Annotated in this window: 53 protein-coding genes (1 of these 53 running past the window's edge); 36 read left to right on the top strand and 17 right to left on the bottom strand. The window is 51.9% G+C overall.

All coding sequences use genetic code 11. The features are described 5' to 3' along the window. From mrcB to fhuB, 5 genes are all read left to right on the top strand, one after another. Nucleotides 1-2,420, top strand: the 3' portion of a protein-coding gene (gene mrcB / locus AACU19_RS03875; protein ID WP_105278698.1) for a bifunctional glycosyl transferase/transpeptidase. 115 nt of this gene lie to the left of the window's left edge; 2,420 of the gene's 2,535 nt are visible here — the last part of the coding sequence; its start codon lies beyond the left edge, outside the window; it ends in the stop codon at nt 2,418-2,420. 219 nt (nt 2,421-2,639) lie between these two features. Next, nucleotides 2,640-4,829: a ferrichrome porin FhuA gene (fhuA, locus tag AACU19_RS03870; RefSeq protein WP_046082495.1), complete on the top strand. Its 2,190-nt coding sequence runs from the start codon at nt 2,640-2,642 to the stop codon at nt 4,827-4,829. 50 nt (nt 4,830-4,879) lie between these two features. Continuing rightward, nucleotides 4,880-5,677 (top strand): Fe3+-hydroxamate ABC transporter ATP-binding protein FhuC, encoded by a 798-nt coding sequence (gene fhuC / locus AACU19_RS03865; RefSeq protein ID WP_001158929.1) that lies wholly within the window; start codon nt 4,880-4,882, stop codon nt 5,675-5,677. After that, a complete protein-coding gene (fhuD, locus tag AACU19_RS03860) occupies nt 5,677-6,567 on the top strand; it encodes a Fe(3+)-hydroxamate ABC transporter substrate-binding protein FhuD (RefSeq protein ID WP_032183234.1) in 891 nt (296 codons plus the stop codon). The genes fhuC and fhuD overlap by 1 nt, the downstream gene beginning before the upstream one ends. After that, entirely contained in the window at nt 6,564-8,546 is a 1,983-nt protein-coding gene (gene fhuB, locus AACU19_RS03855) for a Fe(3+)-hydroxamate ABC transporter permease FhuB (protein ID WP_105278697.1), read from the top strand. Before fhuD ends, fhuB begins: the two co-directional genes overlap by 4 nt. A 34-nt stretch (nt 8,547-8,580) precedes the next feature. Here the strand turns inward: fhuB and hemL are convergent, their stop codons facing one another. Beyond that, nucleotides 8,581-9,861 carry a glutamate-1-semialdehyde 2,1-aminomutase gene (gene hemL / locus AACU19_RS03850; RefSeq protein ID WP_000045287.1) on the bottom strand — a complete coding sequence of 427 codons (1,281 nt, stop codon included), beginning with the start codon at nt 9,859-9,861 and terminating at the stop codon, nt 8,581-8,583. A 165-nt stretch (nt 9,862-10,026) separates the two neighbouring features. Here hemL and yadX point away from each other — a divergent pair, with 165 nt between their 5' ends. Genes yadX through erpA form a run of 4 tightly spaced genes read left to right on the top strand, consistent with a single transcriptional unit; the run spans nt 10,027 to nt 11,933 of the window. After that, complete coding sequence (gene yadX / locus AACU19_RS03845) at nt 10,027-10,074, top strand: protein YadX (protein ID WP_211180485.1); 48 nt, start codon at nt 10,027-10,029, stop codon at nt 10,072-10,074. Nucleotides 10,075-10,085: 11 nt separating this feature from the next. Then, a complete protein-coding gene (gene clcA / locus AACU19_RS03840; protein WP_088541428.1) occupies nt 10,086-11,507 on the top strand; it encodes a H(+)/Cl(-) exchange transporter ClcA in 1,422 nt (473 codons plus the stop codon). Nucleotides 11,508-11,530: 23 nt separating this feature from the next. Next, nucleotides 11,531-11,596 (top strand): small protein YadW, encoded by a 66-nt coding sequence (gene yadW / locus AACU19_RS03835; protein ID WP_120795373.1) that lies wholly within the window; start codon nt 11,531-11,533, stop codon nt 11,594-11,596. Further along, on the top strand, nt 11,589-11,933 hold the full coding sequence (erpA, locus tag AACU19_RS03830) for an iron-sulfur cluster insertion protein ErpA (protein ID WP_001295564.1): 345 nt from the start codon (nt 11,589-11,591) through the stop codon (nt 11,931-11,933). Before yadW ends, erpA begins: the two co-directional genes overlap by 8 nt. A gap of 46 nt (nt 11,934-11,979) precedes the next feature. On the opposite strand, the gene AACU19_RS03825 is transcribed toward erpA, so the two are convergent. The 3 genes from AACU19_RS03825 to mtnN are packed head-to-tail and all read right to left on the bottom strand — an operon-like array spanning nt 11,980 to nt 14,132. Further along, nucleotides 11,980-12,603 carry a TRIC cation channel family protein gene (locus AACU19_RS03825; RefSeq protein WP_000964221.1) on the bottom strand — a complete coding sequence of 208 codons (624 nt, stop codon included), beginning with the start codon at nt 12,601-12,603 and terminating at the stop codon, nt 11,980-11,982. 37 nt (nt 12,604-12,640) lie between these two features. After that, nucleotides 12,641-13,441, bottom strand: coding sequence for a vitamin B12 ABC transporter substrate-binding protein BtuF (btuF, locus tag AACU19_RS03820; protein ID WP_001353450.1), 801 nt, complete (start codon nt 13,439-13,441; stop codon nt 12,641-12,643). Continuing rightward, complete coding sequence (mtnN, locus tag AACU19_RS03815) at nt 13,434-14,132, bottom strand: 5'-methylthioadenosine/S-adenosylhomocysteine nucleosidase (RefSeq protein ID WP_000689844.1); 699 nt, start codon at nt 14,130-14,132, stop codon at nt 13,434-13,436. Before mtnN ends, btuF begins: the two co-directional genes overlap by 8 nt. Nucleotides 14,133-14,215: 83 nt before the next feature. Between mtnN and dgt the strand changes: the two genes are divergently transcribed. From dgt to cdaR, 3 genes are all read left to right on the top strand, one after another. Continuing rightward, nucleotides 14,216-15,733: a dGTPase gene (dgt, locus tag AACU19_RS03810; protein WP_105278696.1), complete on the top strand. Its 1,518-nt coding sequence runs from the start codon at nt 14,216-14,218 to the stop codon at nt 15,731-15,733. 129 nt (nt 15,734-15,862) lie between these two features. Further along, complete coding sequence (degP, locus tag AACU19_RS03805; protein ID WP_000753942.1) at nt 15,863-17,287, top strand: serine endoprotease DegP; 1,425 nt, start codon at nt 15,863-15,865, stop codon at nt 17,285-17,287. Between the two features lie 154 nt (nt 17,288-17,441). After that, complete coding sequence (gene cdaR, locus AACU19_RS03800) at nt 17,442-18,599, top strand: DNA-binding transcriptional regulator CdaR (protein ID WP_000929430.1); 1,158 nt, start codon at nt 17,442-17,444, stop codon at nt 18,597-18,599. A gap of 53 nt (nt 18,600-18,652) precedes the next feature. Here the strand turns inward: cdaR and AACU19_RS03795 are convergent, their stop codons facing one another. The 4 genes from AACU19_RS03795 to map all read right to left on the bottom strand — a co-directional run bounded on the left by AACU19_RS03795 (nt 18,653) and on the right by map (nt 23,735). After that, the gene (locus AACU19_RS03795) at nt 18,653-19,039 is read right to left on the bottom strand and encodes a DUF3461 family protein (RefSeq protein WP_000272188.1); all 387 of its coding nucleotides are present in this window, start codon (nt 19,037-19,039) and stop codon (nt 18,653-18,655) included. Between the two features lie 312 nt (nt 19,040-19,351). Continuing rightward, on the bottom strand, nt 19,352-20,176 hold the full coding sequence (dapD, locus tag AACU19_RS03790; RefSeq protein WP_001186650.1) for a 2,3,4,5-tetrahydropyridine-2,6-dicarboxylate N-succinyltransferase: 825 nt from the start codon (nt 20,174-20,176) through the stop codon (nt 19,352-19,354). Nucleotides 20,177-20,206: 30 nt separating this feature from the next. Further along, on the bottom strand, nt 20,207-22,879 hold the full coding sequence (gene glnD / locus AACU19_RS03785) for a bifunctional uridylyltransferase/uridylyl-removing protein GlnD (protein ID WP_105278695.1): 2,673 nt from the start codon (nt 22,877-22,879) through the stop codon (nt 20,207-20,209). A 61-nt stretch (nt 22,880-22,940) separates the two neighbouring features. Then, nucleotides 22,941-23,735 carry a type I methionyl aminopeptidase gene (map, locus tag AACU19_RS03780; protein WP_001018200.1) on the bottom strand — a complete coding sequence of 265 codons (795 nt, stop codon included), beginning with the start codon at nt 23,733-23,735 and terminating at the stop codon, nt 22,941-22,943. Between the two features lie 367 nt (nt 23,736-24,102). Here map and rpsB point away from each other — a divergent pair, with 367 nt between their 5' ends. From rpsB to tilS, 20 genes are all read left to right on the top strand, one after another. Continuing rightward, a complete protein-coding gene (gene rpsB / locus AACU19_RS03775) occupies nt 24,103-24,828 on the top strand; it encodes a 30S ribosomal protein S2 (protein ID WP_000246882.1) in 726 nt (241 codons plus the stop codon). A 257-nt stretch (nt 24,829-25,085) separates the two neighbouring features. Beyond that, entirely contained in the window at nt 25,086-25,937 is an 852-nt protein-coding gene (gene tsf, locus AACU19_RS03770; protein ID WP_000818114.1) for a translation elongation factor Ts, read from the top strand. A 146-nt stretch (nt 25,938-26,083) separates the two neighbouring features. Continuing rightward, a complete protein-coding gene (gene pyrH, locus AACU19_RS03765; RefSeq protein WP_000224573.1) occupies nt 26,084-26,809 on the top strand; it encodes a UMP kinase in 726 nt (241 codons plus the stop codon). A 291-nt stretch (nt 26,810-27,100) separates the two neighbouring features. Continuing rightward, nucleotides 27,101-27,658: a ribosome recycling factor gene (gene frr / locus AACU19_RS03760; protein WP_000622418.1), complete on the top strand. Its 558-nt coding sequence runs from the start codon at nt 27,101-27,103 to the stop codon at nt 27,656-27,658. Between the two features lie 92 nt (nt 27,659-27,750). Beyond that, nucleotides 27,751-28,947, top strand: coding sequence for a 1-deoxy-D-xylulose-5-phosphate reductoisomerase (ispC, locus tag AACU19_RS03755; RefSeq protein ID WP_105278694.1), 1,197 nt, complete (start codon nt 27,751-27,753; stop codon nt 28,945-28,947). A gap of 188 nt (nt 28,948-29,135) precedes the next feature. Continuing rightward, the gene (ispU, locus tag AACU19_RS03750) at nt 29,136-29,894 is read left to right on the top strand and encodes a (2E,6E)-farnesyl-diphosphate-specific ditrans,polycis-undecaprenyl-diphosphate synthase (RefSeq protein ID WP_001517776.1); all 759 of its coding nucleotides are present in this window, start codon (nt 29,136-29,138) and stop codon (nt 29,892-29,894) included. Nucleotides 29,895-29,906: 12 nt separating this feature from the next. Next, complete coding sequence (gene cdsA / locus AACU19_RS03745; protein ID WP_000922437.1) at nt 29,907-30,764, top strand: phosphatidate cytidylyltransferase; 858 nt, start codon at nt 29,907-29,909, stop codon at nt 30,762-30,764. Between the two features lie 11 nt (nt 30,765-30,775). Beyond that, a complete protein-coding gene (gene rseP / locus AACU19_RS03740) occupies nt 30,776-32,128 on the top strand; it encodes a sigma E protease regulator RseP (protein WP_105278693.1) in 1,353 nt (450 codons plus the stop codon). 29 nt (nt 32,129-32,157) lie between these two features. After that, entirely contained in the window at nt 32,158-34,590 is a 2,433-nt protein-coding gene (gene bamA / locus AACU19_RS03735) for an outer membrane protein assembly factor BamA (protein ID WP_001240896.1), read from the top strand. A 121-nt stretch (nt 34,591-34,711) separates the two neighbouring features. Beyond that, nucleotides 34,712-35,197: a molecular chaperone Skp gene (gene skp, locus AACU19_RS03730; RefSeq protein WP_000758956.1), complete on the top strand. Its 486-nt coding sequence runs from the start codon at nt 34,712-34,714 to the stop codon at nt 35,195-35,197. Between the two features lie 3 nt (nt 35,198-35,200). Continuing rightward, nucleotides 35,201-36,226 carry a UDP-3-O-(3-hydroxymyristoyl)glucosamine N-acyltransferase gene (lpxD, locus tag AACU19_RS03725; protein ID WP_001139282.1) on the top strand — a complete coding sequence of 342 codons (1,026 nt, stop codon included), beginning with the start codon at nt 35,201-35,203 and terminating at the stop codon, nt 36,224-36,226. 104 nt (nt 36,227-36,330) lie between these two features. Continuing rightward, nucleotides 36,331-36,786 carry a 3-hydroxyacyl-ACP dehydratase FabZ gene (gene fabZ, locus AACU19_RS03720; RefSeq protein WP_000210739.1) on the top strand — a complete coding sequence of 152 codons (456 nt, stop codon included), beginning with the start codon at nt 36,331-36,333 and terminating at the stop codon, nt 36,784-36,786. 3 nt (nt 36,787-36,789) lie between these two features. Further along, on the top strand, nt 36,790-37,578 hold the full coding sequence (gene lpxA / locus AACU19_RS03715) for an acyl-ACP--UDP-N-acetylglucosamine O-acyltransferase (RefSeq protein ID WP_000565958.1): 789 nt from the start codon (nt 36,790-36,792) through the stop codon (nt 37,576-37,578). Then, complete coding sequence (gene lpxB, locus AACU19_RS03710; protein ID WP_000139667.1) at nt 37,578-38,726, top strand: lipid-A-disaccharide synthase; 1,149 nt, start codon at nt 37,578-37,580, stop codon at nt 38,724-38,726. The genes lpxA and lpxB overlap by 1 nt, the downstream gene beginning before the upstream one ends. After that, nucleotides 38,723-39,319 carry a ribonuclease HII gene (gene rnhB / locus AACU19_RS03705; RefSeq protein ID WP_000569442.1) on the top strand — a complete coding sequence of 199 codons (597 nt, stop codon included), beginning with the start codon at nt 38,723-38,725 and terminating at the stop codon, nt 39,317-39,319. Before lpxB ends, rnhB begins: the two co-directional genes overlap by 4 nt. 36 nt (nt 39,320-39,355) lie before the next feature. Then, nucleotides 39,356-42,838: a DNA polymerase III subunit alpha gene (gene dnaE, locus AACU19_RS03700; protein ID WP_001294748.1), complete on the top strand. Its 3,483-nt coding sequence runs from the start codon at nt 39,356-39,358 to the stop codon at nt 42,836-42,838. Nucleotides 42,839-42,850: 12 nt separating this feature from the next. Then, entirely contained in the window at nt 42,851-43,810 is a 960-nt protein-coding gene (gene accA, locus AACU19_RS03695) for an acetyl-CoA carboxylase carboxyl transferase subunit alpha (protein ID WP_000055746.1), read from the top strand. Between the two features lie 97 nt (nt 43,811-43,907). Continuing rightward, complete coding sequence (gene ldcC / locus AACU19_RS03690; RefSeq protein WP_105278692.1) at nt 43,908-46,049, top strand: lysine decarboxylase LdcC; 2,142 nt, start codon at nt 43,908-43,910, stop codon at nt 46,047-46,049. Nucleotides 46,050-46,105: 56 nt separating this feature from the next. Next, the gene (locus AACU19_RS03685) at nt 46,106-46,495 is read left to right on the top strand and encodes a VOC family protein (protein WP_000901098.1); all 390 of its coding nucleotides are present in this window, start codon (nt 46,106-46,108) and stop codon (nt 46,493-46,495) included. A gap of 64 nt (nt 46,496-46,559) precedes the next feature. Then, nucleotides 46,560-47,855 carry a tRNA lysidine(34) synthetase TilS gene (tilS, locus tag AACU19_RS03680; RefSeq protein ID WP_105278691.1) on the top strand — a complete coding sequence of 432 codons (1,296 nt, stop codon included), beginning with the start codon at nt 46,560-46,562 and terminating at the stop codon, nt 47,853-47,855. A gap of 52 nt (nt 47,856-47,907) precedes the next feature. On the opposite strand, the gene rof is transcribed toward tilS, so the two are convergent. Both rof and AACU19_RS03670 read right to left on the bottom strand, forming a co-directional pair. After that, nucleotides 47,908-48,168, bottom strand: coding sequence for a Rho-binding antiterminator (rof, locus tag AACU19_RS03675; protein ID WP_000062315.1), 261 nt, complete (start codon nt 48,166-48,168; stop codon nt 47,908-47,910). Continuing rightward, nucleotides 48,155-48,355, bottom strand: coding sequence for a YaeP family protein (locus tag AACU19_RS03670; protein ID WP_000417058.1), 201 nt, complete (start codon nt 48,353-48,355; stop codon nt 48,155-48,157). Before AACU19_RS03670 ends, rof begins: the two co-directional genes overlap by 14 nt. A gap of 165 nt (nt 48,356-48,520) precedes the next feature. Between AACU19_RS03670 and AACU19_RS03665 the strand changes: the two genes are divergently transcribed. From AACU19_RS03665 to nlpE, 3 genes are read left to right on the top strand one after another with little or no spacing between them, the layout of a single operon-like run. After that, nucleotides 48,521-49,066: a YaeQ family protein gene (locus AACU19_RS03665; protein ID WP_001185283.1), complete on the top strand. Its 546-nt coding sequence runs from the start codon at nt 48,521-48,523 to the stop codon at nt 49,064-49,066. Beyond that, on the top strand, nt 49,063-49,485 hold the full coding sequence (gene arfB, locus AACU19_RS03660; protein ID WP_000635561.1) for an alternative ribosome rescue aminoacyl-tRNA hydrolase ArfB: 423 nt from the start codon (nt 49,063-49,065) through the stop codon (nt 49,483-49,485). The genes AACU19_RS03665 and arfB overlap by 4 nt, the downstream gene beginning before the upstream one ends. Nucleotides 49,486-49,498: 13 nt before the next feature. After that, nucleotides 49,499-50,209 (top strand): envelope stress response activation lipoprotein NlpE, encoded by a 711-nt coding sequence (gene nlpE / locus AACU19_RS03655; protein WP_000239168.1) that lies wholly within the window; start codon nt 49,499-49,501, stop codon nt 50,207-50,209. A gap of 29 nt (nt 50,210-50,238) precedes the next feature. On the opposite strand, the gene AACU19_RS03650 is transcribed toward nlpE, so the two are convergent. The 7 genes from AACU19_RS03650 to metN all read right to left on the bottom strand — a co-directional run bounded on the left by AACU19_RS03650 (nt 50,239) and on the right by metN (nt 56,703). Further along, complete coding sequence (locus AACU19_RS03650; RefSeq protein WP_105278690.1) at nt 50,239-51,063, bottom strand: YaeF family permuted papain-like enzyme; 825 nt, start codon at nt 51,061-51,063, stop codon at nt 50,239-50,241. Between the two features lie 52 nt (nt 51,064-51,115). Next, on the bottom strand, nt 51,116-52,834 hold the full coding sequence (proS, locus tag AACU19_RS03645; RefSeq protein WP_001260696.1) for a proline--tRNA ligase: 1,719 nt from the start codon (nt 52,832-52,834) through the stop codon (nt 51,116-51,118). A 110-nt stretch (nt 52,835-52,944) separates the two neighbouring features. Beyond that, nucleotides 52,945-53,652 (bottom strand): tRNA (N6-threonylcarbamoyladenosine(37)-N6)-methyltransferase TrmO, encoded by a 708-nt coding sequence (gene tsaA / locus AACU19_RS03640; protein WP_046081915.1) that lies wholly within the window; start codon nt 53,650-53,652, stop codon nt 52,945-52,947. Beyond that, the gene (gene rcsF / locus AACU19_RS03635; RefSeq protein WP_001202321.1) at nt 53,649-54,053 is read right to left on the bottom strand and encodes an Rcs stress response system protein RcsF; all 405 of its coding nucleotides are present in this window, start codon (nt 54,051-54,053) and stop codon (nt 53,649-53,651) included. Before rcsF ends, tsaA begins: the two co-directional genes overlap by 4 nt. Before the next feature lie 117 nt (nt 54,054-54,170). Then, nucleotides 54,171-54,986: a methionine ABC transporter substrate-binding lipoprotein MetQ gene (metQ, locus tag AACU19_RS03630; protein ID WP_000874226.1), complete on the bottom strand. Its 816-nt coding sequence runs from the start codon at nt 54,984-54,986 to the stop codon at nt 54,171-54,173. Between the two features lie 39 nt (nt 54,987-55,025). Next, nucleotides 55,026-55,679, bottom strand: coding sequence for a methionine ABC transporter permease MetI (locus AACU19_RS03625; RefSeq protein WP_001294600.1), 654 nt, complete (start codon nt 55,677-55,679; stop codon nt 55,026-55,028). Then, the gene (metN, locus tag AACU19_RS03620) at nt 55,672-56,703 is read right to left on the bottom strand and encodes a methionine ABC transporter ATP-binding protein MetN (protein WP_000593991.1); all 1,032 of its coding nucleotides are present in this window, start codon (nt 56,701-56,703) and stop codon (nt 55,672-55,674) included. Before metN ends, AACU19_RS03625 begins: the two co-directional genes overlap by 8 nt. A gap of 187 nt (nt 56,704-56,890) precedes the next feature. On the opposite strand from metN, the gene gmhB reads away from it, so the two are divergent. Further along, nucleotides 56,891-57,463 (top strand): D-glycero-beta-D-manno-heptose 1,7-bisphosphate 7-phosphatase, encoded by a 573-nt coding sequence (gene gmhB / locus AACU19_RS03615; RefSeq protein WP_001140174.1) that lies wholly within the window; start codon nt 56,891-56,893, stop codon nt 57,461-57,463. The last annotated feature ends 208 nt before the right edge of the window (nt 57,464-57,671 follow it).

Raw genomic sequence — 57,671 nt, 5'->3', positions numbered from 1 at the left:
ACTATGAGGATGAAGAACCGATGCCGCGCAAAGGTAAGGGCAAAGGCAAAGGGCGTAAGCCTCGTGGCAAACGCGGCTGGCTATGGCTGCTGCTAAAACTGGCTATCGTTTTTGCCGTGCTGATCGCCATTTACGGTGTTTATCTCGATCAAAAAATTCGTAGCCGTATTGATGGCAAAGTCTGGCAATTGCCTGCGGCTGTTTATGGCCGAATGGTCAACCTTGAGCCAGACATGACCATCAGCAAAAACGAGATGGTGAAGCTGCTGGAGGCGACCCAGTATCGCCAGGTGTCGAAAATGACGCGCCCTGGCGAGTTTACCGTGCAGGCCAACAGCATTGAGATGATCCGTCGTCCGTTTGATTTCCCGGACAGTAAAGAAGGGCAGGTGCGTGCACGTCTGACCTTTGATGGCGATCATCTGGCGACCATCGTCAATATGGAGAACAACCGTCAGTTTGGTTTCTTCCGTCTTGATCCGCGTCTGATCACCATGATCTCTTCGCCAAACGGTGAGCAGCGTCTGTTTGTGCCGCGCAGTGGTTTCCCGGATTTGCTGGTGGATACGTTGTTGGCGACTGAAGACCGTCATTTCTACGAGCATGATGGGATCAGTCTCTACTCCATAGGACGTGCGGTGCTGGCAAACCTGACCGCCGGACGCACGGTGCAGGGAGCGAGTACGCTGACGCAACAGTTGGTGAAAAACCTGTTCCTCTCCAGCGAACGTTCTTACTGGCGTAAAGCGAACGAAGCCTACATGGCGCTGATCATGGATGCGCGTTACAGCAAAGACCGCATTCTTGAGCTGTATATGAACGAGGTGTATCTCGGTCAGAGCGGCGACAACGAAATCCGCGGTTTCCCGCTGGCGAGCCTGTACTACTTTGGTCGCCCGGTAGAAGAGCTGAGTCTCGACCAGCAGGCGCTGTTGGTTGGTATGGTGAAAGGAGCGTCCATCTACAACCCGTGGCGTAACCCGAAACTGGCGCTGGAGCGACGTAACCTGGTGCTGCGTCTGCTGCAACAACAGCAGATTATTGATCAAGAGCTCTATGACATGTTGAGTGCACGTCCGCTGGGGGTTCAGCCGCGTGGTGGGGTAATCTCTCCACAGCCAGCCTTTATGCAACTGGTGCGTCAGGAGCTGCAGGCGAAATTAGGCGATAAGGTAAAAGATCTCTCCGGCGTGAAGATCTTCACTACCTTTGACTCGGTGGCTCAGGACGCGGCGGAAAAAGCCGCCGTGGAAGGCATTCCGGCACTGAAGAAACAGCGTAAGTTAAGCGATCTGGAAACGGCAATTGTGGTCGTCGACCGCTTTAGTGGTGAAGTTCGTGCGATGGTCGGTGGTTCTGAGCCGCAGTTTGCAGGTTACAACCGTGCGATGCAGGCGCGTCGTTCGATTGGTTCCCTTGCAAAACCAGCGACTTATCTGACGGCCTTAAGCCAGCCGAAAATCTATCGCCTGAACACGTGGATTGCCGATGCGCCAATCGCGCTGCGTCAGCCGAACGGTCAAGTCTGGTCACCGCAGAACGATGATCGTCGTTATAGCGAAAGTGGCAGAGTGATGCTGGTGGATGCGTTGACACGTTCGATGAACGTGCCGACGGTGAATCTGGGGATGGCGCTGGGTCTGCCTGCGGTTACGGATACCTGGATTAAACTGGGCGTACCGAAAGATCAGCTGCATCCGGTTCCGGCAATGCTGCTGGGGGCGTTGAACTTAACGCCAATTGAAGTGGCGCAGGCGTTCCAGACCATCGCTAGTGGTGGTAACCGAGCACCGCTTTCTGCGCTGCGTTCGGTAATCGCGGAAGATGGCAAGGTACTGTATCAGAGCTTCCCGCAGGCGGAACGCGCTGTTCCGGCTCAGGCGGCGTATCTGACACTATGGACCATGCAGCAGGTGGTACAACGCGGTACGGGACGTCAGCTTGGGGCGAAATATCCAAATCTGCATCTGGCAGGGAAAACGGGTACTACCAACAACAACGTAGATACCTGGTTTGCGGGCATTGACGGCAGCACGGTGACCATCACCTGGGTAGGCCGTGATAACAACCAGCCGACCAAACTGTATGGAGCCAGCGGGGCAATGTCGATTTATCAGCGTTATCTGGCTAACCAGACGCCAACACCGCTGAATCTTGTTCCGCCAGAAGACATTGCAGATATGGGCGTGGACTATGACGGCAACTTTGTCTGCAGCGGGGGCATGCGTGTCTTACCGGTCTGGACCAGCGATCCGCAATCGCTGTGCCAGCAGAGTGAGATGCAGCAGCAACCGTCAGGCAATCCGTTTGATCAGTCTTCTCAGCCGCAGCAACAGCAGCAACAGCAACCTGCTCAGCAAGAGCAGAAAGACAGTGACGGTGTAGCCGGTTGGATCAAGGATATGTTTGGTAGTAATTAACGTCTAAGCGTGACATACCGGATGGCGAGTCGCCATCCGGTAAAATAACATCCTACCCAAAGTATTAACCCTTTCTTTTCATCTGATTGTTTATTAACCCTTCAGGAACGCTCAGATTGCGTACCGCTTGCGAACCCGCCAGCGTTTCGAATATTATCTTATCTTTATAATAATCATTCTCGTTTACGTTATCATTCACTTTACATCAGAGATATACCAATGGCGCGTTCCAAAACTGCTCAGCCAAAACACTCACTGCGTAAAATTGCAGTTGTAGTAGCCACAGCGGTTAGCGGCATGTCTGTTTACGCACAGGCAGCGGTTGAACCGAAAGAAGACACTATCACCGTTACCGCTGCACCAGCGCCGCAAGAAAGCGCATGGGGGCCAGCTGCAACTATTGCGGCGAAGCACTCTGCTACTGCGACTAAAACGGATACACCAATTGAAAAAACGCCGCAGTCTATTTCGGTTGTGACAAATGAAGAGATGCAGATGCATCAATTTCAGTCTGTAAAAGAAGCATTAGGTTATACACCTGGTGTTACGGTTAGCAGTCGTGGTGCTTCTAATACATATGATTTTGTTATCATTCGTGGTTTCTCATCTGTTGGTCTGAATCAAAATAACTACCTTGATGGGCTAAAACTTCAGGGCAACTTTTATAACGATGCTGTGATTGATCCTTACATGCTCGAGAGGGTTGAACTGATGCGTGGTCCGACGTCTGTTCTCTATGGGAAAAGTAATCCTGGTGGGATTATTTCTATGGTGAGTAAGCGTCCGACAACTGAACCCCTGAAAGAAATTCAGTTTAAAATGGGGACGGATAATCTGTTTCAGACCGGATTCGATTTCAGTGATGCACTGGATGATAACGGTGAGTTCTCCTACCGTTTGACTGGCCTCGCACGCTCAACAAACGAACAGCAGAAAAACTCTGAATCTCAGCGTTATACCATTGCTCCATCATTCTCATGGCGTCCGGACAACAAAACTAATTTTACTTTCCTGTCCTATTTCCAGAATGAACCTGAAACGGGTTATTACGGTTGGTTGCCGAAAGAGGGGACCGTTGAGCCATTGCCTAATGGTAAGCGTCTACCGACTGACTTCAATGAAGGTGCGTCGAATAATACATACTCCCGTAACCAGAAAATGGTGGGATATAGTTTTGAACATGGTTTTAATGACACCTTCACCGTGCGTCAGAATCTGCGTTTCAGTGAAATGAAAACCTCACAGAAAAGTGTTTATGGCACAGGGATCGCCGCCGATGGTCATACCCTAAACCGCGGGACAGTGGTGGATAATGAGCGTCTGCAAAACTTTAGCGTTGATACCCAACTTGAAAGTAAATTTGCTACAGGTGAAGTCGAGCATACTTTGCTGACAGGGGTTGACTTCATGCGTATGCGCAATGATATCAATGCCAGCTTTGGATCCGCACCATCCATCGATCTTTATAACAAATATTATCCTGAATACTTTGCATTTGGTAGCGCAGAGCCATACCAGATGAATGAAAGCAAACAAACAGGTATTTATGTTCAGGATCAGGCGGAATGGAATAAATGGGTATTCACTCTAGGGGGACGTTACGATTGGTCTAAGCAAGCGACTACTGTTCGTGAAAACTCTTATACGCCGACTGAAGGTTATATTGAGCGCAATGATCATCAGTTCACCTGGCGCGGTGGTGTAAATTACTTATTCGATAATGGTATTTCACCTTACTTTAGCTATAGCCAGTCCTTTGAACCGAGTGCTTTCGATCTATGGAGCAACCCGCGCGTTTCCTATAAGCCATCGAAAGGTGAACAGTATGAAGCTGGCGTAAAATATGTTCCGAATGATATGCCGGTCGTTGTTACGGGCGCAGTCTATCAATTGACGAAAACAAATAACCTGACAGCAGACCCAACAAACCCGTTAGCGCAAGTCCCAGCAGGTGAGATTCGCGCTCGTGGTGTGGAACTTGAAGCAAAAGCCGCGTTAAATGCCAATATTAACTTGACGGCTTCTTATACTTACACCGATGCGGAATACACCAAAGATACTAATCTCAAAGGTAAAACTCCAGAACAAGTACCGGAGCATATGGCATCTCTCTGGGGGGATTATACCTTCAATGAAGGGCCGCTTTCTGGTTTAACATTGGGAACAGGTGGTCGTTTTATTGGTTCCAGCTATGGTGATCCGACAAACACTTTTAAAGTGGGTAGCGCAGCTGTAATGGATGCTGTTGTAAAATATGATCTGGCACGCTTTGGTATGGCGGGATCCAGCCTTGCTGTTAACGTCAACAATTTGCTCGATCGTGAGTATGTTGCCAGTTGCTTCCAGACCTATGGCTGCTTCTGGGGCGCAGAACGTCAGGTCGTTGCAACCGCAACCTTCCGTTTCTAATTTCTCTTTTGGGGCACGGATTTCCGTGCCCGTTTCACAAGTTGGCTGTTATGCAGGAATACACGAATCATTCCGATACCACTTTTGCACTGCGTAATATCTCCTTTCGTGTGCCCGGGCGCACGCTTTTGCATCCGCTGTCGTTAACCTTTCCTGCCGGGAAAGTGACCGGTCTGATTGGTCACAACGGCTCTGGTAAATCCACGCTGTTAAAAATGTTGGGCCGCCATCAGCCACCGTCAGAAGGGGAGATTCTTCTTGATGCCCAGCCGCTGGAAAGCTGGAGCAGCAAAGCGTTTGCTCGCAAAGTGGCTTATTTGCCTCAGCAGCTTCCCCCGGCAGAAGGGATGACGGTGCGTGAACTGGTGGCGATTGGTCGTTATCCGTGGCATGGCGCGCTGGGGCGCTTTGGCGCGGCAGATCGCGAAAAGGTCGAAGAGGCTATCTCGCTGGTTGGCTTAAAACCGCTGGCGCATCGGCTGGTCGATAGCCTCTCTGGCGGCGAACGTCAACGGGCGTGGATCGCCATGCTGGTGGCGCAGGATAGCCGTTGTCTGTTGCTCGACGAACCGACCTCGGCGCTGGATATCGCCCACCAGGTTGATGTGCTGGCGCTGGTGCATCGTTTAAGTCAGGAGCGTGGCCTGACGGTCATTGCCGTGCTGCACGATATCAATATGGCTGCGCGTTACTGTGATTATCTGGTCGCCCTGCGCGGCGGTGAAATGATTGCTCAGGGAACGCCTGCGGAAATTATGCGCGGCGAAACCCTCGAAATGATTTATGGCATCCCGATGGGAATTTTGCCGCATCCGGCGGGTGCTGCACCTGTGAGTTTTGTTTATTGATGAGTGGCTTACCTCTAATTACGCGCCGTCGACTGTTAACAGCGATGGCGCTTTCTCCGTTGTTATGGCAGATGAATACCGCCCGCGCGGCGGCTATTGATCCCAATCGTATTGTGGCGCTGGAGTGGTTGCCGGTGGAATTACTGCTGGCGCTCGGCATCGTGCCTTACGGCGTGGCGGATACCATCAACTATCGCCTGTGGGTCAGCGAACCGCCATTACCTGAATCGGTGATTGACGTCGGTTTGCGGACAGAACCTAACCTTGAACTGCTGACCGAAATGAAGCCGTCGTTTATGGTCTGGTCGGCAGGATATGGCCCTTCGCCAGAAATGCTGGCACGTATTGCGCCGGGGCGCGGATTTAACTTCAGCGACGGCAAACAGCCGCTGGCGATGGCGCGTAAGTCACTGACGGAAATGGCAGATTTACTTAACCTGCAAAGCGCAGCAGAAACGCATTTAGCGCACTATGAAGACTTTATCCGCAGCATGAAACCCCGCTTTGTGAAGCGTGGTGCGCGCCCATTATTACTGACGACGCTTATCGATCCGCGCCATATGCTGGTCTTTGGCCCGAACAGCCTGTTCCAGGAAATTCTCGATGAGTACGGCATCCCAAATGCCTGGCAGGGAGAAACCAACTTCTGGGGCAGTACCGCCGTCAGTATCGATCGTCTGGCAGCGTATAAAGACGTTGATGTGCTCTGTTTTGATCACGACAACAGCAAAGACATGGACACCCTAATGGCGACGCCGCTGTGGCAGGCTATGCCGTTTGTCCGCGCCGGACGCTTTCAGCGCGTACCTGCAGTCTGGTTTTATGGTGCGACGCTCTCGGCAATGCACTTTGTGCGTATTCTGGATAACGCCATTGGAGGTAAAGCGTGAGTAAACGTATTGCGCTTTTCCCGGCGTTATTGTTGGCGCTGCTGGTGATTGCCACAGCGATGCTCACCTGGATGAACTTCTCGCAGGCGCTGCCGCGTAGCCAGTGGGCGCAGGCCACCTGGTCGCCGGATATCGATGTCATCGAGCAGATGATTTTTCACTACAGCTTGCTGCCGCGTCTGGCGATTTCGCTGCTGGTGGGCGCGGGCTTGGGGCTGGTGGGCGTGCTGTTTCAGCAAGTGCTGCGTAACCCGCTGGCGGAGCCGACGACGCTTGGCGTTGCAACAGGTGCGCAACTGGGAATTACCGTCACGACGCTCTGGGCTATCCCCGGTGCGATGGCGAGCCAGTTTGCTGCGCTGGCGGGAGCTTGCGTTGTTGGCTTAATCGTTTTTGGCGTCGCGTGGGGGAAACGGCTTTCGCCGGTAACGCTGATCCTCGCGGGGCTTGTGGTGAGCCTTTATTGCGGGGCAATCAATCAGTTACTGGTTATCTTCCATCACGACCAGCTACAAAGCATGTTCCTGTGGAGCACCGGAACGCTAACGCAAACCGACTGGGGCGGCGTTGAGCGTTTATGGCCACAGCTGCTGGGCGGCGTGATGTTGACGTTACTGCTACTTCGTCCATTAACCCTGATGGGGCTTGATGATGGCGTGGCGCGTAATCTCGGACTGGCTTTATCGCTCGCGCGTCTGGCGGCGCTGTCGCTGGCGATAGTCATCAGTGCGCTGCTGGTGAACGCGGTGGGGATTATCGGCTTTATCGGGTTGTTCGCGCCGCTGCTGGCAAAAATGCTGGGGGCGAGGCGTTTGTTGCCACGATTGATGCTGGCGTCACTGATTGGTGCGCTGATCCTCTGGCTTTCCGATCAAATCATCCTCTGGCTGACTCGCGTGTGGATGGAAGTTTCTACCGGTTCGGTGACGGCGTTGATAGGTGCGCCGCTGTTACTGTGGCTGCTGCCGCGTTTACGCAGCATCAGTGCGCCGGATATGAAGGCCAACGATCGTGTCGCGACTGAACGCCAACATGTGCTGGCGTTTGCCCTTGCTGGCGGGGTGCTGCTGATAATTGCTGTGGTGGTGGCGCTGTCGTTTGGTCGTGATGCGCACGGCTGGACGTGGGCGAGCGGGGCGCTGCTCGATGATTTAATGCCCTGGCGCTGGCCGCGAATTATGGCGGCACTGTTTGCGGGCATCATGCTGGCAGTGGCGGGCTGTATTATTCAGCGGCTGACCGGCAACCCGATGGCAAGCCCGGAAGTGCTGGGGATTAGCTCCGGCGCGGCGTTTGGCGTGGTGTTAATGCTGTTTCTGGTGCCGGGTAATGCCTTTGGCTGGCTGTTACCCGCGGGAAGTCTCGGGGCGGCGGTGACGCTGTTGATCATTATGATCGCCGCCGGACGCGGTGGATTTTCTCCACACCGCATGTTACTGGCGGGGATGGCGTTAAGTACCGCGTTCACCATGCTTTTGATGATGTTGCAGGCAAGTGGTGACCCGCGAATGGCGCAAGTTCTGACCTGGATTTCCGGTTCGACCTACAACGCGACCGATGCGCAGGTCTGGCGCACCGGAATTGTGATGGTGATTTTGCTGGCGATTACCCCGCTGTGCCGCCGCTGGCTGACCATTTTACCGCTGGGAGGTGATACCGCACGAGCCGTGGGAATGGCGCTGACGCCGACGCGAATTGCGCTGCTGCTGTTAGCGGCTTGCCTGACGGCGACCGCGACAATGACCATTGGACCGTTGAGTTTTGTTGGTTTAATGGCACCGCATATTGCGCGGATGATGGGCTTTCGACGGACGATGCCACACATCGTAATTTCGGCGCTGGTGGGTGGTTTACTGCTGGTGTTCGCTGACTGGTGTGGGCGGATGGTGCTGTTTCCATTCCAGATCCCAGCGGGGCTGCTGTCGACCTTTATCGGCGCGCCGTATTTTATCTATTTGTTGAGAAAGCAGAGCCGTTAATAAAATGCCTCGCCCGGTGGGCGAGGCAAAATCATTACAACTTCGCAAATACCCGACGTGCAGCATCGATGGTGTTATTGATATCTTCCATGCTGTGCGCCACAGACATAAAGCCCGCTTCAAATGCCGACGGTGCCAGATACACACCTTCATCCAGCATCATATGGAAGAAACGCTTAAAGCGCTCGACGTCGCAGGCCATCACATCCTGATAGCACGTCACGGACTCGGCGTCGGTAAAGAAAATACCGAACATGCCGCCAACGTGGTTAACGACCAATGGAATTCCCGCTTCTTCTGCCGCTTCCAGCAGACCTTCTGCCAGACGTGTTGTCAGCTCATCCAGCGTCTCGTGAACGCCCGGCTGCGCGACTTCATTCAGACAGGCGAAACCGGCTGCCATCGCAATCGGGTTACCGGAAAGCGTACCTGCCTGGTAGACCGGACCGGTTGGGGCCAGCGCATCCATCACATCACGACGACCACCGAATGCGCCTACCGGCATTCCACCGCCGATGATTTTGCCCAGGCAGGTGAGGTCTGGCACCACGTCGTAATAATCCTGCGCGCCAGCCAGCGCCACGCGGAAACCGGTCATCACTTCATCGATGATCAGCAATGCGCCAAATTCGTCGCACAGTGCGCGCAGACCCGGCAGGAACTCTGGCAGCGGCGGAACACAGTTCATATTGCCTGCCACCGGCTCGACGATAATACAGGCAATCTCTTGCGGGTATTGCTCAAACGCGGCGCGTACAGAAGCCAGATCGTTATAAGTACAGGTTAAGGTATGTTTGGCGAAATCTGCCGGAACGCCCGGCGAGTTTGGCTGGCCTAACGTGAGTGCGCCAGAACCGGCTTTTACCAGCAGGCAGTCAGCGTGACCGTGGTAACAACCTTCAAATTTAATGATTTTGTCGCGACCGGTAAAACCGCGGGCCAGGCGGATGGCACTCATTGTCGCTTCAGTGCCGGAGTTCACCATGCGCACCATATCCATGGTCGGGACCAGTTCGGTCACCAGTTGCGCCATTTTCACTTCCATTTCGGTCGGTGCACCAAAGCTTAAACCACGCTCGGCGGCTTCAATCACGGCATTGCGGATCGCCGGATGGTTATGGCCCAGCACCATCGGCCCCCAGGAACCGACATAATCGATATAGGCTTTGCCATCAACATCGTACAGATAAGCGCCGTCCGCTTTTTCGATAAACAGTGGAGTGCCGCCCACGCCGGTAAAGGCGCGAACAGGGGAGTTCACACCGCCAGGGATCAGCTCGCGCGCTGCGCTGTATAGATTTTCAGACTTACTCATGGAGGGTTCCTGATTCGTAGAAAAAGTGAATGGCTGCTATTCTATGTTATTCATAACAAGTTAAATACTCGTCAAACGTCAGGTTGCTTGTACTGGTACAATCCTGATTTCTTAGAGTATAAAAGTTTTGTGCATTTGAAACATTACGCTTTGCAAAGGATTTTCATGGAACGTGCGAGTAAAATGCCGTCATCTTATTTGTATGACCAATAAGTGATCATTGGATGAAAACTGATACTCCCTCTTTAGAAACACCGCAGGCCGCGCGCCTGCGACGCAGACAACTGATTCGCCAACTTCTTGAGCGCGATAAAACCCCGTTAGCTATTTTGTTTATGGCTGCCGTCGTCGGCACGCTTGTCGGGCTGGCAGCGGTTGCTTTTGACAAAGGCGTCGCCTGGTTACAGAACCAACGGATGGGGGCGCTGGTCCATACGGCCGATAATTATCCGCTACTGTTAACCGTCGCTTTTCTCTGTTCGGCAGTGCTGGCGATGTTCGGCTACTTTTTGGTGCGCAAATACGCGCCGGAAGCCGGTGGCTCGGGGATCCCGGAAATTGAAGGGGCGTTGGAAGATCAACGTCCCGTTCGCTGGTGGCGTGTATTGCCGGTGAAATTCTTTGGCGGGCTTGGGACACTCGGCGGCGGCATGGTGTTGGGGCGTGAAGGGCCAACCGTGCAGATCGGCGGTAATATCGGTCGGATGGTGCTTGATATATTCCGCCTGAAAGGTGATGAAGCGCGCCATACGCTGCTGGCAACCGGTGCAGCAGCGGGTCTGGCGGCGGCCTTTAATGCGCCGCTGGCGGGTATTTTGTTTATTATCGAAGAGATGCGTCCGCAGTTTCGCTATACGTTAATTTCGATTAAAGCGGTATTTATTGGTGTCATTATGTCAACCATTATGTACCGGATTTTTAATCATGAAGTTGCGTTGATTGACGTCGGTAAACTTTCTGACGCGCCGCTTAATACACTGTGGCTTTATCTGATCCTCGGTATTATTTTTGGCATTTTCGGCCCTATTTTTAATAAATGGGTGCTGGGGATGCAGGATTTACTGCACCGTGTGCACGGCGGCAATATTACTAAATGGGTGATAATGGGCGGTGCGATTGGCGGTCTGTGTGGATTGCTGGGGTTTGTGGCACCAGCAACTTCGGGCGGCGGTTTTAACCTGATTCCTATCGCCACGGCGGGGAACTTCAGCATGGGAATGCTGGTGTTTATCTTCGTCGCGCGAGTCATTACTACCTTACTTTGCTTCTCTTCCGGTGCGCCGGGCGGTATTTTTGCCCCTATGCTGGCGCTGGGTACTGTGCTGGGTACCGCTTTCGGAATGGTTGCCGTTGAGCTGTTTCCGCAATATCACCTTGAGGCGGGGACGTTTGCTATTGCCGGAATGGGGGCGTTACTGGCGGCTTCTATTCGCGCGCCGTTAACGGGGATCATTCTGGTTCTGGAGATGACCGATAACTATCAGCTCATTTTGCCAATGATTATTACCGGTCTTGGCGCAACACTATTAGCGCAATTTACCGGCGGGAAACCGCTATACTCGGCGATTCTTGCGCGCACGCTGGCAAAACAGGAAGCTGAGCAACTGGCGCGAAGCAAGGCCGCATCAGCCAGCGAGAATACTTGAACGAAATACCAGGGTATTAGATAATGGCGATTATTATTGGGTTAGAATTTGCCCAATTGCCGATGTCGTTTGGAGCAAAATATGAGTGATGACGTAGCACTGCCGCTGGAGTTTACCGACGCAGCAGCCAACAAAGTTAAAAGCCTGATCGCTGACGAAGATAACCCGAATCTGAAATTACGCGTGTATATCACCGGTGGCGGTTGTAGCGGCTTCCAGTATGGTTTCACCTTTGATGATCAGGTGAACGAAGGCGATATGACCATCGAAAAACAGGGCGTAGGCCTGGTGGTTGACCCGATGAGCCTGCAATATCTGGTCGGCGGTTCCGTTGACTATACCGAAGGTCTGGAAGGTTCTCGTTTCATCGTGACCAACCCGAACGCGAAAAGCACCTGCGGTTGCGGCTCTTCCTTCAGCATCTAATCTGTTGTTCATGTGCCGGATAAACTCTCCGGCACATCTTCTCTCTTCAACGCCCATTCTCATCCAGCGCAAACGTCGGTAGCTTAAGATGCCAACGAATAGCCGCCAGCCGAATCAATAGCGTCACGACCATGCCCATCATACTGGCTGTTTCCAGGGGTACGGAAAATGTGTAATAAGCCGTAGCGTGGACAATACCGCCGATAATACAGGCAGTTGCGTAGATTTCTGTGCGTAAAATCATGGGGATTTCGCGGGCCAGTACATCACGAATGATCCCGCCGCCAACGCCAGTAATGACGCCCATACAAACCGCGATCAACGGACCGGCTTCCGCATTAAAGGCTTTATTCACGCCAATGCCGACAAACACCGCCAGACCAACGGCATCCAGCACCGGCAACATCCATTTCGGTAAGCGTCTTGGCTGGCGCACCAGCACGATCGTCAGCATGCTGGTCACCATTGCAACAACCAGATCGGTGGGATCTTTCACCCAAAAGACCGGGCCGTGATCCAGCGCCATGTCGCGAATTGTCCCGCCGCCTACTGCGGTAACCACGCCTAATACCAGGACACCAAAAGGGTCCATACGCAATTTTCCGGCTAGCAAAACGCCGGAGATGGCAAATACCGCTGTGCCGACTATATCCAGCCAATAGACGAGCATTGTTCTATCCCCACTGAGCACCTGAAAAGATCAGGCGCTAATCTACCTGTGAAAGCGCATTACAGAGCTGTTGTGCAGCGAGGATAATACGTGGGCTTGCACGTTCAAACCAGTCACTCGTGAGAGGAATAACGGGAATTTTGAGCTGTTCGCCCCAGTATTGTTTGATTTTAGGAATTTGGTCCGGTCCGCCGGTAATGATAATTGCCTGTGGCGCGCGTGCTAACACCTGTTCGCGGCTAACTTGCGGCCAGGGAACCCGGCTGTCTTTAAAGATGTTTTCTCCGCCACAAACTTCGAGTACCTGGTTTTGAATCGATTCTTTTCCACTGGTAAATGGCGGATTAATGCCGAATTGCAGAAAAACACGTTTTTTAGGTTTATCAGCATATTGCGCTTTCAATTGTGCGTACTGGTCCAGCAGAGATTGCGCGGCTTGTTCAGCCTTGTCCGGTTGTGGGCTCCAGGGGGCCAGTTGACGTAACGCATTGGCAATTTGTTCAATGCTTGTCGCATCGACCCACATCACTTTTATTCCCAGCGAAGCTAACTGGTCAACCTGCCGCTCGGCATTACCTCCACGCCAGGCAATCACCAGATCGGGTTTAAGGGCCACAATGCGTTCGAGATTCATCCCCTGCCAGGTTGAAACCTGCTCAATCTTTTGCGCTTGTGGAGGGTAGTCGGAATAACTGCTGACCCCAACCGGCGTGATCCCGGCGGCAAAAGCAAGTTCAGTGTTGGCGGGAGAGAGCGTGATGACGCGCGGTGCGGCGTTGAGCCACAGAGGGGCGAGAAAAGACAGGGCGACCAGCGCCCTGAACAGTGACTTAGCCATGTGCCAGTTTCTGCACCAGTGACTCAACCATCAGGCTGGACTGTTTAGCAGCAACAGCCAGGAACTCATCGAAGCTAAGATGAGACTGTTGATCGGCCACGTCGGAGATGGCGCGTACTACGACAAACGGGACGTTAAAATTGTGGCAGACATGAGCGATTGCCGTCGCTTCCATCTCTACAGCAATGGCCTGCGGGAAGTTGTGGCGGATTTTCGCCAGGCCAACAGAACCGTTGATGAAAGCGTCGCCGCTGACAATCAGGCCACGTACAGCGTTAAGATTCAGTTCGGCAATGCAGGCCTCAGCGGCAGCGATCAGTTTATCGTCAGCTTTGAAGCCAGCCGGGCAGCCAGGTAACTGACCGTATTCGTAACCAAATGCCGTGACATCCGCGTCGTGATAACGTGCTTCGTCCGAGACAACGATATCGCCCACTTTCAGCGTTGGCGCCAGGCCACCAGCAGAACCGGTGTTAATAATCACATCTGGCTTGCAGTGTTCCAACAGCAGAGTTGCACCCAGTGCCGCAGCAACTTTACCGATGCCCGATTTCAGAAGCGCAACTTCGGTTCCATTCAGTTGGCCGGTATAGATTTCGCAACCGCCCAGACTGATAGTTTGGCGGTTTTCGATTTTGTCACGCAGCAGCGTAACTTCTTCTTCCATTGCACCAATGATGCCGATTTTCATAGATTTACTCGCGATAAGCCCGATTTGAAGGCATAGTTTACCATGCGCTTACGGGGAAGCGTATTTCTCACGCGGGAGAGGACATGGCACAGATTGATTTCCGAAAAAAAATAAACTGGCATCGTCGTTACCGTTCACCACAGGGCGTTAAAACCGAACATGAGATCCTGCGAATCTTTGAGAGCGATCGCGGGCGTATTATCAACTCTCCGGCAATTCGTCGTCTGCAACAAAAGACCCAGGTTTTTCCGCTGGAGCGAAATGCCGCCGTGCGCACGCGTCTAACCCATTCAATGGAAGTCCAGCAGGTGGGGCGCTACATCGCCAAAGAAATTTTAAGCCGTCTGAAAGAGCTTAAATTACTGGAAGAGTATGGTCTGGATGAACTGACCGGCCCCTTTGAAAGTATTGTTGAGATGTCATGCCTGATGCACGATATCGGCAATCCGCCGTTTGGCCATTTTGGCGAAGCGGCGATAAATGACTGGTTTCGCCAGCGTTTGTATCCGGCTGATGCCGAAAGCCAGCCTCTGACTGACGATCGCTGCAGCGTGGCAGCACTACGTTTACGGGACGGGGAAGAACCGCTTAACGAGCTGCGGCGCAAAATACGTCAGGACTTATGTCATTTTGAGGGGAATGCACAAGGCATTCGTCTGGTGCATACATTGATGCGGATGAATCTCACCTGGGCACAGGTTGGCGGTATTTTAAAATATACTCGTCCGGCGTGGTGGCGTGGTGAAACGCCTGAGACACATCACTATTTAATGAAAAAGCCGGGTTATTATCTTTCTGAAGAAGCCTATATTGCCCGGTTGCGTAAAGAACTTAATTTGGCGCTTTACAGTCGTTTTCCATTAACGTGGATTATGGAAGCTGCCGACGACATCTCCTATTGTGTGGCAGATCTTGAAGACGCGGTAGAGAAAAGAATATTTACCGTTGAGCAGCTTTATCATCATTTGCACGAAGCGTGGGGCCAGCATGAGAAAGGTTCGCTCTTTTCGCTGGTGGTTGAAAATGCCTGGGAAAAATCACGCTCAAATAGTTTAAGCCGCAGTACGGAAGATCAGTTTTTTATGTATTTACGGGTAAACACCCTAAATAAACTGGTACCCTACGCGGCACAACGATTTATTGATAATCTGCCTGCGATTTTCGCCGGAACGTTTAATCATGCATTATTGGAAGATGCCAGCGAATGCAGCGATCTTCTAAAGCTATATAAAAATGTCGCTGTAAAACATGTGTTTAGCCATCCAGATGTCGAGCAGCTTGAATTGCAGGGCTATCGGGTCATTAGCGGATTATTAGAGATTTATCGCCCTTTATTAAGCCTGTCGTTATCAGACTTTACTGAACTGGTAGAAAAAGAACGGGTGAAACGTTTCCCTATTGAATCGCGCTTATTCCACAAACTCTCGACGCGCCATCGGCTGGCCTATGTCGAGGCTGTCAGTAAATTACCGTCAGATTCTCCTGAGTTTCCGCTATGGGAATATTATTACCGTTGCCGCCTGCTGCAGGATTATATCAGCGGTATGACCGACCTCTATGCCTGGGATGAATACCGACGTCTGATGGCCGTAGAACAATAACCAGGCTTTTGTAAAGACGAACAATAAATTTTTACCTTTTGCAGAAACTTTAGTTCGGAACTTCGCGCTATAAAACGAATCTGAAGAACACAGCAATTTTGCGTTATCTGTTAATCGAGACTGAAATACATGAAAAAAACCACATTAGCACTGAGTGCACTGGCTCTGAGTTTAGGTTTGGCGTTATCTCCGCTCTCTGCAACGGCGGCTGAGACTTCTTCAGCAACGACAGCCCAGCAGATGCCAAGCCTTGCACCGATGCTCGAAAAGGTGATGCCTTCAGTGGTCAGCATTAACGTAGAAGGTAGCACAACCGTTAATACGCCGCGTATGCCGCGTAATTTCCAGCAGTTCTTCGGTGATGATTCTCCGTTCTGCCAGGAAGGTTCTCCGTTCCAGAGCTCTCCGTTCTGCCAGGGGGGCCAGGGCGGTAATGGCGGCGGCCAGCAACAGAAATTCATGGCGCTGGGTTCCGGCGTCATCATTGATGCCGATAAAGGCTATGTCGTCACCAACAACCACGTTGTTGATAACGCGACGGTGATTAAAGTCCAGCTGAGCGATGGTCGTAAGTTCGACGCGAAGATGGTTGGCAAAGATCCGCGCTCTGATATCGCGCTGATCCAGATCCAGAACCCGAAAAATCTGACCGCAATTAAGATGGCGGATTCTGATGCACTGCGCGTGGGTGATTACACCGTAGCAATTGGTAACCCGTTTGGTCTGGGCGAGACGGTAACTTCCGGGATTGTCTCTGCGCTGGGGCGTAGCGGTCTGAATGCCGAAAACTATGAAAACTTCATCCAGACCGATGCTGCGATCAACCGTGGTAACTCCGGTGGTGCGCTGGTTAACCTGAACGGCGAACTGATCGGTATCAACACCGCGATCCTCGCACCGGACGGCGGCAACATCGGTATCGGTTTTGCTATCCCGAGTAACATGGTGAAAAACCTGACCTCGCAGATGGTGGAATACGGCCAGGTGAAACGCGGTGAGCTGGGTATTATGGGGACTGAGCTGAACTCCGATCTGGCGAAAGCGATGAAAGTTGACGCCCAGCGCGGTGCTTTCGTAAGCCAGGTTCTGCCGAACTCTTCCGCCGCGAAAGCGGGCATTAAAGCGGGTGATGTGATCACCTCACTGAACGGTAAGCCAATCAGCAGCTTTGCCGCACTGCGTGCTCAGGTGGGCACTATGCCGGTAGGCAGCAAACTGACCCTGGGCTTACTGCGCGACGGGAAGCAGGTTAACGTGAACCTGGAACTGCAGCAGAGCAGCCAGAATCAGGTTGATTCCAGCACCATCTTCAACGGCATTGAAGGCGCTGAGATGAGCAACAAAGGCAAAGATCAGGGCGTGGTAGTGAACAACGTGAAAACGGGCACTCCGGCTGCGCAGATCGGCCTGAAGAAAGGTGATGTGATTATTGGTGCGAACCAGCAGGCAGTGAAAAACATCGCTGAACTGCGTAAAGTTCTCGACAGCAAACCGTCTGTGCTGGCACTGAATATTCAGCGCGGCGACAGCACCATCTATCTGTTAATGCAGTAATCTTCCTCAACCCCTTCCTGAAAACGGGAAGGGGTTCTCCTTACAATCTGTGAACTTCACCACAACTCCATACATCTTCCTCATCCTTTGGGCATTTGCACAATGCCGTACGTTACGTACTTCCTTATGCTAAGCCGTGCATAACGGAGGACTTATGGCTGGCTGGCATCTTGATACCAAAATGGCGCAGGATATCGTGGCGCGCACCATGCGCATCATTGATACCAATATTAACGTAATGGATGCCCGCGGGCGTATTATCGGCAGCGGCGATCGTGAGCGTATTGGTGAATTGCACGAAGGTGCATTGCTGGTACTTTCACAGGGACGAGTCGTTGATATCGATGACGCGGTGGCACGTCATCTGCACGGTGTGCGGCAGGGGATTAATCTACCATTACGGCTGGAAGGTGAAATTGTCGGCGTAATCGGCCTGACTGGTGAACCAGAGAATCTGCGTAAATATGGCGAACTGGTCTGCATGACGGCTGAAATGATGCTGGAACAGTCGCGGTTGATGCATCTGTTGGCGCAGGATAGCCGTTTGCGGGAAGAGTTGGTGATGAACCTGATTCAGGCGGAGGAGAATACTCCCGCACTCACTGAATGGGCGCAACGGTTGGGGATCGATCTCAATCAACCGCGAGTGGTGGCTATTGTTGAGGTCGATAGCGGTCAACTTGGCGTGGATAGCGCAATGGCGGAGTTACAGCAACTGCAAAACGCGCTGACTACACCCGAGCGTAATAATCTGGTGGCGATTGTTTCACTGACCGAAATGGTGGTGTTGAAACCGGCGTTGAATTCGTTTGGGCGCTGGGATGCAGAAGATCATCGTAAGCGAGTTGAACAACTGATTGCCCGCATGAAAGAGTATGGTCAGCTACGTTTTCGCGTTTCGCTGGGTAACTATTTTACCGGACCAGGCAGTATTGCCCGCTCTTATCGTACGGCGAAAACGACGATGGTGGTGGGTAAACAGCGGATGCCCGAAAGTCGCTGCTATTTTTATCAGGATTTGATGTTGCCTGTGTTGCTCGACAGTTTGCGTGGCGACTGGCAGGCCAACGAACTGGCGCGACCGCTGGCGCGGCTGAAAGCGATGGACAATAACGGTTTACTGCGGCGAACGCTGGCGGCGTGGTTTCGTCACAATGTGCAACCGCTGGCAACGTCAAAGGCGCTGTTTATCCATCGTAATACCCTGGAATATCGGCTTAATCGTATATCGGAACTGACCGGGCTTGATTTGGGCAATTTTGATGACAGGTTGCTGCTGTATGTGGCGCTGCAACTGGATGAAGAGCGGTAGGTCGATTACAAAATTACAGCCGGGTGAGACTTTACCCGGCCCACAGAATGACATTATTTACGCGTCAGTTTTTCCAGATCGGCTTCAATCTCGCTGATCTTATTGGTTACTACTGACTCCAGGTGACGTAAGTCGTCGAGGATCTTACGCTTAAGATCAACTTCGCTGCGGTCACGCTGGCAGATTTGATCAAGCTCATCAATGATATACCGTAGATTCGGGCTGATTTCCTGGACTTCTTTATAACCCTGACCCACACCATCAGCGACGACCGTTTTACGCTGACGCGGATATTTAAACTTCACGCTCTTGGCGAAAAACTCGCCTTTGTCTTTCTGGAAATAGATTTTCAGAATATCGTTGTTGGCTTCCTGCCGGAGGCTGTAACGATCAATTTCTTCAGGATTGGTAATACCCAGACTTTTCAGATTGTCGTACATAGCGTTACCTCAAAATGAGTCAGTAAATTGTGCTTATTTTAGCATTTGGCCTGGCCCGCCCGGCTCGACTGTGATCGCAGAAAGCCTTTTTCTTCCAGACTTCTATCATGGCGTAAAAATCAAAAAATTACCTGCTTTATTGTGGCGATATTCCATGGGATGGATTAGCACATTTATCTTTGTTTTGCGAATTACATGACAGTCCGAAACAAGATGAAAAAGTATTTAAAAAAGGGGAAGAAGAATGAGTAGGACGAATTATTCTGAACCAGAAAGCAATCGGGCAGCGTCGTGCTGCCCGTGTGCATACTTTTAGTCGATGGTGCGTAGCAGTTCGTTAATGCCGACTTTGCCGCGAGTTTTCGCGTCAACTTTCTTAACGATAACTGCACAATAAAGGCTGTATTTGCCATCTTTCGACGGCAGGTTGCCAGAAACAACCACCGAACCAGCCGGAACGCGACCGTAGTGAATTTCGCCAGTTTCGCGATCGTAAATACGGGTGCTCTGACCGATGTATACGCCCATGGAAATGACGGAACCTTCTTCGACAATCACCCCTTCAACCACTTCAGAGCGTGCGCCGATGAAGCAGTTATCTTCAATAATGGTCGGATTAGCCTGCAGCGGCTCCAGCACGCCGCCGATACCCACGCCACCGGAAAGGTGGACATTTTTACCAATCTGCGCACAGGAACCGACGGTCGCCCAGGTATCAACCATTGTGCCTTCATCAACATATGCACCGATGTTGACGTAAGACGGCATCAGCACAGTGTTACGGGCGATAAACGCACCTTGACGTACTGCCGCTGGTGGTACAACGCGGAATCCTTCTTTCTGAAAACGCGCTTCGTCGTAGTCGGCGAATTTCATCGGTACTTTATCGAAGTAGCGGCTTTCTGCCCCTTCGATCACCTGATTATCATTAATACGGAAAGAGAGCAGCACCGCTTTTTTCAACCACTGATGCGTCACCCACTGACCGTCAATTTTTTCCGCTACACGCAGTGCGCCGGAATCCAGCAGGGCGATCACCTGATTTACCGCTTCGCGGGTAACGGTGTCTGCATTGGCTGGCGTGATCTCGGCACGGCGTTCAAAAGCGGTTTCAATAATGTTCTGTAACTGCTGCATTGTTAAACTCTTTTCATATCAGTAAACACATCACCCTTTATCGTTTGGATTGAGGGCCTCTGTCAACCGCTGATGCACTTCCTGCTGCAACTCGTTATTAAGCGCACGCCGGTCAGCGGTGGCAATTATGAATAAATCTTCTACTCGCTCGCCAATGGTTGTAATTCGGGCGCCATGAAGCGAAATTCCCAGATCGGCAAAAATTTTCCCGACTCGCGCCAGCAAGCCAGGTTGGTCGAGGGCAATCAATTCGAGGAATGATTTTCGGTCGGTATGGGTCGGCAAAAACGTCACTTCGGTTTCAACAGTAAAATGGCGCAATTTGGCGGGTTGGCGACGTGGCTGCGGTGGCTGCCAGCTACTTTGTGTCAGCACCTGTTCCAGACCAAATCGAATAACGTCATGGCGATCTGCGGACAGCGGGCTGCCATCGGGTTCCAGCACGATGAAGGTATCCATTGCCATACCGTCGCGAGTGGTGAAAATTTGTGCGTCGTGAACGCTTAAATTGCGGCGGTCTAACTCGGCACACACGGCGGCAAACAGATATGGGCGGTCCGGGCTCCAGATAAAAATCTCCGTGCCACCACGCGTAGCCTGCGGGCTAAGCAATACCAGCGGTTTGCTTAAATCATGCTGTAATAAATGGCGTGCGTGCCAGGCCAGTTGATTTGGGCTATGACGGACAAAATAGTTAGCGCGACAGCGTGACCAGATATGGTGCAGTGCCTCTTCGTCAATATTGTCCATACGCAGTAGCGCCAGCGCCTGTAGCTGGTGATGGCGAACGCGTTCGCGCATATCCGGCGTGTTTTGCATTCCGCGCCGTAGCTGCTTTTCGGTGGCAAAGTAGAGCTCACGCAACAGACTTTGCTTCCAGCTGTTCCACAGTGTTTCGTTGGTGGCGCAAATGTCTGCCACTGTCAGGCATACCAGATAACGCAGACGATTTTCTGTTTGCACTTCTTCGGCAAACTGCTTGATGACTTCCGGGTCCTGAATATCGCGGCGCTGAGCTGTCACCGACATCAGCAAGTGCTGACGAACCAGCCAGGCCACCAGCTGTGTTTCGCGTGAGTTCAGCCCGTGGAGTTCGGCAAAATGCACTACATCCTGAGCACCGAGAATGGAGTGGTCGCCGCCGCGTCCTTTGGCGATATCGTGAAACAGCGCGGCGATGAAAATCAGCTCAGTTGACGGCAGGCGCGGCCAGACGTCCACACACAACGGATGGCGCTGTCGCGTTTCTTCACTGGCAAAACTCTCCAGTTTCAACATCACGCGGATAGTATGTTCATCCACCGTGTAGGCGTGGAACAGGTCAAACTGCATCTGCCCGACGATATGCGACCATTGCGGCATATACGCGCCGAGCACGCTATGGCGATGCATTGGCAATAGTCCGCGTCGCACCGCTCCGGGGTGGCGTAGAATGCTCAAAAACAGTTTTCGCGCTTCCGGAATATTGCACAGTGGTTGTTGCAGATGGCGACGGGCGTGGCGCAACTGGCGCAGCGTGGTGGAGTAAATGCCGGTGATCGCACTGTTGCGCACCATGGTGTAGAACATACGCAAGATGGCTTCCGGCTGGCGCATAAACAGTGTTTCATCGCGCAGGTCGATCAGCGTTCCGCGTAGCTGAAACTCATCGTCGATTGGACGTGGTTTTTCGTCGGCGGGCAGGGCTAGGATGGCTTCATCGAACAGTTGCAGCAGCATCTGGTTGAGTTCGCTGACACGGCGCGTAACGCGGAAGTAATCCTTCATCATCTGCTCGACGGGTTCGTTACCTTCGCCACTGTAATTCAGACGCTGGGCGACGCTAAGTTGGCGATCAAACAGCAGGCGATTATCGTAACGGCTGACGACCAGATGCAGGGCAAAGCGAATACGCCACAATATATGCAGACATTCGTTTAATTCCGCCCGTTCCGCTGAGGTTAAGAAGCCAAATCCAACCATCTCATCCAGCGATGTTGCGCCAAAATGACGGCGGGCAACCCATTGCAGAGTGTGGATATCGCGCAAGCCGCCGGGGCTACTTTTGATGTCTGGCTCAAGGTTGTAGCTGGTGCCGTGGTAACGCTGATGGCGCTGGTTCTGTTCTTCAACTTTCGCTGCGTAGAACTTGTCGGAAGGCCAGAATCCTTCGCTGAAAATATGTTTTTGCAGTTCGAGGAATAACGCAACATCGCCAATTAACAAGCGGGATTCGATTAAATTGGTGGCGACGGTTAAATCCGATAACCCTTCCAGTATGCACTCCTCAAGCGTGCGTACGCTATGACCGACTTCCAGCTTCACATCCCAGAGCAGCGTTAATAGCTCGCCAACTTTCTGTGCCTGATCGTCCGGGAGTTTCTTACGGCTTAAGATCAGTAAATCGATGTCGGAAAGTGGATGCAATTCACCGCGGCCATAGCCACCGACGGCAACCAATGCCAGGTCGGCAATCTGGCTGAATCCCGCTTCAATCCATAACCGTTGCAGGAGTTGGTCGATAAACTCGGTGCGTGCCTCAATCAATTGTTCTGCGGAGTTCCCATTGTCAAAGGCATCACCCAGCCAACGCTGGAAGGTATCAATATGGGCTTTTATCCCACAAACGGTTAATTCATCACGGGGCCAGGCGCATGGATTTTGCGGTTGACCGGGCAGGGTGGGGAGAGCGGTGTTTGCATACTGTTCTGGAAGGGTATTCATTGTGCGCCACCCATAAGATTAAATTATCGTATTAAAAAAGCCGGCATTCGCCGGCTTCATCTTATTCTTCGTGCGAGATTATCGCCGGGATGGTGTCATCCTTGCGTAGCGTCAGAATTTCGCAGCCGTTATCGGTCACCACAATAGTATGCTCATATTGTGCAGACAAGCTGCGATCTTTGGTTTTTACCGTCCAGCCATCTTTCATGGTGCGGATCTCTTTTTTGCCCGCGTTGACCATTGGCTCGATGGTGAAGGTCATCCCCGGTTTCAGCACGACGTTGGTTTCACGGGAGTCATAGTGCAGCACCTGCGGTTCTTCGTGGAAGCCGCGACCAATACCGTGTCCGCAATATTCACGAACGACGGAGAAGCCTTCTGCTTCGACAAATTTCTGAATCGCCGCACCGATTTCGCGCAGATTAATGCCCGGTTTTACCATGCGCAGCGCCAGGTAAAGGCTCTCTTGCGTTACGCGGCATAGACGTTCGCCCATGATGGTTGGCTTACCAACGATAAACATTTTTGAGGTATCGCCGTGGAAACCATCTTTGATTACAGTGACGTCGATGTTAACGATATCGCCATCTTTCAGCAGCTTGGCGTCGTCAGGGATACCGTGGCACACCACTTCATTAATAGAGATACACACGGATTTCGGATAGCCGTGATAGCCGAGGCAGGCAGAAACCGCGTGTTGTTCATTAACAATGTAATCATTACAGATGCGATCCAGCTCGCCAGTGCTGACGCCCGGTTTAACATACGGTTCGATCATTTCCAGCACTTCGGCAGCCAGTCGGCCAGCGACGCGCATTTTTTCGATATCTTCTGGGGTCTTGATTGAGATAGCCATTAATTCTGTCCATCAGCGTCGGTGATACCGACAATATATATGTAAGTGTCGTCAATGGTATCACACCCGGGCAAATTGAGAATCATTCTGAATTTCGCCAAACGTGCCACTGAACGTTTTCTATAATAGAAAATTCATCGTCTGATGCTGTACACAGCGCCAACAATTATTGGTGTCCACGACGTATTTGTGGTATAAAGCGCGCCGGACTTCCGATCCATTTCGTATACACAGACTGGACGGAAGCGACAATCTCACTTTGTGTAACAACACACACGTATCGGCACATATTCCGGGGTGCCCTTTAGGGTCGGTAATATGGGATACGTGGAGGCATAACCCCAACTTTTATATAGAGGTTTTAATCATGGCAACTGTTTCCATGCGCGACATGCTCAAGGCTGGTGTTCACTTCGGTCACCAGACCCGTTACTGGAACCCGAAAATGAAGCCGTTCATCTTCGGTGCGCGTAACAAAGTTCACATCATCAACCTTGAGAAAACTGTACCGATGTTCAACGAAGCTCTGGCTGAACTGAACAAGATTGCTTCTCGTAAAGGTAAAATCCTTTTCGTTGGTACTAAACGCGCTGCAAGCGAAGCGGTGAAAGACGCTGCTCTGAGCTGCGACCAGTTCTTCGTGAACCATCGCTGGCTGGGCGGTATGCTGACTAACTGGAAAACCGTTCGTCAGTCCATCAAACGTCTGAAAGACCTGGAAACTCAGTCTCAGGACGGTACTTTCGACAAGCTGACCAAGAAAGAAGCGCTGATGCGCACTCGTGAGCTGGAGAAACTGGAAAACAGCCTGGGCGGTATCAAAGACATGGGCGGTCTGCCGGACGCTCTGTTTGTAATCGATGCTGACCACGAACACATTGCTATCAAAGAAGCAAACAACCTGGGTATTCCGGTATTTGCTATCGTTGATACCAACTCTGATCCGGACGGTGTTGACTTCGTTATCCCGGGTAACGACGACGCAATCCGTGCTGTGACCCTGTACCTGGGCGCTGTTGCTGCAACCGTACGTGAAGGCCGTTCTCAGGATCTGGCTTCCCAGGCGGAAGAAAGCTTCGTAGAAGCTGAGTAATAAGGCTTGATAACTCCCCCAAAATAGTTCGAGTTGCAGAAAGGCGGCAAGCTCGAGAATTCCCGGGAGCTTACATCAGTAAGTGACCGGGATGAGCGAGCGAAGACAACGCATCTGCGGCGCGAAATATGAAGGGGGAGAGCCCTTATAGACCAGGTAGTACACGTTTGGTTAGGGGGCCTGCATATGGCCCCCTTTTTCACTTTTATATCTGTGCGGTTTAATGCCGGGCAGATCACATCTCCGAGGATTTTAGAATGGCTGAAATTACCGCATCCCTGGTAAAAGAGCTGCGTGAGCGTACTGGCGCAGGCATGATGGATTGCAAAAAAGCACTGACTGAAGCTAACGGCGACATCGAGCTGGCAATCGAAAACATGCGTAAGTCCGGTGCTATTAAAGCAGCGAAAAAAGCAGGCAACGTTGCTGCTGACGGCGTGATCAAAACCAAAATCGACGGCAACTACGGCATCATTCTGGAAGTTAACTGCCAGACTGACTTCGTTGCAAAAGACGCTGGTTTCCAGGCGTTCGCAGACAAAGTTCTGGACGCAGCTGTTGCTGGCAAAATCACTGACGTTGAAGTTCTGAAAGCACAGTTCGAAGAAGAACGTGTTGCGCTGGTAGCGAAAATCGGTGAAAACATCAACATTCGCCGCGTTGCTGCGCTGGAAGGCGACGTTCTGGGTTCTTATCAGCACGGTGCGCGTATCGGCGTTCTGGTTGCTGCTAAAGGCGCTGACGAAGAGCTGGTTAAACACATCGCTATGCATGTTGCTGCAAGCAAACCAGAATTCATCAAACCGGAAGACGTTTCCGCTGAAGTGGTAGAGAAAGAATACCAGGTTCAGCTGGATATCGCGATGCAGTCTGGTAAGCCGAAAGAAATCGCAGAGAAAATGGTTGAAGGCCGCATGAAGAAATTCACCGGCGAAGTTTCTCTGACCGGTCAGCCGTTCGTTATGGAACCAAGCAAAACTGTTGGTCAGCTGCTGAAAGAGCATAACGCTGAAGTGACTGGCTTCATCCGCTTCGAAGTAGGTGAAGGCATCGAGAAAGTTGAGACTGACTTTGCAGCAGAAGTTGCTGCGATGTCCAAGCAGTCTTAATTATCGAAAAGGAGCCGCCTGAGGGCGGCTTCTTTTTGCGCCCATCTTGTAAATTCAGCTAACCCTTATGGGGCTGCGCTGAAAAGCGACGTACAATGTCGCCGGTATTAATTCATTTCAATCGTTGACAGTCTCAGGAAAGAAACATGGCTACCAATGCAAAACCCGTCTATAAACGCATTCTGCTTAAGTTGAGTGGCGAAGCTCTGCAGGGCACGGAAGGCTTCGGTATTGATGCAAGCATACTGGATCGCATGGCTCAGGAAATCAAAGAACTGGTTGAACTGGGTATTCAGGTTGGTGTGGTGATTGGTGGGGGTAACCTGTTCCGTGGCGCTGGTCTGGCGAAAGCGGGTATGAACCGCGTTGTGGGCGACCACATGGGAATGCTGGCGACCGTAATGAACGGCCTGGCAATGCGTGATGCACTGCACCGCGCCTATGTGAACGCTCGTCTGATGTCCGCTATTCCATTGAATGGCGTGTGCGACAGCTACAGCTGGGCAGAAGCTATCAGCTTGTTGCGCAACAACCGTGTGGTGATCCTCTCCGCCGGTACAGGTAACCCGTTCTTTACCACCGACTCAGCAGCTTGCCTGCGTGGTATCGAAATTGAAGCTGATGTGGTGCTGAAAGCAACCAAAGTTGACGGCGTGTTTACCGCTGATCCGGCGAAAGATCCAACCGCAACCATGTACGAGCAACTGACTTACAGCGAAGTGCTGGAAAAAGAGCTGAAAGTCATGGACCTGGCGGCCTTCACGCTGGCTCGTGACCATAAATTACCGATTCGTGTTTTCAACATGAACAAACCGGGTGCGCTGCGCCGTGTGGTAATGGGTGAAAAAGAAGGGACTTTAATCACGGAATAATTCCCGTGATGGATAAATAAGGGTAAGATTCCGCGTAAGTATCGCGGGGGCGTAAGTCTGGTTATAAGGCGTTATTGTTGCAGGCAGTTTGGTCACGGCCAGCGCGCAGCAACCGGAGCGTACACAAGTACGTGAGGATGGCGAGCACTGCCCGGGGCCAAAATGGCAAATAAAATAGCCTAATAATCCAGACGATTACCCGTAATATGTTTAATCAGGGCTATACTTAGCACACTTCCACTGTGTGTGACTGTCTGGTCTGACTGAGACAAGTTTTCAAGGATTCGTAACGTGATTAGCGATATCAGAAAAGATGCTGAAGTACGCATGGACAAATGCGTAGAAGCGTTCAAAACCCAAATCAGCAAAATACGCACGGGTCGTGCTTCTCCCAGCCTGCTGGATGGCATTGTCGTGGAATATTACGGCACGCCGACGCCGCTGCGTCAGCTGGCAAGCGTAACGGTAGAAGATTCCCGTACTCTGAAAATCAACGTGTTTGATCGTTCAATGTCTCCGGCCGTTGAAAAAGCGATTATGGCGTCCGATCTTGGCCTGAACCCGAACTCTGCGGGTAGCGACATCCGTGTTCCGCTGCCGCCGCTGACGGAAGAACGTCGTAAAGATCTGACCAAAATCGTTCGTGGTGAAGCAGAACAAGCGCGTGTTGCAGTACGTAACGTGCGTCGTGACGCGAACGACAAAGTGAAAGCACTGTTGAAAGATAAAGAGATCAGCGAAGACGACGATCGCCGTTCTCAGGACGATGTACAGAAACTGACTGATGCTGCAATCAAGAAAATTGAAGCGGCGCTGGCAGACAAAGAAGCAGAACTGATGCAGTTCTGATTTCTTGAACGACAAAAAACGCCGCTCAGTAGATCCTTGCGGATCGGCTGGCGGCGTTTTGCTTTTTATTCTGTCTCAACTCTGGATGTTTCATGAAGCAACTCACCATTCTGGGCTCGACCGGCTCGATTGGTTGCAGCACGCTGGACGTGGTGCGCCATAATCCCGAACACTTCCGCGTAGTTGCGCTGGTGGCAGGCAAAAATGTCACTTGCATGGTAGAGCAGTGCCTGGAATTCTCTCCCCGCTATGCCGTAATGGACGATGAAGCGAGTGCGAAACTTCTTAAAACGATGCTACAGCAACAGGGTAGCCGCACCGAAGTCTTAAGTGGGCAACAAGCCGCTTGCGATATGGCAGCGCTTGAGGATGTTGATCAGGTGATGGCAGCCATTGTTGGCGCTGCTGGGCTGTTACCTACGCTTGCTGCGATCCGCGCGGGTAAAACCATTTTGCTGGCCAATAAAGAATCACTGGTCACTTGCGGACGTCTGTTTATGGACGCCGTAAAGCAGAGCAAAGCGCAATTGTTACCAGTCGATAGCGAACATAACGCCATTTTTCAGAGTTTACCGCAACCTATCCAGCATAATCTGGGATACGCTGACCTTGAGCAAAATGGCGTGGTGTCCATTTTGCTTACCGGGTCTGGTGGCCCTTTCCGTGAGACGCCATTGCGCGATTTGGCAACAATGACGCCGGATCAAGCCTGCCGTCATCCGAACTGGTCGATGGGGCGTAAAATTTCTGTCGATTCGGCTACCATGATGAACAAAGGTCTGGAATACATTGAAGCGCGTTGGTTGTTTAACGCCAGTGCCAGCCAGATGGAAGTGCTGATTCATCCGCAGTCAGTGATTCACTCAATGGTGCGTTATCAGGACGGCAGTGTTCTGGCGCAGTTGGGTGAACCGGATATGCGTACGCCAATTGCCCACACCATGGCCTGGCCGAATCGCGTGAACTCTGGTGTGAAGCCGCTCGATTTTTGCAAACTCAGTGCGTTGACATTTGCCGCACCGGATTATGATCGCTATCCATGCCTTAAACTGGCAATGGACGCGTTCGAACAAGGCCAGGCTGCGACGACTGCATTGAATGCCGCAAACGAAATCACCGTTGCAGCCTTTCTTGCGCAACAAATCCGCTTTACGGATATCGCCGCGTTGAATTTATCCGTACTGGAAAAAATGGATATGCGCGAACCACAATGCGTGGACGATGTGTTATCTGTTGATACGAACGCGCGTGAAGTCGCCAGAAAAGAGGTGACGCGTCTCGCAAGCTGAGGATAATCCGGCTACAGAGAGTCGTGCTATTTGTTAGCGTAGGGCTTCAGTGATATAGTCTGCGCCATCTGACCATAAGTAGTTGGCTTTATAAGGTCAGGTATGCCGTGGTTTTACACGGCTTTTTTTTGTATAGGCTTCAGTATTCCTGAGTACCGTAAACCCTGTCAGGGAATAAGAAACGCGTGATGTTGTCTGCTACTCAACCACTTAGCGAAAAATTGCCAGTACATGGCTGTCGTCATGTTGCGATCATTATGGACGGCAATGGTCGCTGGGCAAAAAAGCAAGGGAAGATTCGTGCCTTTGGGCATAAAGCCGGGGCAAAATCCGTCCGCCGGGCTGTCTCTTTTGCGGCCAACAACGGTATTGAGGCGTTAACGCTGTATGCCTTTAGTAGTGAAAACTGGAACCGACCAGCGCAGGAAGTCAGTGCGTTAATGGAACTGTTTGTTTGGGCGCTCGATAGCGAAGTAAAAAGCCTGCACCGACATAACGTACGTCTGCGTATTATTGGCGATACCAGTCGCTTTAACTCGCGTTTGCAAGAACGTATTCGTAAATCGGAAGCGCTAACAGCCGGAAATACCGGTCTAACGCTGAATATTGCGGCGAACTACGGTGGACGTTGGGATATAGTCCAGGGAGTCAGGCAACTGGCTGAAAAGGTGCAGCAAGGAAACCTGCAACCAGATCAGATAGATGAAGAGATGCTAAACCAGCATGTCTGTATGCATGAACTGGCCCCTGTAGATTTAGTAATTAGGACTGGGGGAGAGCATCGCATTAGTAACTTTTTGCTTTGGCAAATTGCCTATGCCGAACTTTACTTTACAGATGTTCTCTGGCCCGATTTCGATGAACAAGACTTTGAAGGGGCGTTAAATGCCTTTGCTAATCGAGAGCGTCGTTTCGGCGGCACCGAGCCCGGTGATGAAACAGCCTGATGGGGGTCGCTTTTGCTGAAGTATCGCCTGATATCTGCTTTTGTGTTAATACCCGTCGTCATCGCGGCGTTGTTTCTGTTGCCGCCGGTGGGGTTCGCCATTGTAACGCTGGTGGTCTGCATGCTGGCAGCGTGGGAATGGGGACAGCTTAGCGGTTTTACCACTCGCTCGCAGCGAGTATGGTTGGCGGTGTTATGTGGGTTATTGTTGGCGCTGATGCTTTTTCTGTTGCCGGAATATCACCGAAATATTCATCAACCGCTGGTTGAAATCTCACTTTGGGCTTCGCTGGGTTGGTGGATTGTCGCGCTATTGCTGGTGCTGTTTTACCCAGGTTCCGCAGCAATCTGGCGTAACTCTAAAACATTGCGCATTATTTTTGGCGTGCTAACCATTGTTCCCTTCTTCTGGGGCATGCTGGCGTTACGGGCCTGGCACTACGACGAGAATCATTACAGTGGCGCAATATGGCTGCTCTATGTCATGATCCTGGTATGGGGCGCTGACTCTGGCGCATATATGTTTGGCAAATTGTTTGGTAAACATAAGCTGGCACCGAAGGTTTCTCCGGGTAAAACCTGGCAAGGCTTTATCGGTGGACTCGCGACTGCAGCGGTAATCTCATGGGGTTATGGCATGTGGGCGAATCTCGACGTCGCTCCCGTCACCTTACTCATTTGCTCTATTGTCGCAGCGTTAGCCTCAGTGCTCGGCGATCTGACCGAGAGTATGTTTAAGCGTGAAGCAGGAATTAAGGACAGCGGTCATTTAATTCCAGGACACGGTGGTATTTTAGATCGTATTGATAGTCTGACGGCTGCGGTACCGGTCTTTGCTTGCTTGTTGTTACTGGTATTCAGGACGCTTTAACGGAAGGTAATATGCTGAGTTTTCTCTGGGATTTGGCTTCGTTCATCGTTGCACTGGGTGTACTTATCACCGTGCATGAATTTGGTCATTTCTGGGTTGCCCGGCGTTGTGGTGTTCGCGTTGAGCGTTTCTCAATAGGTTTTGGCAAGGCGCTCTGGCGCCGAACTGATAAGCTAGGCACCGAATATGTCATCGCCCTGATCCCGTTGGGCGGTTATGTCAAAATGCTGGATGAGCGCGCAGAACCGGTTGTTCCGGAACTCCGCCACCATGCCTTCAATAATAAATCTGTCGGCCAACGTGCGGCGATTATTGCCGCAGGTCCGGTTGCAAACTTCATTTTTGCTATCTTTGCCTACTGGCTGGTTTTTATTATTGGTGTACCTGGCGTACGTCCGGTGGTTGGCGAAATAGCAGCCAATTCGATAGCTGCGGAAGCACAAATTGCACCAGGTACGGAACTAAAAGCCGTAGATGGTATCGAAACGCCTGATTGGGATGCCGTGCGTTTGCAGTTGGTCGATAAAATTGGCGATGAAAGCACCACCATTACGGTAGCGCCATTTGGCAGCGACCAACGACGGGATGTAAAGCTCGATTTACGTCACTGGGCGTTTGAGCCTGATAAAGAAGATCCGGTATCTTCGCTGGGGATTCGTCCTCGTGGCCCGCAAATTGAACCTGTACTGGAAAATGTGCAGCCAAACACGGCCGCAAGCAAGGCAGGTTTGCAAGCAGGCGACAGGATCGTTAAAGTCGATGGTCAGCCCTTAACGCAGTGGGTGACCTTTGTGATGCTTGTCCGGGATAACCCGGGTAAATCCTTAGCGTTAGAAATCGAAAGACAGGGGAGTCCCTTGTCTTTGACATTAATCCCGGAGAGTAAACCGGGTAATGGTAAAGCGATTGGTTTTGTCGGTATTGAGCCGAAAGTCATTCCTTTGCCAGATGAGTATAAAGTTGTACGCCAGTATGGGCCGTTCAACGCCATCGTCGAAGCCACGGACAAAACGTGGCAGCTGATGAAGCTGACGGTCAGTATGCTGGGAAAATTGATCACCGGTGATGTGAAACTGAACAACCTCAGTGGGCCGATCTCTATCGCCAAGGGGGCTGGGATGACAGCGGAACTCGGGGTTGTTTATTACCTGCCGTTTCTTGCGCTCATTAGCGTGAACTTAGGAATAATTAACCTGTTTCCGTTGCCCGTACTTGATGGGGGGCATCTGCTGTTCCTTGCGATCGAAAAGATCAAGGGCGGACCGGTATCCGAGCGGGTTCAAGACTTTTGTTATCGCATTGGCTCGATTCTGCTGGTGCTGTTAATGGGGCTTGCACTTTTCAATGATTTCTCTCGGTTATGAGAGTTAGTTAGGAAGAACGCATAATAACGATGGCGATGAAAAAGTTGCTCATAGCGTCGCTGCTGTTTAGCAGCGCCACCGTATACGGTGCTGAAGGGTTCGTAGTGAAAGATATTCATTTCGAAGGCCTTCAGCGTGTCGCCGTTGGTGCGGCCCTCCTCAGTATGCCGGTGCGCACAGGCGACACGGTTAATGATGAAGATATCAGTAATACCATTCGCGCTCTGTTTGCTACCGGCAACTTTGAGGATGTTCGCGTCCTTCGTGATGGTGATACCCTTCTGGTTCAGGTAAAAGAACGTCCGACCATTGCCAGCATTACTTTCTCCGGTAACAAATCGGTGAAAGATGACATGCTGAAGCAAAACCTCGAGGCTTCTGGCGTGCGTGTGGGCGAATCCCTCGATCGCACCACCATTGCCGATATCGAGAAAGGTCTGGAAGACTTCTACTACAGCGTCGGTAAATATAGCGCCAGCGTTAAAGCTGTCGTGACCCCGCTGCCGCGCAACCGTGTTGACCTCAAGCTGGTGTTCCAGGAAGGTGTGTCAGCTGAAATCCAGCAAATTAACATTGTTGGTAACCATGCTTTCACCACCGACGAACTGATCTCTCATTTCCAACTGCGTGACGAAGTGCCGTGGTGGAACGTGGTAGGCGATCGTAAATACCAGAAACAGAAACTGGCGGGCGACCTTGAAACCCTGCGCAGTTACTATCTGGATCGCGGTTATGCCCGTTTCAACATCGACTCTACCCAGGTCAGTCTGACGCCAGATAAAAAAGGTATTTACGTCACGGTGAACATCACCGAAGGCGATCAGTACAAGCTTTCTGGCGTTGAAGTGAGCGGCAACCTTGCCGGGCACTCCGCTGAAATTGAGCAGCTGACTAAGATCGAGCCGGGCGAGCTGTATAACGGCACCAAAGTGACCAAAATGGAAGATGACATTAAAAAGCTTCTTGGTCGCTATGGTTATGCCTATCCGCGCGTACAGTCGATGCCTGAAATTAACGATGCCGACAAAACCGTTAAATTACGCGTGAACGTTGATGCGGGTAACCGTTTCTACGTGCGTAAGATCCGTTTTGAAGGTAACGATACCTCGAAAGATGCCGTCCTGCGTCGCGAAATGCGTCAGATGGAAGGTGCATGGCTGGGGAGCGATCTGGTCGATCAGGGTAAGGAGCGTCTGAATCGTCTGGGCTTCTTTGAAACTGTCGATACCGATACCCAACGTGTTCCGGGTAGCCCGGACCAGGTTGATGTAGTCTACAAGGTGAAAGAACGTAACACCGGTAGCTTCAACTTCGGGATTGGTTACGGTACTGAAAGTGGCGTGAGCTTCCAGGCTGGTGTGCAACAGGATAACTGGTTAGGTACGGGTTATGCTGTTGGTATCAACGGGACCAAAAACGATTACCAGACCTATGCTGAACTGTCGGTAACCAACCCGTACTTCACCGTAGACGGCGTAAGCCTCGGTGGTCGTCTCTTCTATAATGACTTCCAGGCAGATGACGCCGACCTGTCCGACTATACCAACAAGAGTTATGGTACAGACGTGACGTTGGGCTTCCCGATCAACGAATATAACTCGCTGCGTGCAGGTCTGGGTTATGTACATAACTCCCTGTCCAACATGCAGCCTCAGGTTGCGATGTGGCGTTATCTGTACTCTATGGGTGAACATCCGAGTACCTCTGATCAGGATAACAGCTTCAAAACGGACGACTTCACGTTCAACTATGGTTGGACCTATAACAAGCTTGACCGTGGTTACTTCCCGACAGATGGTTCACGTGTCAACCTGACCGGTAAAGTGACCATTCCGGGATCGGATAACGAATACTACAAAGTGACGTTAGACACGGCGACTTATGTGCCGATCGATGACGATCACAAATGGGTTGTTCTGGGTCGTACCCGCTGGGGTTATGGTGATGGTTTAGGCGGCAAAGAGATGCCGTTCTACGAGAACTTCTATGCCGGTGGTTCCAGCACCGTGCGTGGCTTCCAGTCCAATACCATTGGTCCGAAAGCAGTTTACTTCCCGCATCAGGCCAGTAATTATGATCCGGACTATGATTACGAATGTGCGACTCAGGACGGCGCGAAAGACCTGTGTAAATCGGATGATGCTGTAGGCGGTAACGCTATGGCGGTTGCCAGCCTCGAGTTCATCACCCCGACGCCGTTCATTAGCGACAAGTATGCTAACTCGGTTCGTACTTCCTTCTTCTGGGATATGGGTACCGTTTGGGATACAAACTGGGATTCCAGCCAATATTCTGGATATCCGGACTATAGTGATCCAAGCAATATCCGTATGTCTGCGGGTATCGCATTACAATGGATGTCCCCATTGGGGCCGTTGGTGTTCTCCTACGCCCAGCCGTTCAAAAAGTACGATGGAGACAAGGCAGAACAGTTCCAGTTTAACATCGGTAAAACCTGGTAAGTGTTCTCCACAAAGGAATGTAGTGGTAGTGTAGCGATGACTTTAGGCGATCAATATAAGATCGCCGGGCCACGCAAAGAACTGCACCCTCCGGTGCAAATGGGATGGTAAGGAGTTTATTGTGAAAAAGTGGTTATTAGCTGCAGGTCTCGGTTTAGCACTGGCAACTTCTGCTCAGGCGGCTGACAAAATTGCAATCGTCAATATGGGCAGCCTGTTCCAGCAGGTAGCGCAGAAAACCGGTGTTTCTAACACGCTGGAAAATGAGTTCAAAGGCCGTGCCAGCGAACTGCAGCGTATGGAAACCGATCTGCAGGCTAAAATGAAAAAGCTGCAGTCCATGAAAGCGGGCAGCGATCGTACCAAACTGGAAAAAGACGTGATGGCTCAGCGCCAGACTTTTGCTCAGAAAGCGCAGGCTTTTGAGCAGGATCGCGCTCGTCGTTCCAACGAAGAACGCGGCAAACTGGTTACTCGTATCCAGACTGCTGTGAAATCCGTTGCCAACAGCCAGGATATCGATCTGGTTGTTGATGCAAACGCCGTTGCTTACAACAGCAGCGATGTAAAAGACATCACTGCTGACGTACTGAAACAGGTTAAATAAGTAATGCCTTCAATTCGACTGGCTGATTTAGCGCAGCAGTTGGATGCAGAACTACACGGTGATGGCGATATCGTCATCACCGGCGTTGCGTCCATGCAATCTGCACAAACAGGTCACATCACGTTCATGGTTAACCCAAAATACCGTGAGCATTTAGGCTTGTGCCAGGCGTCCGCGGTTGTCATGACCCAGGACGATCTTCCTTTCGCGAAAAGTGCCGCGCTGGTAGTGAAGAACCCCTACCTGACTTACGCGCGCATGGCGCAAATTTTAGATACCACGCCGCAGCCCGCGCAGAACATTGCACCCAGTGCGGTGATCGACGCGACGGCGAAGCTGGGTAACAACGTATCGATTGGCGCTAACGCGGTGATTGAGTCCGGCGTTGAACTGGGCGATAACGTGATTATCGGTGCCGGTTGCTTCGTAGGTAAAAACAGCAAAATAGGTGCAGGTTCGCGTCTCTGGGCGAACGTAACCATTTACCATGAGATCCAGATCGGTCAGAATTGCCTGATCCAGTCCGGAACAGTGGTAGGCGCAGACGGCTTTGGTTATGCCAACGATCGGGGTAACTGGGTGAAGATCCCGCAGATTGGTCGCGTAATTATTGGCGATCGCGTGGAGATCGGCGCATGTACTACCATCGATCGCGGCGCGCTGGATGACACTGTTATTGGCAATGGTGTGATCATTGATAACCAGTGCCAGATTGCACATAACGTCGTGATTGGCGACAATACGGCGGTTGCCGGTGGCGTCATTATGGCGGGAAGCCTGAAAATTGGTCGTTACTGCATGATCGGCGGAGCCAGCGTAATCAACGGGCATATGGAAATATGCGACAAAGTGACGGTTACGGGCATGGGTATGGTGATGCGTCCCATCACTGAACCAGGCGTCTATTCCTCAGGCATTCCGCTGCAACCCAACAAAGTCTGGCGCAAAACCGCTGCACTGGTGATGAACATTGATGACATGAGCAAGCGTTTGAAATCGCTTGAGCGCAAGGTTAATCAACAAGACTAACGTTCCATCTTTTGTTCGCCAAACTTTACGGCCTGTCTCATTCTTACGATTGCGGCAGGCCGTGTTATTATTGTCGTTTCTTATATTTTGACAGGAAGAGTATCTTGACTACTAACACTCATACTCTGCAGATTGAAGAGATTTTAGAACTTCTGCCGCACCGTTTCCCGTTCTTACTGGTGGATCGCGTGCTGGATTTTGAAGAAGGTCGTTTTCTGCGCGCAGTAAAAAATGTCTCTGTCAATGAGCCATTCTTCCAGGGCCATTTTCCTGGAAAACCGATTTTCCCGGGTGTGCTTATTCTGGAAGCAATGGCACAGGCAACAGGTATTCTGGCGTTTAAGAGCGTAGGAAAACTGGAACCGGGCGAGCTGTACTACTTCGCCGGTATTGACGAAGCGCGCTTCAAGCGCCCGGTCGTGCCAGGCGATCAAATGATCATGGAAGTCACTTTCGAAAAAACGCGCCGCGGCCTGACCCGTTTTAAAGGGGTTGCTCTGGTCGACGGTAAAGTAGTTTGCGAAGCAACGATGATGTGTGCTCGTAGCCGGGAGGCCTGATACGTGATTGATAAATCCGCCTTTGTGCATCCAACCGCCATTGTGGAAGAGGGCGCATCGATTGCCGCCAACGCTCACATTGGTCCTTTTTGTATCGTTGGACCCCATGTCGAAATTGGTGAGGGTACCGTACTGAAATCTCACGTTGTCGTGAATGGTCATACTAAAATTGGCCGCGACAATGAGATTTATCAGTTCGCCTCCATCGGCGAAGTCAACCAGGATCTTAAATATGCTGGCGAACCGACCCGTGTGGAAATCGGCGATCGTAACCGCATTCGCGAAAGCGTCACCATTCATCGTGGCACAGTCCAGGGCGGTGGATTGACGAAGGTGGGCAGCGACAACTTACTGATGATCAACGCGCACATTGCGCACGATTGTACGGTAGGTAACCGCTGTATCCTCGCCAACAACGCAACGCTGGCGGGTCATGTATCGGTAGACGACTTCGCGATCATCGGCGGCATGACCGCAGTCCATCAGTTCTGCATCATTGGTGCGCACGTGATGGTTGGCGGCTGTTCCGGTGTGGCGCAGGACGTCCCTCCTTATGTCATTGCGCAGGGTAACCACGCAACGCCGTTCGGTGTCAACATCGAAGGGCTGAAGCGCCGCGGATTCAGCCGTGAGGCGATTACCGCTATCCGCAATGCGTATAAGCTGATTTATCGCAGCGGTAAAACGCTCGATGAAGTGAAACCGGAAATTGCCGAACTGGCGGAAACATATCCGGAAGTAAAAGCCTTTACCGATTTCTTTGCACGCTCAACGCGCGGTCTGATTCGTTAATGACTGAACAGCGTCCATTAACGATTGCCCTGGTCGCCGGAGAAACCTCCGGCGATATCCTGGGGGCCGGTTTAATCCGTGCTCTGAAAGAACGAGTGCCCAACGCCCGCTTTGTTGGCGTTGCCGGGCCACGAATGCAGGCCGAAGGCTGCGAAGCCTGGTACGAAATGGAAGAGTTGGCGGTGATGGGCATTGTTGAAGTGCTCGGTCGTCTGCGTCGCTTACTGCATATTCGTGCCGATCTGACAAAGCGTTTTGGCGAACTGAAGCCAGATGTTTTTGTCGGCATTGATGCACCTGACTTCAATATTACCCTCGAAGGTAATCTTAAAAAGCAGGGTATCAAAACCATTCATTACGTCAGTCCGTCCGTCTGGGCGTGGCGACAGAAACGCGTTTTCAAAATAGGCAGAGCCACCGATCTGGTGCTCGCATTTCTGCCTTTCGAAAAAGCGTTTTATGACAAATACAACGTGCCGTGCCGTTTTATCGGTCACACCATGGCTGATGCCATGCCGTTAGATCCAGATAAAAATGCCGCCCGTGATGTGCTGGGGATCCCTCACGATGCTCACTGTCTTGCGTTGCTGCCGGGAAGTCGTGGTGCGGAAGTGGAGATGCTGAGTGCCGATTTCCTGAAAACGGCCCAGCTTTTGCGTCAGACGTATCCCGATCTCGAGATCGTGGTGCCGCTGGTGAATGCCAAACGCCGCGAGCAGTTTGAGCGTATCAAAGCTGAAGTTGCGCCAGACCTGTCAGTTCATCTGCTGGATGGAATGGGCCGTGAGGCGATGGTCGCCAGCGATGCGGCGCTATTGGCGTCGGGTACGGCTGCACTGGAGTGCATGCTGGCAAAATGCCCGATGGTGGTGGGGTATCGCATGAAGCCTTTCACCTTCTGGTTGGCGAAGCGGCTGGTGAAAACCGATTATGTCTCGCTGCCAAACCTGCTGGCGGGCAGAGAGTTAGTTAAAGAATTATTGCAGGAAGAGTGTGAGCCGCAAAAACTGGCTGCGGCGCTGTTACCGCTGTTGGCGAACGGGAAAACCAGCCACGCGATGCACGATACCTTCCGTGAACTGCATCAGCAGATCCGCTGCAATGCCGATGAGCAGGCGGCACAAGCCGTTCTGGAGTTAGCACAATGATCGAATTTGTTTATCCGCACACGCAGCTGGTTGCGGGTGTGGATGAAGTTGGACGCGGGCCGTTGGTTGGCGCGGTGGTTACCGCTGCTGTAATCCTTGACCCGACGCGCCCGATTGCCGGGCTGAATGATTCCAAAAAGCTGAGCGAAAAACGCCGTCTGGCGCTCTGTGAAGAGATCAAAGAGAAAGCGTTGAGCTGGAGTCTGGGCCGCGCGGAACCCCACGAAATCGACGAACTGAACATTCTTCATGCGACCATGCTGGCGATGCAGCGCGCCGTCGCGGGGCTGCATATTGCGCCGGAATATGTGTTGATTGATGGTAACCGCTGCCCAAAATTACCGATGCCTTCGATGGCAGTGGTGAAAGGCGATAGCCGCGTACCGGAAATCAGTGCTGCGTCTATCCTGGCGAAAGTGACGCGCGACGCTGAAATGGCGGCGCTGGATATTGTTTTCCCGCAATATGGTTTTGCCCAGCACAAAGGGTATCCAACCGCTTTTCATCTGGAAAAACTGGCTGAATATGGCGCGACTGAACATCATCGTCGCAGCTTTGGGCCTGTCAAACGCGCACTGGGACTTGCGTCCTGATTCTTGTGTCGAGATTAAGTAAACCGGAATCTGAAGATGTCTGAACCACGTTTCGTACACCTGCGGGTGCACAGCGACTACTCGATGATCGATGGCCTGGCCAAAACCGCACCGCTGGTAAAAAAGGCGGCGGCGTTAGGTATGCCAGCACTGGCGATCACCGATTTCACCAACCTTTGCGGTCTGGTGAAGTTCTACGGAGCGGGACATGGCGCAGGGATTAAGCCCATCGTCGGGGCAGATTTTAATGTCCAGTGCGACCTGCTGGGTGATGAGTTAACCCACCTGACGGTGCTGGCGGCGAACAATACCGGCTATCAGAATCTGACGTTGCTGATCTCAAAAGCGTATCAGCGCGGGTACGGTGCCGCTGGGCCTATCATCGATCGCGACTGGCTTATCGAATTAAACGAAGGGCTGATCCTCCTTTCCGGCGGGCGCATGGGCGACGTCGGGCGCAGCCTTTTGCGTGGTAACAGCGCGCTGGTAGATGAGTGCGTTGCGTTTTATGAAGAGCACTTCCCGGATCGCTATTTTCTCGAGCTGATCCGCACCGGCAGGCCGGACGAAGAAAGTTATCTGCACGCGGCAGTGGAGCTGGCGGAAGCGCGCGGTTTGCCCGTCGTGGCGACCAATGACGTGCGCTTTATCGACAGCAGCGACTTTGACGCGCACGAAATCCGCGTCGCGATCCATGACGGCTTTACTCTCGACGATCCCAAACGCCCGCGTAATTATTCGCCGCAGCAATATATGCGCAGCGAAGAGGAGATGTGCGAGCTGTTTGCCGACATCCCCGAAGCCCTTGCCAACACTGTTGAGATCGCCAAACGCTGTAACGTGACTGTGCGTCTGGGTGAATACTTCCTGCCGCAGTTCCCAACCGGGGACATGAGCACCGAAGATTATCTGGTCAAGCGTGCAAAAGAAGGCCTGGAAGAGCGTCTGGCGTTTTTATTCCCTGACGAGGAAGAACGTCTTAAGCGTCGCCCGGAGTATGACGAGCGTCTGGATACTGAACTTCAGGTTATCAACCAGATGGGCTTCCCGGGTTACTTCCTCATCGTTATGGAATTTATCCAGTGGTCGAAGGATAACGGCGTACCGGTAGGGCCTGGCCGTGGTTCCGGTGCAGGGTCACTGGTGGCCTACGCGCTGAAAATTACCGACCTCGATCCGCTGGAATTTGACCTGCTGTTCGAACGTTTCCTTAACCCGGAACGTGTCTCCATGCCTGACTTTGACGTTGACTTCTGTATGGAGAAACGCGATCAGGTTATCGAACACGTGGCAGACATGTACGGTCGTGATGCGGTATCGCAGATCATCACCTTCGGTACAATGGCGGCAAAAGCGGTGATCCGCGACGTAGGCCGCGTGCTGGGGCATCCATACGGCTTTGTCGATCGTATCTCGAAACTGATCCCGCCCGATCCGGGGATGACGCTGGCGAAAGCGTTTGAAGCCGAGCCGCAACTGCCGGAAATCTACGAAGCGGACGAAGAAGTTAAGGCGCTGATCGACATGGCGCGCAAACTGGAAGGGGTCACCCGTAACGCTGGTAAGCACGCCGGTGGGGTGGTTATCGCGCCGACCAAAATTACCGATTTTGCGCCGCTTTATTGCGATGAAGAGGGCAAACATCCGGTTACCCAGTTTGATAAAAGCGACGTTGAATACGCCGGGCTGGTGAAGTTCGACTTCCTTGGTTTGCGTACGCTCACCATCATCAACTGGGCGCTGGAGATGATCAACAAGCGGCGGGCGAAGAATGGCGAGCCGCCGCTGGATATCGCCGCGATCCCGCTGGATGACAAGAAAAGTTTCGACATGCTGCAACGCTCGGAAACCACGGCGGTATTCCAGCTTGAATCGCGCGGCATGAAGGACCTGATCAAGCGTCTGCAACCTGACTGCTTCGAAGATATGATCGCACTGGTGGCACTGTTCCGCCCCGGCCCGTTGCAATCAGGGATGGTGGATAACTTTATCGACCGTAAACATGGTCGCGAAGAGATCTCCTATCCGGATGTGCAGTGGCAGCATGAAAGCCTGAAACCGGTACTGGAGCCAACCTACGGCATCATCCTGTATCAGGAACAGGTCATGCAGATTGCCCAGGTGCTTTCTGGTTATACCCTCGGTGGCGCGGATATGCTGCGTCGTGCGATGGGTAAGAAAAAGCCGGAAGAGATGGCCAAGCAGCGTTCTGTATTTGCTGAAGGCGCAGAAAAGAACGGGATCAACGCCGAACTGGCGATGAAAATCTTCGACCTGGTGGAGAAATTCGCCGGTTACGGATTTAACAAATCGCACTCTGCGGCCTATGCTTTGGTTTCATATCAAACGTTATGGCTGAAAGCGCACTATCCAGCGGAGTTTATGGCGGCAGTAATGACCGCCGATATGGACAACACCGAGAAGGTGGTGGGCCTGGTGGATGAGTGCTGGCGGATGGGGCTGAAAATCCTGCCACCAGATATAAACTCCGGTCTTTACCATTTCCACGTCAACGACGACGGCGAAATCGTGTATGGTATTGGCGCGATCAAAGGGGTAGGTGAAGGTCCGATTGAGGCGATCATCGAAGCCCGTAATAAAGGCGGCTATTTCCGTGAACTGTTTGATCTCTGCGCCCGTACAGACACCAAAAAGTTAAACCGGCGAGTGCTGGAAAAACTGATCATGTCCGGGGCGTTTGACCGTCTTGGGCCACACCGCGCGGCGCTGATGAACTCGCTGGGCGATGCGTTAAAGGCGGCTGATCAACACGCGAAAGCAGAAGCCATCGGTCAGGCTGATATGTTCGGCGTGCTGGCAGAAGAGCCGGAACAAATTGAACAATCCTACGCCAGTTGCCAACCGTGGCCGGAGCAGGTGGTGTTAGATGGGGAACGTGAAACGTTAGGTCTGTACCTGACGGGACACCCTATCAACCAGTATTTAAAAGAGATTGAGCGTTATGTCGGAGGCGTAAGGCTGAAAGACATGCACCCGACAGAACGTGGTAAAGTCACCACGGCTGCGGGGCTCGTTGTTGCTGCGCGGGTTATGGTCACCAAGCGCGGCAATCGTATCGGTATCTGCACGCTGGATGACCGTTCCGGGCGGCTGGAAGTGATGTTGTTTACTGACGCCCTGGATAAATACCAGCAATTGCTGGAAAAAGACCGCATACTTATCGTCAGCGGACAGGTCAGCTTTGATGACTTCAGCGGAGGGCTTAAAATGACCGCTCGCGAAGTGATGGATATTGACGAAGCCCGGGAAAAATATGCTCGCGGGCTTGCTATCTCGCTGACGGACAGGCAAATTGATGACCAGCTTTTAAACCGACTCCGTCAGTCTCTGGAACCCCACCGCTCTGGGACAATTCCAGTACATCTCTACTATCAGAGGGCGGATGCACGCGCGCGGTTGCGTTTTGGCGCGACGTGGCGTGTCTCTCCGAGCGATCGTTTATTAAACGATCTCCGTGGCCTCATTGGTTCGGAGCAGGTGGAACTGGAGTTTGACTAATACAGGAATACTATGAGTCTGAATTTCCTTGATTTTGAACAGCCGATTGCAGAGCTGGAAGCGAAAATCGATTCTCTGACTGCGGTTAGCCGCCAGGATGAGAAACTGGATATTAACATCGATGAAGAAGTGCATCGTCTGCGTGAAAAAAGCGTAGAACTGACGCGTAAAATCTTCGCCGATCTCGGTGCATGGCAGATTGCGCAACTGGCACGCCATCCACAGCGTCCTTATACCCTGGATTACGTTCGCCTGGCCTTTGATGAATTTGACGAACTGGCTGGCGACCGCGCGTATGCAGACGATAAAGCTATCGTCGGGGGTATCGCCCGTCTCGATGGTCGTCCGGTGATGATCATTGGTCATCAAAAAGGTCGTGAAACCAAAGAAAAAATTCGCCGTAACTTTGGTATGCCAGCGCCAGAAGGTTACCGCAAAGCACTGCGTCTGATGCAAATGGCTGAACGCTTTAAGATGCCAATCATCACCTTTATCGACACCCCGGGGGCTTATCCGGGCGTGGGCGCAGAAGAACGCGGTCAGTCTGAAGCCATTGCACGCAACCTGCGTGAAATGTCTCGCCTTAGCGTACCGACTATCTGCACCGTTATCGGTGAAGGTGGTTCTGGCGGCGCACTGGCGATTGGCGTGGGCGATAAAGTGAATATGTTGCAATACAGCACCTATTCCGTTATCTCGCCGGAAGGTTGTGCGTCCATTCTGTGGAAGAGCGCCGACAAAGCACCGCTGGCGGCTGAAGCGATGGGGATCATCGCTCCGCGTCTGAAAGAACTGAAACTGATCGATTCCATCATCCCGGAACCGCTGGGCGGTGCTCACCGTAACCCGGAAGCGATGGCGGCGTCTCTGAAAGCGCAGCTGCTGGCGGATCTGGCCGATCTCGACGTGTTAAGCACTGAAGATTTAAAAAATCGTCGTTATCAGCGCCTGATGAGCTACGGTTACGCGTAATTCGCAAATGTTCTGAAAAGGGTCACTTCGGTGGCCCTTTTTTATCGCCACGGTTTGAGCAGGCTATGATTAAGGAAGGATTTTCCAGGAGGAACACATGAATATCATTGCCATTATGGGACCGCATGGCGTCTTTTATAAAGATGAGCCCATCAAAGAACTGGAGTCGGCGCTGGTGGCGCAAGGTTTTCAGATTATCTGGCCACAAAACAGCGTTGATTTGCTGAAATTTATCGAACACAACCCACGAATATGCGGCGTGATTTTTGACTGGGATGAATACAGTCTCGATTTATGTAGCGATATCAATCAACTTAATGAATATCTCCCGCTTTATGCCTTCATCAATACTCACTCGACGATGGATGTCAGCGTGCAGGATATGCGGATGGCGCTCTGGTTCTTTGAATATGCGCTGGGGCAGGCAGAAGATATCGCCATTCGTATTCGTCAGTACACCAACGAATATCTCGATAACATTACCCCGCCGTTCACGAAAGCCTTGTTTACCTACGTCAAAGAGCGGAAGTACACCTTTTGTACGCCGGGTCATATGGGCGGCACCGCATATCAAAAAAGCCCGGTTGGCTGTCTGTTTTATGATTTTTTCGGCGGGAATACTCTTAAGGCTGATGTCTCTATTTCGGTTACCGAGCTTGGTTCGTTGCTCGACCACACCGGGCCACACCTGGAAGCGGAAGAGTACATCGCGCGGACTTTTGGCGCGGAACAGAGTTATATCGTTACCAACGGAACATCGACGTCGAACAAAATTGTGGGTATGTACGCCGCGCCATCCGGCAGTACGCTGTTAATTGACCGCAATTGTCATAAATCGCTGGCGCATCTGTTGATGATGAACGATGTAGTACCGGTCTGGCTAAAACCAACACGTAATGCGTTGGGGATTTTGGGCGGGATCCCGCGACGAGAATTTACCCGCGACAGTATCGAAGAGAAAGTCGCTGCCACCACGCAGGCACAATGGCCGGTTCATGCGGTGATCACCAACTCAACCTATGATGGCTTGCTCTACGACACCGACTGGATCAAACAGACGCTGGATGTCCCCTCGATCCACTTCGATTCCGCCTGGGTCCCGTATACTCATTTTCATCCGATCTATCAGGGCAAAAGTGGTATGAGTGGCGATCGGGTGGCAGGAAAAGTTTTCTTCGAAACGCAATCGACCCACAAAATGCTGGCGGCGTTGTCGCAGGCATCACTGATCCACATTAAAGGTGAGTACGACGAAGAGGCGTTTAATGAAGCCTTTATGATGCATACCACCACCTCGCCCAGTTATCCCATTGTTGCTTCGGTTGAGACAGCGGCGGCGATGCTGCGTGGTAATCCGGGCAAACGGCTGATTAACCGTTCAGTAGAACGAGCGCTGCATTTTCGCAAAGAGGTCCAGCGGCTGCGGGAAGAGTCTGACGGCTGGTTTTTCGATATCTGGCAACCGCCGCAGGTGGATGAAGCCGAATGCTGGCCCGTTGCGCCTGGCGAACAGTGGCACGGCTTTAACGATGCGGATGCCGATCATATGTTTCTCGATCCGGTTAAAGTCACTATTTTGACACCGGGGATGGACGAGCAGGGCAATATGAGCGATGAGGGGATCCCGGCGGCGCTGGTGGCAAAATTCCTCGACGAACGTGGGATCGTAGTAGAGAAAACCGGCCCTTATAACCTGCTGTTTCTCTTTAGTATTGGCATCGATAAAACCAAAGCAATGGGATTATTGCGTGGGTTGACGGAATTTAAGCGCTCTTACGATCTCAACCTGCGGATCAAAAATATGTTGCCCGATCTCTATGCAGAAGATCCCGATTTTTATCGCAATATGCGTATTCAGGATCTGGCGCAAGGGATCCATAAGCTGATTCGTAAACACGATCTTCCCGGTTTGATGTTGCGGGCATTTGATACTTTGCCGGAGATGATCATGACGCCACATCAGGCCTGGCAACGACAGATTAAAGGTGAAGTAGAAACCATTGCGCTGGAACAACTGGTCGGTAGAGTATCGGCAAATATGATCCTGCCTTATCCGCCTGGCGTACCGCTACTGATGCCAGGAGAAATGCTGACCGAGAAGAGCCGCACGGTACTCGATTTTCTGCTGATGCTCTGTTCAGTGGGCCAGCGCTACCCCGGCTTTGAAACGGATATTCACGGCGCGAAACAGGACGAAGATGGCGTTTACCGCGTACGAGTCCTAAAAATGGCGGGATAACTTGCCAGAGCGGCTTCCGGGCGAGTAACGTGCTGTTAACAAATAAAGGAGACGTTATGCTGGGTTTAAAACAAGTTCATCATATTGCGATTATTGCGACGGATTATGCGGTGAGCAAAGCTTTCTACTGCGATATTCTCGGTTTCACGCTGCAAAGCGAAGTCTATCGCGAAGCGCGCGATTCGTGGAAAGGGGATTTGGCGCTTAATGGGCAATATGTGATTGAGCTTTTCTCATTTCCGTTCCCGCCGGAGCGCCCCAGCCGACCGGAAGCTTGCGGCCTGCGTCATCTGGCTTTTAGCGTTGATGATATCGATGCGGCAGTGGCGCATCTTGAAAGCCATAACGTGAAATGTGAAGCCATCCGTGTCGATCCCTACACGCAAAAGCGCTTCACATTCTTTAACGATCCGGACGGACTGCCGTTGGAACTGTATGAGCAGTAAGGCTTGTCATCGCCATATTTGCCCGGTAACGTGCCGGGCATTGCTACTGTAAAATCGCACCATCATGACACTCACTCTCAATAGACAACTTCTCATCTCACGCCAGATTCTGGTGGCCTTTAGCGGCGGGCTTGACTCCACCGTTCTGCTGCATCAGTTGGTGCAGTGGCGGACGGAAAATCCGGGCGTCACCCTGCGCGCTATTCATGTGCATCATGGTTTAAGTGCCAACGCTGATGCTTGGGTGAAACATTGTGAAAATATCTGCCAGCAGTGGCAGGTGCCGCTGGTGGTTGAGCGTGTGCAACTTGCGCAAGAGGGGCTAGGTATTGAGGCTCAGGCGCGGCAGGCACGTTATCAGGCATTTGCTCGTACCCTGTTACCTGGTGAAGTGCTGGTTACAGCGCAACATCTCGACGATCAATGTGAAACGTTTCTGCTGGCGTTAAAACGTGGTAGCGGCCCTGCAGGGCTTTCGGCTATGGCGGAAATCTCGGAGTTTGCCGGAACGCGGCTTATCCGCCCGTTGCTCGCCCGCACGCGGGGAGAACTGGAGCAGTGGGCGTTGGCGCATGGTTTACGTTGGATTGAAGACGAAAGTAATCAGGACGACTCATACGATCGTAACTTCCTGCGCCTGCGCGTTGTGCCGTTATTGCAGCAGCGTTGGCCGCATTTTGCCGAAGCAACGGCCCGCAGCGCCGCACTTTGTGCTGAGCAAGAGAGCCTGTTGGATGAACTGCTGGTGGATGATTTAGCACACTGTCAAACGCCGCAGGGAACGCTGCAGATTGCGCCAATGCTGGCGATGAGTGATGCCCGTCGCGCGGCGATTATTCGCCGCTGGCTTGCAGGGCAGAATGCACCGATGCCTTCCCGCGACGCGTTGGTGAGGATCTGGCAGGAAGTGGCGCTGGCGCGAGAAGATGCTTCCCCCTGTTTACGTTTGGGGGCGTTTGAAATCCGCCGCTATCAATCGCAACTGTGGTGGATTAAATCCGTCACTGGGCAAAGCGAAACCATTGTGCCGTGGCAGACGTGGTTACAACCGCTGGAATTACCGGCGGCGCTGGGAAGTGTACAGCTTACTGCGGGAGGCGATATTCGCCCTCCGCGTGCAGACGAAGCGGTCAGCGTGCGTTTCAAAGCGCCAGGATTGCTGCATATTGTCGGGCGCAATGGTGGGCGTAAGTTAAAGAAAATCTGGCAGGAACTGGGCGTACCGCCGTGGTTGCGTGACACCACGCCACTGCTGTTTTATGGCGAAATGCTGATTGCAGCGGCAGAGGTATTTGTGACGCAAGAAGGTGTGGCTGAAGGTGAGAATGGCGTAAGTTTTGTCTGGCGGCGAAACGCTTAGTTAAGTGAAAGCCGGATAAGACGCATCAAACGTCGCATCCGGCGAAAGTCAATCAGGACTCGCTCACCACCACCGTACCGATTTCCGGGTGGCTAAAGCTGGTAATTTTATCCAGACGCAGTTCGCGGGTTGTACCAGCGGCCTCGACGACCAGATACTCCACATTTTTGCGGGAGACTAAATCGCTGGCCTTCGCCTGCAATTTTTCGCCATCTTTCAGCTCAAGTGTCAGCATTAAATGATGCTGGCAGGCGAGCTCAAGATTATCGTAATCATCACAATTGATTGGTTGATACGTATCATTCATTGACATAATCGCTCACCAGTAAGTTTGCCGCAGCGTATGCTGCTTTTTCCCTGACAGCCTCAGAAAGGGCATCGTCGGCAGCCATTTCATTCAGCACTTTCAAAACGCAGCCCAGCGCGTCCGGAACGTATCCTAAGTCTCCGCTGGCGATTTCCGCGTACCGCTTGCGTATTAACTCACAATATTTTTCCACATGCCCTCCTGTCAGCACTCTGACTTAACCGTGGATGCAAGTCTAAGCCTACGAAGATAAACTCTGTTTCGCAAGGTGACTATACCACACTCATTTCTGCAATATCAGCGTCGCAACTGCACGTATTCCGTTACAATGGCCTCCTGATTCGAAAGGAGTTTTCTTATGGCGCTTAAAGCGACAATTTATAAAGCGACGGTTAATGTGGCCGATCTCGACCGCAACCAGTTTCTCGATGCCTCTCTGACGCTGGCGCGCCATCCTTCAGAAACCCAGGAGCGCATGATGCTGCGCCTGCTGGCGTGGCTGAAATATGCTGATGAACGTCTGCAATTTACCCGAGGTTTGTGTGCCGATGATGAGCCGGAAGCGTGGCTGCGTAATGATCATCTGGGCATTGATTTGTGGATTGAACTGGGATTGCCGGATGAGCGGCGGATTAAGAAAGCCTGCACCCAGGCCGCAGAAGTGGCGCTGTTTGCCTATAATAGTCGGGCGGCGCAAATCTGGTGGCAGCAAAATCAGAGTAAATGTGCGCAGTTTGCCAATCTTTCCGTCTGGTATCTGGACGACGAGCAACTGGCAAAAGTGAGCGCCTTTGCCGATCGTACCATGACGCTGCAGGCAACGATTCAGGATGGCGTGATCTGGTTATCGGATGACAAGAATAATCTGGAAGTGAACTTAACCGTCTGGCAACAACCTTCATGATTGTGATTTCCCGACATGTTGCTATCCCCAATGGCGAGTTTGAGATCACTGCTATTCGTGCACAGGGCGCGGGCGGACAGCATGTTAATAAGACCTCAACGGCTATTCATCTGCGTTTTGACATTCGAGCGTCCAGCCTGCCAGAGTATTACAAAGAGCGCCTGCTCGCTGCCAGCCATCATCTGATTAGCAGCGATGGAGTGATAGTCATCAAGGCACAGGAATACCGTAGCCAGGAACTGAACCGCGAAGCGGCGCTGGCACGGTTGGTGGCAGTGATTAAAGAATTAACAACAGAACAAAAAGCCCGACGACCGACACGACCTACCCGCGCATCAAAAGAGCGCAGGCTGGTATCGAAAGCACAAAAATCAAGCGTGAAGGCGTTGCGCGGCAAAGTGCGCGGCGGTCGGGAATAAAAAGAAGGAATGGATGGTGAAAAAAGCGATAGTGACAGCGATGGCTGTAATCAGCCTCTTTACTCTGATGGGATGTAATAATCGAGCCGAAGTCGATACGCTTTCTCCGGCGCAGGCCGCTGAACTGAAGCCGATGCCGCAAAGCTGGCGCGGCGTGCTGCCGTGTGCTGATTGCGAAGGTATCGAAACCTCTCTGTTCCTCGAAAAAGACGGAACATGGGTGATGAATGAGCGTTATCTGGGGGCTCGTGAAGAACCTTCCTCTTTCGCCTCCTACGGTACATGGGCGCGAACCGCTGACAAACTGGTATTAACCGACAGTAAAGGTGAAAAGTCATATTATCGGGCGAAAGGAGATGCGCTGGAGATGCTCGATCGTGAAGGCAATCCGATCGAATCGCAGTTCAACTATACACTGGAACCGGCAAAATCCAGCCTGCCAGTGACGCCGATGACTCTACGCGGCATGTATTTTTATATGGCTGATGCGGCAACCTTTACTGATTGTGCGACCGGAAAACGTTTCATGGTAGCGAATAACGCTGAGCTGGAACGGGGCTATTTGGCTGCCCGCGGCAACAGCGAGAAACCAGTGTTACTGTCAGTAGAAGGTCACTTTACGCTTGAGGCTAATCCGGATACTGGTGCGCCGACCAAAGTATTTGCGCCCGATACGGCAGGTAAATTTTACCCGCACCAGGATTGCAGTAGTTTGGGGCAGTAATTGAACGCCAGAGCATTCTCCGGCTTTTATCACCGAGTCAGACCAACAAAGCGACTCGCTTTAATATAAATCCCTGGCTTCAAGTGCCCGACATACTCTAACTGCGTTTCTGGCTTAAACGCAGAGACATCGCCAGTACGCATATGCATCAGATCGGCAGGGCTAATCCAGCCAGACTGTGCCAGCGTAAGCGGATGTCCGGCTTTGGCAAATGCATCAGTGACAAATTCCGAACAAAACCACGACTTTTTGTCTCCTTCGCTCACACTGCTTAACTGCGCTTTCGCCAGGCCGCTGACGCACTGTTGGCGAAAATCCTCGGAGAACGGATTCAGTGAGCACATCTGGCGAGTCACCATAAATGGAATAAATTCGACAATGCCGCGATAGTTATAACCGCTATCTTTGATTTTATTGGCAAACGCGGTAATTTCTGTGGCTTGTTGCGGGGTAAGATCCGGGACTCGTAAGACGAAAAGCTTATCACTATGCTTCATCGCTTTTTTAAGGGAAACAATCTGGACGCCATCTCCTGTCGCTTCTGCAACGTTATTATCTCCCAAAAAGATTGCAACGTGGCTCACTGAGGAAGTGCTGAAGACGCGGATACCAAATGAGGTTACCCCGAGGCTTGAGGAGAACAGTAAATCGCCGGGTTTGAGATCAGGTTCTGTTATTTCTTTTATTGATTGTTCGGTGAAAGAGCTTTGATGCTGGAATTTGACTGCCCATGTTTTTGCCTCGGCATCTACCGCTGTGGCTGATGAGTCTGGCTGGCTGATATCAACGGTACAGGCCGAAAGTGAAAGAAAGCAGGGGAGAAGCAGGCGGCAATGCGCCTTTGGTTTATCCATTTTATACAATCCATGTAAAAAAGGGTCCTGAAATTCAGGACCCTTTCTGGCATCAGCCTTTAATCTGTTTCACCAGATAATCGACGATGTCACCGGTCTTAATTAACTGTTTCTCACCGTTACGACGGTATTTGTATTCGATATCGTCGTTGTCGAGGTTACGGTCACCCAACACGATAGTGTGCGGAATACCGATCAGTTCCATATCAGCAAACATCACGCCCGGACGTTCTTTGCGATCATCCAGCAGCACTTCGATACCCTGTGCGCGCAGTTCGCTGTACAGTTTCTCAGCCAGCTCCTGTACGCGGAAGGATTTGTGCATGTTCATCGGCAGAATCGCCACTTGGAAAGGTGCGATAGCGTCAGGCCATACGATGCCGCGTTCGTCGTAGTTCTGTTCAATTGCCGCCGCTACTACGCGCGTTACGCCAATACCGTAGCAACCCATAGTCAGGATCTGATTACGGCCATCTTCACCCTGAACGGAGGCTTTAAGTGCTTCGGAGTACTTAGTACCCAGCTGGAAGATGTGACCGACTTCGATACCACGTTTGATCAGCAGCGTACCCTGGCCATCCGGGCTTGGATCGCCAGCCACTACGTTACGGATATCCGCAACTTCCGGGGTTGCGACATCGCGATCCCAGTTGATACCGAAGTAGTGTTTGCCATCGATGTTAGCACCAGCAGCAAAATCACTCATCGCCGCAACAGTACGGTCAATTACTACCGGAATCGGCATGTTTACCGGACCCAGTGAACCCGGACCGGCTTTAACCACGGCACGAATTTCTTCTTCAGTCGCGAAAGTCAGCGGGCTTGCAACCTGCGGCAGTTTCTCAGCTTTAACTTCGTTCAGCTCGTGGTCACCGCGAACCAGCAGCGCAACCAGCGGGAAGCTACTGCCTTCAACGGCTTTAACCAGCAGAGTCTTAACCGTTTTTTCAATCGGCAGATTGAATTGTTCTACCAGTTCAGCGATGGTTTTCGCGTTCGGCGTATCAACCAGCGTCATTTCCTGGGTAGCAGCAGCGCGCGGTTCTTTCGGCGCGATAGCTTCTGCCAGCTCAATGTTCGCTGCATAGTCAGAGGTGTCGGAGAAGACCACATCGTCTTCACCGCTCTGCGCCAGCACCTGGAATTCGTGAGAGGCGCTGCCGCCGATAGAACCGGTATCGGCCTGTACGGCGCGGAAATCCAGCCCCATGCGGCTGAAGATTTTGCTGTAGGCCGCATACATTGCATCGTAGGTTTCCTGCAGGGATTCCTGAGAGGTATGGAAAGAGTAAGCATCTTTCATCAGGAATTCGCGGGAACGCATGACGCCGAAACGCGGGCGCACTTCATCACGGAACTTGGTCTGGATCTGATAGAAGTTCAGCGGCAGCTGTTTGTAAGAGCTCAGCTCGTTACGAATCAGGTCTGTAATCACTTCTTCATGAGTTGGGCCGAGTACGAACGGACGGTCACCACGGTCAGCAATACGCAGCAATTCCGGGCCATACTGTTCCCAACGACCACTCTCTTGCCACAGTTCAGATGGCTGAACCACCGGCATTAACACCTCGATCGCACCGGCATTGTTCATCTCTTCACGCACGATGTTTTCGACTTTTTTCAGAACGCGCACGCCGGTCGGCAGCCAGGTGTATAACCCGGAGGCCAGCTTGCGGATCATCCCGGCGCGCAACATCAGCTGATGGCTGATCACCTCGGCGTCGGCAGGTGTCTCCTTAAGAGTGGAGAGCAGGTATTGGCTAGTACGCATGTTGTTACGGTTCCAGTTGGAAGGTAGAGCAGGCTCAAGGCGAGCCTGGGACAAAAAAAGTGATTTAGTTTACCAGTGCAAAAGAAATGTCAAAAGAGAAGGGCGTGAATTTAACGCGGTTCCAGCGCAAAGACTTCAAAACCTGCGTCGGTGACGCGCCAGCGAACGTTAAAATCATGCAGCCAGACGGCATAGGTTTTGCCCGTTTCCTCACCTTTACGATAGGCCGGGCGCGGGTCCTGCGCCAGTACTTCACGGATAAACAGCGTTAACTGCGGATAGCGCTTCTCCAATGTCAAAAGCTGCTTTTCGACCTCTAAGGTAAAACTCACCGCCATCTCTGCCACTGGCGCACTTTGCGCATAGCTGGCACTGGCATCGGGAAGAGATTCGGCAAAGGGGAGATACGGTTTGATATCCACCACTGGCGTCCCATCGACCAGATCCAGACTGCCAAGCTTCAGAATCACGCTGTCTTTATGGCAAACAACCTCTTTCAGCTCTACCAGCGACATACCAATCGGATTAGGACGGAAAGTAGAGCGTGTGGCGAAAACACCCATTCTGGCATTACCACCAAGACGAGGCGGACGCACAGTTGGGCGCCAGCCGCCTTCCATCGTTTGATGAAAGACGAAAAGTATCCATAAATGGCTGAACGCCTCCAGGCCGCGTACGGCGTCGGCCTGGTTGTAGGGAGCAATGAGATGCAGTTCACCGTTGGCGCTTTTTACCAGACCTGGCTGGCGCGGAACGGCGAATTTTTCTTTATAGGGCGAGCGAATAACGCCTATTTGCTCGAACTGGAAACTGCTCATTTCGCCGTAATGTTAAGCGCAGAACCGATACATACAGCCTGACGATAGCAGCCTGGCGTACCGCTGGTAACTTCGCAGCTATGCAGTAATACCGCATTGGCTTTCATTTTAGAGGCATTGATTTGCATCCGCTTACGTGCGGTTGGAATGCTCGGCGGAGAGTCCTGATTGGAGGCCTGGCAAGAATCGCCACTGACTTCACCGAGATCGCGGAACGGTTTGCCGACTAATTCTTCTGCATTGGTATAAATTCGGACCGGCGCGGCGCGCGGTGCTTTCGGTTTTGCAGGCTCCGCTTTCGGCTGGGGTGCAGTGCTTTGAACGGGTTCGACAGGGGATCTGCTTAACATGGAACAGCCGCTTAGCATGAGTGCTACTAAACAGATCGGTAAAGCACGCATAGTATTTCCTCAATGTATGATCAAAACGTCAATATTGAATCAGGAGCTTGTAAAAATGACAAGACGGGCAAGCGCCCGTCCTGAATGATATTACAAATTGTGGAAACAGCCTAAAAATTACCAGCCTTTAACAGCGCCACCGTTAAACACTTTGTTCGCTGCTTCGTAAACTTCGTCAGACTGATAAGCCTGGACGAATTTCTTCACGTTCTCTGCGTCTTTATTATCTTCACGCGTCACGATCAGGTTTACGTACGGAGACTCTTTATCTTCGACAAAGATACCGTCTTTCGCCGGAGTCAGGCCAATCTGGCTGGCATAGGTGGTGTTGATAACCGCCAGAGCGATTTGCGCATCGTCCAGAGAGCGCGGCAGCTGCGGTGCTTCCAGCTCAACAATTTTCAGGTTTTTTGGGTTCTCAACAACATCAAGAACTGTTGGCAACAGGCCAACGCCATCTTTCAGTTTGATCAAGCCCACTTTTTGCAGCAGCAGCAGTGAACGACCAAGGTTAGTCGGGTCGTTTGGCACGGCAACCTGCGAACCATCCTGCAGTTCATCCAGCGATTTGATTTTCTTGGAGTAACCGGCAATCGGATACACAAACGTGTTGCCTACTGCGACCAGTTTGTAGCCACGATCTTTCAGTTGCTGATCAAGGTACGGTTTATGCTGGAAGGCGTTGGCGTCGATATCGCCTTTGCTCAATGCTTCGTTTGGCAGAACATAGTCGTTGAAGGTGACCAGCTCAACGTCCAGGCCATATTTGTCTTTCGCGACTTTCTGCGCGACTTCTGCAACCTGCTGTTCGGCACCAACAATCACGCCGACTTTAATGTGGTTTGGATCTTTTTCATCCTGACCGCAGCCTACCAGTGCCAGTGATCCAATCAGGGCTCCCACTGCCGCAAAGGTTTTGAATTTGAACGCCATACCTTATTCCTTCTTCAATTATTTATGTTGTGTTGAACGTTATTTGCGAGTGACAGCCCGGACGATGCGGTCGCCTGCGAACTGAATTAAATAAACCAGAATGACCAGCAATACCAGTACCGTATTCATCACCGTCGCGTTGTAGCCGATGTAGCCATACTGATAGCCAATCTGACCTAAACCACCGGCACCGACTGCGCCACCCATTGCGGAATAACCAACCAGGGTAATCAGGGTGATAGTTGCCGCATTCACCAGACCTGGCAACGCCTCCGGTAACAGCACTTTACGGACGATCTGCATTGGCGTGGCACCCATTGCGCGGGAAGCTTCAATTAACCCGGTTGGGATCTCCAGCAGAGCGTTCTCGACCATACGGGCAATAAACGGTGCTGCACCAACTGTCAGCGGAACAATCGCTGCTTGCAAACCAATCGATGTACCGACAATAACGCGAGTAAACGGAATCATCCATACCAGCAAGATAATGAACGGGATGGATCGGAAAATGTTCACAATCGCAGAAACGGTACGATACAGCTTCGCGTTAGCAATAATTTGCCCCGGACGCGTGACATAAAGCAGGACGCCAACCGGCAGGCCAATCACAAAACCAAAAAAACCGGATACGAAGGTCATTGCCAGCGTTTCCCATACGCCACGAACCAGCAGCCACATCATCGGCTCAGACATAACCCAGTACCTCTACTTTTACATGGTGTTCCTGCAGCCAGGCAATGGCGGCTTGCGTATCTTGTTGTGTGCCGTGCATTTCAGTCAGCATGATGCCGAACTTAACGCCACCGGCGTAATCCATCTGCGCGCTAATAATGTTGTTATTGACGTTGAAACGACGCGCGGTTTCAGAAAGCAGCGGGGCATCGACCGATTGACCGGTAAACTCCAGACGCAGCATCGGCACGCAGTCAGCGAATGGTTCCGCTTGCAGTCGTTCCTGATAGTCTTCCGGGATATCCAGATGCAGGGTCGACTGAATAAACTTCTGCGCTAGCGGCGTTTTCGGATGCGAGAACACTTCACTTACCGTGTCCTGCTCGATCAACTCGCCATTACTGATCACCGCCACGCAATCACAAATGCGCTTCACAACGTCCATTTCGTGGGTGATCAACAGAATCGTCAAACCCAGACGACGATTGATGTCTTTCAGCAGTTCGAGAATAGAACGTGTTGTTGCCGGGTCCAGCGCGCTGGTGGCCTCATCACACAGCAATACTTTGGGATTGCTGGCTAACGCACGGGCAATCGCCACACGTTGTTTCTGCCCACCGGAAAGGTTAGACGGGTAACTATCATGCTTATCGCCAAGACCAACCAATGACAGTAATTCTGTCACGCGACGTTTAATCTCGTCTTTCGGCGTGTTGTCCAGCTCCAGCGGCAGTGCCACGTTGCCAAAAACAGTGCGCGAAGAGAGCAGGTTAAAATGCTGGAAAATCATACCAATCTGGCGGCGAGCTTTGGTCAACTCGGATTCTGACAGCGTGGTAAGTTCCTGACCATCGACCAGCACGCTACCCTCGGTTGGGCGCTCCAGCAGGTTTACACAACGGATAAGCGTACTTTTACCCGCACCTGAGGCACCGATAACGCCATAAATTTGTCCAGCTGGCACATGCAGGCTGACGTTGTTCAACGCCTGGATGGTGCGGGTGCCCTGGTGGAACACTTTGGTGATATTCGAAAGTTTTATCATTGATTATTTATTATCGTCATTAAGTTAGTCGTGGCATTTCGAATGCCTGAAACGGTCAAAGCCGTCAATGAAATGGATGTTAAGGCATCCAGACGTCTAAATCAATCAGGTTTATGCGAAGAGCACTTTCTTGCAGGTCGAAACATGCGATACTAGCGTCACATGCCTTATTAAGGAGCTATAAAAGGTGGCGAAGAGCGTACCCGCAATTTTTCTTGACCGTGATGGCACCATTAATGTCGATCACGGCTATGTCCATGAGATCGACAACTTTGAATTTATCGACGGTGTTATTGACGCCATGCGCGAGCTAAAAAAAATGGGCTTTGCGCTGGTGGTAGTAACCAACCAGTCTGGCATTGCTCGCGGTAAATTTACTGAAGCACAGTTTGAAACGCTGACCGAGTGGATGGACTGGTCGCTGGCGGACCGCGATGTCGATCTGGATGGTATCTATTATTGCCCGCATCATCCGCAGGGTAGTGTTGAAGAGTTTCGCCAGGTCTGCGACTGCCGCAAACCACATCCGGGGATGCTTTTGTCAGCACGCGATTATTTACATATTGATATGGCTGCTTCTTATATGGTGGGCGATAAATTAGAAGATATGCAGGCAGCGGCTGCGGCGAACGTGGGAACAAAAGTGCTGGTGCGTACGGGAAAACCTATTACGCCTGAAGCAGAAAACGCGGCGGATTGGGTGTTAAATAGCCTGGCAGACCTGCCGCAAGCGATAAAAAAGCAGCAAAAACCGGCGTAATGATTAAAAGATGAGCGGTTGAAATAAAAATGCATTTTTCCGCTTGTCTTCCTGAGACGACTCCCTATAATGCGCCTCCATCGACACGGCGGATGTGAATCACTTCACACAAACAGCCGGTTCGGTTGAAGAGAAAAAATTCTGAAATTCAGGGTTGACTCTGGAAGAGGAAAGCGTAATATACGCCACCTCGCGACAGTGAGCTGAA

Origin of the sequence: Escherichia sp. MOD1-EC4550 (genome assembly GCF_963876935.1) — a bacterium.
In the GTDB taxonomy this organism is placed as follows: Bacteria; Pseudomonadota; Gammaproteobacteria; order Enterobacterales; family Enterobacteriaceae; genus Escherichia; species Escherichia coli_F.
Note: the sequence above shows the minus strand (reverse complement) of the source record. Positions and strands in the feature narration are given on the sequence as shown.

Bases quoted from the DNA above. Each gene is read 5' to 3' on its own strand.
- fhuA (WP_046082495.1), top strand. From the start codon at position 2,640: ATGGCGCGTTCCAAAACTGCTCAGCCAAAACACTCACTGCGTAAAATT.
- fhuC (WP_001158929.1), top strand. From the start codon at position 4,880: ATGCAGGAATACACGAATCATTCCGATACCACTTTTGCACTGCGTAAT.
- fhuD (WP_032183234.1), top strand. From the start codon at position 5,677: ATGAGTGGCTTACCTCTAATTACGCGCCGTCGACTGTTAACAGCGATG.
- hemL (WP_000045287.1), bottom strand. From the start codon at position 9,861: ATGAGTAAGTCTGAAAATCTATACAGCGCAGCGCGCGAGCTGATCCCT.
- clcA (WP_088541428.1), top strand. From the start codon at position 10,086: ATGAAAACTGATACTCCCTCTTTAGAAACACCGCAGGCCGCGCGCCTG.
- erpA (WP_001295564.1), top strand. From the start codon at position 11,589: ATGAGTGATGACGTAGCACTGCCGCTGGAGTTTACCGACGCAGCAGCC.
- AACU19_RS03825 (WP_000964221.1), bottom strand. From the start codon at position 12,603: ATGCTCGTCTATTGGCTGGATATAGTCGGCACAGCGGTATTTGCCATC.
- btuF (WP_001353450.1), bottom strand. From the start codon at position 13,441: ATGGCTAAGTCACTGTTCAGGGCGCTGGTCGCCCTGTCTTTTCTCGCC.
- mtnN (WP_000689844.1), bottom strand. From the start codon at position 14,132: ATGAAAATCGGCATCATTGGTGCAATGGAAGAAGAAGTTACGCTGCTG.
- dgt (WP_105278696.1), top strand. From the start codon at position 14,216: ATGGCACAGATTGATTTCCGAAAAAAAATAAACTGGCATCGTCGTTAC.
- degP (WP_000753942.1), top strand. From the start codon at position 15,863: ATGAAAAAAACCACATTAGCACTGAGTGCACTGGCTCTGAGTTTAGGT.
- cdaR (WP_000929430.1), top strand. From the start codon at position 17,442: ATGGCTGGCTGGCATCTTGATACCAAAATGGCGCAGGATATCGTGGCG.
- AACU19_RS03795 (WP_000272188.1), bottom strand. From the start codon at position 19,039: ATGTACGACAATCTGAAAAGTCTGGGTATTACCAATCCTGAAGAAATT.
- dapD (WP_001186650.1), bottom strand. From the start codon at position 20,176: ATGCAGCAGTTACAGAACATTATTGAAACCGCTTTTGAACGCCGTGCC.
- glnD (WP_105278695.1), bottom strand. From the start codon at position 22,879: ATGAATACCCTTCCAGAACAGTATGCAAACACCGCTCTCCCCACCCTG.
- map (WP_001018200.1), bottom strand. From the start codon at position 23,735: ATGGCTATCTCAATCAAGACCCCAGAAGATATCGAAAAAATGCGCGTC.
- rpsB (WP_000246882.1), top strand. From the start codon at position 24,103: ATGGCAACTGTTTCCATGCGCGACATGCTCAAGGCTGGTGTTCACTTC.
- tsf (WP_000818114.1), top strand. From the start codon at position 25,086: ATGGCTGAAATTACCGCATCCCTGGTAAAAGAGCTGCGTGAGCGTACT.
- pyrH (WP_000224573.1), top strand. From the start codon at position 26,084: ATGGCTACCAATGCAAAACCCGTCTATAAACGCATTCTGCTTAAGTTG.
- ispC (WP_105278694.1), top strand. From the start codon at position 27,751: ATGAAGCAACTCACCATTCTGGGCTCGACCGGCTCGATTGGTTGCAGC.
- ispU (WP_001517776.1), top strand. From the start codon at position 29,136: ATGTTGTCTGCTACTCAACCACTTAGCGAAAAATTGCCAGTACATGGC.
- rseP (WP_105278693.1), top strand. From the start codon at position 30,776: ATGCTGAGTTTTCTCTGGGATTTGGCTTCGTTCATCGTTGCACTGGGT.
- bamA (WP_001240896.1), top strand. From the start codon at position 32,158: ATGGCGATGAAAAAGTTGCTCATAGCGTCGCTGCTGTTTAGCAGCGCC.
- lpxD (WP_001139282.1), top strand. From the start codon at position 35,201: ATGCCTTCAATTCGACTGGCTGATTTAGCGCAGCAGTTGGATGCAGAA.
- lpxB (WP_000139667.1), top strand. From the start codon at position 37,578: ATGACTGAACAGCGTCCATTAACGATTGCCCTGGTCGCCGGAGAAACC.
- rnhB (WP_000569442.1), top strand. From the start codon at position 38,723: ATGATCGAATTTGTTTATCCGCACACGCAGCTGGTTGCGGGTGTGGAT.
- dnaE (WP_001294748.1), top strand. From the start codon at position 39,356: ATGTCTGAACCACGTTTCGTACACCTGCGGGTGCACAGCGACTACTCG.
- accA (WP_000055746.1), top strand. From the start codon at position 42,851: ATGAGTCTGAATTTCCTTGATTTTGAACAGCCGATTGCAGAGCTGGAA.
- ldcC (WP_105278692.1), top strand. From the start codon at position 43,908: ATGAATATCATTGCCATTATGGGACCGCATGGCGTCTTTTATAAAGAT.
- AACU19_RS03685 (WP_000901098.1), top strand. From the start codon at position 46,106: ATGCTGGGTTTAAAACAAGTTCATCATATTGCGATTATTGCGACGGAT.
- tilS (WP_105278691.1), top strand. From the start codon at position 46,560: ATGACACTCACTCTCAATAGACAACTTCTCATCTCACGCCAGATTCTG.
- rof (WP_000062315.1), bottom strand. From the start codon at position 48,168: ATGTCAATGAATGATACGTATCAACCAATCAATTGTGATGATTACGAT.
- AACU19_RS03665 (WP_001185283.1), top strand. From the start codon at position 48,521: ATGGCGCTTAAAGCGACAATTTATAAAGCGACGGTTAATGTGGCCGAT.
- arfB (WP_000635561.1), top strand. From the start codon at position 49,063: ATGATTGTGATTTCCCGACATGTTGCTATCCCCAATGGCGAGTTTGAG.
- nlpE (WP_000239168.1), top strand. From the start codon at position 49,499: ATGGTGAAAAAAGCGATAGTGACAGCGATGGCTGTAATCAGCCTCTTT.
- AACU19_RS03650 (WP_105278690.1), bottom strand. From the start codon at position 51,063: ATGGATAAACCAAAGGCGCATTGCCGCCTGCTTCTCCCCTGCTTTCTT.
- proS (WP_001260696.1), bottom strand. From the start codon at position 52,834: ATGCGTACTAGCCAATACCTGCTCTCCACTCTTAAGGAGACACCTGCC.
- tsaA (WP_046081915.1), bottom strand. From the start codon at position 53,652: ATGAGCAGTTTCCAGTTCGAGCAAATAGGCGTTATTCGCTCGCCCTAT.
- rcsF (WP_001202321.1), bottom strand. From the start codon at position 54,053: ATGCGTGCTTTACCGATCTGTTTAGTAGCACTCATGCTAAGCGGCTGT.
- metQ (WP_000874226.1), bottom strand. From the start codon at position 54,986: ATGGCGTTCAAATTCAAAACCTTTGCGGCAGTGGGAGCCCTGATTGGA.
- AACU19_RS03625 (WP_001294600.1), bottom strand. From the start codon at position 55,679: ATGTCTGAGCCGATGATGTGGCTGCTGGTTCGTGGCGTATGGGAAACG.
- metN (WP_000593991.1), bottom strand. From the start codon at position 56,703: ATGATAAAACTTTCGAATATCACCAAAGTGTTCCACCAGGGCACCCGC.